Source organism: Gudongella sp. DL1XJH-153 (assembly GCF_049310905.1).
Lineage (GTDB): Bacteria > Bacillota > Clostridia > Tissierellales > Tissierellaceae > Gudongella.
Map to the genome: position 1 here is coordinate 57,672 of NZ_JBMEMN010000002.1, position 44,604 is coordinate 102,275.

The 44,604-nt window shown below is 40.0% G+C and carries 48 protein-coding genes and 1 riboswitch (1 of these 49 cut by a window edge); of the genes, 6 read left to right on the top strand and 42 right to left on the bottom strand.

What is annotated here, in order from left to right:
- From ACOEN1_RS01865 to ACOEN1_RS01890, 6 genes are all read right to left on the bottom strand, one after another.
- Window positions 1-441 carry the beginning of a TRAP transporter large permease gene (locus tag ACOEN1_RS01865; protein ID WP_422484714.1) on the bottom strand. The gene continues 867 nt to the left of window position 1, outside the view, so the window shows 441 of its 1,308 coding nt (coding positions 1-441); it begins with the start codon at window positions 439-441; the stop codon falls past the left edge of the window.
- Window positions 442-482: 41 nt separating this feature from the next.
- On the bottom strand, window positions 483-977 hold the full coding sequence (locus tag ACOEN1_RS01870) for a TRAP transporter small permease (RefSeq protein WP_422484715.1): 495 nt from the start codon (window positions 975-977) through the stop codon (window positions 483-485).
- A 75-nt stretch (window positions 978-1,052) separates the two neighbouring features.
- Entirely contained in the window at window positions 1,053-1,958 is a 906-nt protein-coding gene (locus ACOEN1_RS01875; protein ID WP_422484716.1) for a thiamine pyrophosphate-dependent enzyme, read from the bottom strand.
- A gap of 3 nt (window positions 1,959-1,961) precedes the next feature.
- Window positions 1,962-3,149 (bottom strand): pyruvate ferredoxin oxidoreductase, encoded by a 1,188-nt coding sequence (gene porA / locus ACOEN1_RS01880; protein WP_422484717.1) that lies wholly within the window; start codon window positions 3,147-3,149, stop codon window positions 1,962-1,964.
- Window positions 3,150-3,151: 2 nt separating this feature from the next.
- Complete coding sequence (locus ACOEN1_RS01885; protein ID WP_422484718.1) at window positions 3,152-3,421, bottom strand: 4Fe-4S binding protein; 270 nt, start codon at window positions 3,419-3,421, stop codon at window positions 3,152-3,154.
- Window positions 3,414-3,971, bottom strand: coding sequence for a 2-oxoacid:acceptor oxidoreductase family protein (locus tag ACOEN1_RS01890; RefSeq protein WP_422484719.1), 558 nt, complete (start codon window positions 3,969-3,971; stop codon window positions 3,414-3,416). The genes ACOEN1_RS01885 and ACOEN1_RS01890 overlap by 8 nt, the downstream gene beginning before the upstream one ends.
- A 130-nt stretch (window positions 3,972-4,101) precedes the next feature.
- Here ACOEN1_RS01890 and ACOEN1_RS01895 point away from each other — a divergent pair, with 130 nt between their 5' ends.
- The 3 genes from ACOEN1_RS01895 (at window position 4,102) to ACOEN1_RS01905 (ending at window position 6,976) form a co-directional block, all read left to right on the top strand.
- Window positions 4,102-4,827, top strand: coding sequence for a Crp/Fnr family transcriptional regulator (locus ACOEN1_RS01895; protein WP_422484720.1), 726 nt, complete (start codon window positions 4,102-4,104; stop codon window positions 4,825-4,827).
- 119 nt (window positions 4,828-4,946) lie between these two features.
- Window positions 4,947-6,026, top strand: coding sequence for a butyrate kinase (gene buk, locus ACOEN1_RS01900; RefSeq protein WP_422484721.1), 1,080 nt, complete (start codon window positions 4,947-4,949; stop codon window positions 6,024-6,026).
- A gap of 44 nt (window positions 6,027-6,070) precedes the next feature.
- On the top strand, window positions 6,071-6,976 hold the full coding sequence (locus tag ACOEN1_RS01905) for a phosphate acyltransferase (RefSeq protein WP_422484722.1): 906 nt from the start codon (window positions 6,071-6,073) through the stop codon (window positions 6,974-6,976).
- Window positions 6,977-7,077: 101 nt separating this feature from the next.
- On the opposite strand, the gene ACOEN1_RS01910 is transcribed toward ACOEN1_RS01905, so the two are convergent.
- The 6 genes from ACOEN1_RS01910 to ACOEN1_RS01935 form a co-directional block, all read right to left on the bottom strand.
- On the bottom strand, window positions 7,078-8,055 hold the full coding sequence (locus ACOEN1_RS01910) for a dipeptidase (protein WP_422484723.1): 978 nt from the start codon (window positions 8,053-8,055) through the stop codon (window positions 7,078-7,080).
- Window positions 8,056-8,151: 96 nt separating this feature from the next.
- Entirely contained in the window at window positions 8,152-9,411 is a 1,260-nt protein-coding gene (locus tag ACOEN1_RS01915) for a dicarboxylate/amino acid:cation symporter (RefSeq protein WP_422484724.1), read from the bottom strand.
- A gap of 24 nt (window positions 9,412-9,435) precedes the next feature.
- Window positions 9,436-10,275, bottom strand: coding sequence for a diaminopimelate epimerase (dapF, locus tag ACOEN1_RS01920; protein WP_422484725.1), 840 nt, complete (start codon window positions 10,273-10,275; stop codon window positions 9,436-9,438).
- 12 nt (window positions 10,276-10,287) lie between these two features.
- Window positions 10,288-11,589, bottom strand: coding sequence for a diaminopimelate decarboxylase (lysA, locus tag ACOEN1_RS01925; protein ID WP_422484726.1), 1,302 nt, complete (start codon window positions 11,587-11,589; stop codon window positions 10,288-10,290).
- Between the two features lie 112 nt (window positions 11,590-11,701).
- Window positions 11,702-11,885: riboswitch (Lysine riboswitch) on the bottom strand.
- 77 nt (window positions 11,886-11,962) lie between these two features.
- The gene (galE, locus tag ACOEN1_RS01930; RefSeq protein ID WP_422484727.1) at window positions 11,963-12,961 is read right to left on the bottom strand and encodes a UDP-glucose 4-epimerase GalE; all 999 of its coding nucleotides are present in this window, start codon (window positions 12,959-12,961) and stop codon (window positions 11,963-11,965) included.
- 31 nt (window positions 12,962-12,992) lie between these two features.
- Window positions 12,993-14,123, bottom strand: a complete 1,131-nt coding sequence (locus ACOEN1_RS01935) for a site-2 protease family protein (protein WP_422484728.1) — start codon at window positions 14,121-14,123, stop codon at window positions 12,993-12,995.
- Between the two features lie 359 nt (window positions 14,124-14,482).
- Between ACOEN1_RS01935 and ACOEN1_RS01940 the strand changes: the two genes are divergently transcribed.
- Complete coding sequence (locus ACOEN1_RS01940) at window positions 14,483-15,634, top strand: iron-containing alcohol dehydrogenase (RefSeq protein ID WP_422484729.1); 1,152 nt, start codon at window positions 14,483-14,485, stop codon at window positions 15,632-15,634.
- Between the two features lie 37 nt (window positions 15,635-15,671).
- Here the strand turns inward: ACOEN1_RS01940 and ACOEN1_RS01945 are convergent, their stop codons facing one another.
- The 4 genes from ACOEN1_RS01945 to ACOEN1_RS01960 form a co-directional block, all read right to left on the bottom strand.
- Window positions 15,672-18,515: an acetate--CoA ligase family protein gene (locus tag ACOEN1_RS01945; RefSeq protein ID WP_422484730.1), complete on the bottom strand. Its 2,844-nt coding sequence runs from the start codon at window positions 18,513-18,515 to the stop codon at window positions 15,672-15,674.
- 115 nt (window positions 18,516-18,630) lie between these two features.
- A complete protein-coding gene (locus ACOEN1_RS01950; protein WP_422484731.1) occupies window positions 18,631-20,004 on the bottom strand; it encodes a sodium-dependent transporter in 1,374 nt (457 codons plus the stop codon).
- Between the two features lie 16 nt (window positions 20,005-20,020).
- On the bottom strand, window positions 20,021-21,175 hold the full coding sequence (locus ACOEN1_RS01955) for a pyridoxal phosphate-dependent aminotransferase (protein ID WP_422484732.1): 1,155 nt from the start codon (window positions 21,173-21,175) through the stop codon (window positions 20,021-20,023).
- Between the two features lie 12 nt (window positions 21,176-21,187).
- Window positions 21,188-22,396 (bottom strand): LeuA family protein, encoded by a 1,209-nt coding sequence (locus tag ACOEN1_RS01960; protein WP_422484733.1) that lies wholly within the window; start codon window positions 22,394-22,396, stop codon window positions 21,188-21,190.
- Between the two features lie 222 nt (window positions 22,397-22,618).
- Here ACOEN1_RS01960 and ACOEN1_RS01965 point away from each other — a divergent pair, with 222 nt between their 5' ends.
- Both ACOEN1_RS01965 and ACOEN1_RS01970 read left to right on the top strand, forming a co-directional pair.
- Window positions 22,619-23,491, top strand: coding sequence for a cupin domain-containing protein (locus tag ACOEN1_RS01965; RefSeq protein ID WP_422484734.1), 873 nt, complete (start codon window positions 22,619-22,621; stop codon window positions 23,489-23,491).
- A gap of 45 nt (window positions 23,492-23,536) precedes the next feature.
- Window positions 23,537-24,598 carry a mechanosensitive ion channel family protein gene (locus ACOEN1_RS01970; RefSeq protein WP_422484735.1) on the top strand — a complete coding sequence of 354 codons (1,062 nt, stop codon included), beginning with the start codon at window positions 23,537-23,539 and terminating at the stop codon, window positions 24,596-24,598.
- A 63-nt stretch (window positions 24,599-24,661) separates the two neighbouring features.
- On the opposite strand, the gene ACOEN1_RS01975 is transcribed toward ACOEN1_RS01970, so the two are convergent.
- From ACOEN1_RS01975 to ACOEN1_RS02100, 26 genes are all read right to left on the bottom strand, one after another.
- A complete protein-coding gene (locus ACOEN1_RS01975) occupies window positions 24,662-26,515 on the bottom strand; it encodes a complex I subunit 5 family protein (protein WP_422484736.1) in 1,854 nt (617 codons plus the stop codon).
- Between the two features lie 27 nt (window positions 26,516-26,542).
- Window positions 26,543-28,000 carry a complex I subunit 5 family protein gene (locus ACOEN1_RS01980; protein WP_422484737.1) on the bottom strand — a complete coding sequence of 486 codons (1,458 nt, stop codon included), beginning with the start codon at window positions 27,998-28,000 and terminating at the stop codon, window positions 26,543-26,545.
- 25 nt (window positions 28,001-28,025) lie between these two features.
- Window positions 28,026-28,409: a cation:proton antiporter subunit C gene (locus tag ACOEN1_RS01985; protein ID WP_422484738.1), complete on the bottom strand. Its 384-nt coding sequence runs from the start codon at window positions 28,407-28,409 to the stop codon at window positions 28,026-28,028.
- Window positions 28,409-28,831 carry an MnhB domain-containing protein gene (locus ACOEN1_RS01990; RefSeq protein WP_422484739.1) on the bottom strand — a complete coding sequence of 141 codons (423 nt, stop codon included), beginning with the start codon at window positions 28,829-28,831 and terminating at the stop codon, window positions 28,409-28,411. The genes ACOEN1_RS01985 and ACOEN1_RS01990 overlap by 1 nt, the downstream gene beginning before the upstream one ends.
- On the bottom strand, window positions 28,824-29,141 hold the full coding sequence (mbhE, locus tag ACOEN1_RS01995; RefSeq protein ID WP_422484740.1) for a hydrogen gas-evolving membrane-bound hydrogenase subunit E: 318 nt from the start codon (window positions 29,139-29,141) through the stop codon (window positions 28,824-28,826). The genes ACOEN1_RS01990 and mbhE overlap by 8 nt, the downstream gene beginning before the upstream one ends.
- Window positions 29,138-29,377, bottom strand: coding sequence for a Na(+)/H(+) antiporter subunit B (locus ACOEN1_RS02000; RefSeq protein WP_422484741.1), 240 nt, complete (start codon window positions 29,375-29,377; stop codon window positions 29,138-29,140). The genes mbhE and ACOEN1_RS02000 overlap by 4 nt, the downstream gene beginning before the upstream one ends.
- Window positions 29,364-29,678, bottom strand: coding sequence for a monovalent cation/H(+) antiporter subunit G (gene mnhG / locus ACOEN1_RS02005; RefSeq protein WP_422484742.1), 315 nt, complete (start codon window positions 29,676-29,678; stop codon window positions 29,364-29,366). The genes ACOEN1_RS02000 and mnhG overlap by 14 nt, the downstream gene beginning before the upstream one ends.
- A gap of 12 nt (window positions 29,679-29,690) precedes the next feature.
- Complete coding sequence (locus ACOEN1_RS02010; protein WP_422484743.1) at window positions 29,691-29,957, bottom strand: monovalent cation/H+ antiporter complex subunit F; 267 nt, start codon at window positions 29,955-29,957, stop codon at window positions 29,691-29,693.
- Window positions 29,954-30,463 carry a Na+/H+ antiporter subunit E gene (locus tag ACOEN1_RS02015; RefSeq protein WP_422484744.1) on the bottom strand — a complete coding sequence of 170 codons (510 nt, stop codon included), beginning with the start codon at window positions 30,461-30,463 and terminating at the stop codon, window positions 29,954-29,956. The genes ACOEN1_RS02010 and ACOEN1_RS02015 overlap by 4 nt, the downstream gene beginning before the upstream one ends.
- Before the next feature lie 127 nt (window positions 30,464-30,590).
- Entirely contained in the window at window positions 30,591-31,010 is a 420-nt protein-coding gene (locus tag ACOEN1_RS02020; protein ID WP_422484745.1) for a hypothetical protein, read from the bottom strand.
- Window positions 31,011-31,198: 188 nt separating this feature from the next.
- Window positions 31,199-32,068, bottom strand: coding sequence for a FoF1 ATP synthase subunit gamma (locus ACOEN1_RS02025; RefSeq protein ID WP_422484825.1), 870 nt, complete (start codon window positions 32,066-32,068; stop codon window positions 31,199-31,201).
- Entirely contained in the window at window positions 32,034-33,578 is a 1,545-nt protein-coding gene (locus ACOEN1_RS02030; protein WP_422484746.1) for a F0F1 ATP synthase subunit alpha, read from the bottom strand. Before ACOEN1_RS02030 ends, ACOEN1_RS02025 begins: the two co-directional genes overlap by 35 nt.
- Before the next feature lie 17 nt (window positions 33,579-33,595).
- On the bottom strand, window positions 33,596-34,348 hold the full coding sequence (locus ACOEN1_RS02035) for a F0F1 ATP synthase subunit delta (protein WP_422484747.1): 753 nt from the start codon (window positions 34,346-34,348) through the stop codon (window positions 33,596-33,598).
- A gap of 4 nt (window positions 34,349-34,352) precedes the next feature.
- Window positions 34,353-34,619 carry a F0F1 ATP synthase subunit C gene (locus tag ACOEN1_RS02040; RefSeq protein WP_409227147.1) on the bottom strand — a complete coding sequence of 89 codons (267 nt, stop codon included), beginning with the start codon at window positions 34,617-34,619 and terminating at the stop codon, window positions 34,353-34,355.
- Window positions 34,620-34,631: 12 nt separating this feature from the next.
- Entirely contained in the window at window positions 34,632-35,297 is a 666-nt protein-coding gene (locus tag ACOEN1_RS02045; RefSeq protein ID WP_422484748.1) for a F0F1 ATP synthase subunit A, read from the bottom strand.
- Window positions 35,298-35,325: 28 nt separating this feature from the next.
- On the bottom strand, window positions 35,326-35,631 hold the full coding sequence (locus ACOEN1_RS02050) for an ATP synthase subunit I (RefSeq protein WP_422484749.1): 306 nt from the start codon (window positions 35,629-35,631) through the stop codon (window positions 35,326-35,328).
- Window positions 35,588-35,887, bottom strand: a complete 300-nt coding sequence (locus ACOEN1_RS02055) for an AtpZ/AtpI family protein (protein ID WP_422484750.1) — start codon at window positions 35,885-35,887, stop codon at window positions 35,588-35,590. Before ACOEN1_RS02055 ends, ACOEN1_RS02050 begins: the two co-directional genes overlap by 44 nt.
- 5 nt (window positions 35,888-35,892) lie before the next feature.
- Window positions 35,893-36,270, bottom strand: coding sequence for a hypothetical protein (locus ACOEN1_RS02060; protein WP_422484751.1), 378 nt, complete (start codon window positions 36,268-36,270; stop codon window positions 35,893-35,895).
- Window positions 36,245-37,636 carry a F0F1 ATP synthase subunit beta gene (gene atpD / locus ACOEN1_RS02065; protein ID WP_422484752.1) on the bottom strand — a complete coding sequence of 464 codons (1,392 nt, stop codon included), beginning with the start codon at window positions 37,634-37,636 and terminating at the stop codon, window positions 36,245-36,247. The genes ACOEN1_RS02060 and atpD overlap by 26 nt, the downstream gene beginning before the upstream one ends.
- A 49-nt stretch (window positions 37,637-37,685) precedes the next feature.
- Window positions 37,686-38,801 carry an Ldh family oxidoreductase gene (locus tag ACOEN1_RS02070; RefSeq protein WP_422484753.1) on the bottom strand — a complete coding sequence of 372 codons (1,116 nt, stop codon included), beginning with the start codon at window positions 38,799-38,801 and terminating at the stop codon, window positions 37,686-37,688.
- Window positions 38,802-38,846: 45 nt separating this feature from the next.
- On the bottom strand, window positions 38,847-40,937 hold the full coding sequence (locus ACOEN1_RS02075; RefSeq protein WP_422484754.1) for a heavy metal translocating P-type ATPase: 2,091 nt from the start codon (window positions 40,935-40,937) through the stop codon (window positions 38,847-38,849).
- A gap of 28 nt (window positions 40,938-40,965) precedes the next feature.
- Window positions 40,966-42,435, bottom strand: coding sequence for a multicopper oxidase family protein (locus tag ACOEN1_RS02080; protein ID WP_422484755.1), 1,470 nt, complete (start codon window positions 42,433-42,435; stop codon window positions 40,966-40,968).
- Between the two features lie 140 nt (window positions 42,436-42,575).
- Window positions 42,576-42,944, bottom strand: coding sequence for an iron chaperone (locus ACOEN1_RS02085; protein WP_422484756.1), 369 nt, complete (start codon window positions 42,942-42,944; stop codon window positions 42,576-42,578).
- Between the two features lie 128 nt (window positions 42,945-43,072).
- Entirely contained in the window at window positions 43,073-43,564 is a 492-nt protein-coding gene (locus tag ACOEN1_RS02090) for a pyridoxamine 5'-phosphate oxidase family protein (RefSeq protein ID WP_422484757.1), read from the bottom strand.
- A 46-nt stretch (window positions 43,565-43,610) separates the two neighbouring features.
- Window positions 43,611-44,147 carry an HD domain-containing protein gene (locus tag ACOEN1_RS02095; RefSeq protein WP_422484758.1) on the bottom strand — a complete coding sequence of 179 codons (537 nt, stop codon included), beginning with the start codon at window positions 44,145-44,147 and terminating at the stop codon, window positions 43,611-43,613.
- Between the two features lie 109 nt (window positions 44,148-44,256).
- Window positions 44,257-44,604, bottom strand: a 348-nt coding sequence (locus ACOEN1_RS02100; protein ID WP_422484759.1) for a hypothetical protein, incomplete at its 5' end; no start/stop codon positions are given.

Below are 44,604 nucleotides of genomic sequence, written 5' to 3' on the forward strand. Positions count from 1 at the left end.
TGCCATTATTGAACCAGCAATCAGCGACTTATTATAACCCCTTTTCATCATGTCTGGTAGCATTAATGAACCAAACATAGCAGTATTTGCTACTACAGAACCTGAAAGAGCAGCGAAAACCCCTCCACCTAAAAGTGTTATTATACTAAGTCTACCAGGAACTTTTTTAACAAACTTTGATAATGAATCTAATGTTCTCGTTACTAACCCTGATTGATAAAAAACTTCACCCATTATCATAAAAAATGGAATTGGGGTCAGGGAGAACTTTGCCACCTGATCATACATTCCAAGTATCAATTGCCTGATTCCAAACTCACCTTGTAAAATAAACATAACTACGACAGATACAACCATAAAACTAAACGCTATAGGTAACCCCGTAAACATGATTGCCAGTAGTACAAAGAAGATGAGCAATAAAACTACATACCACTCCATATAATTCACCTCTTTCTCAAAATGATTACAACTACTAGATTCTAGACAGCACTCTTGTGCTCTTTAAAGTCTCCGTAAAAGTTTCTAATGAATTGGATTGTCATAAAAAACATCCCTATAGGTATAGTTGCAGTTAATAAATACTGCGGTGTTCCCATAGAATCCATTATCTTAATATTATTCACAAAATTATCAATCGCTACAAGTCCTCCATAGTAGAAGATAATTGCCGAAATAGCAGCCCCTGCAATATTGACAATCATTGATAATATTCTATTTGCTTTCTCGGATATTATAGTTGTAATCAAATCCAAGTTTATGTGACCTTTGTTCTTGAGTATCTCAGGTGAACCTAAAAAAGTAACATACATAAGACTGTAGGTCGAATATTCAACTAAATTTGTTAGTGGCTTGTTGAAAGCCACTCGCGATAATGTTGAATAACAGATGCCAAGAAGTAGAAAACCTAAAGCTAAAGCTGCAATTATTGAAAGCGTCTTCATACATAAATCAATTATTCTGTTAATTGTTTTCATATACCTCCACCCTATTTCCAAAAATATTTTTGTGTAAACAGCACATTAATATATTTCTTGATAAAAGAATCTCTTTTAGCCCATCACGTCGCATAACGTCTTTAAGTTATCCCATTTCTTATCAATGTATTCTTGAAGATCATCTATTTGTTCTTCACTGATATGGTTGTACTTCTTCATAGATGACAAATATTCTTTTAGTGGAATAGGATCTTTAACATCAACATTTAACTTGAATTTTCCATGATCGACTTCATAGATTGGCATAAATCTAGACTTAACTCCCTTTCTCACTATTTCAATACTTTTTTCAGATGGATAACCCCAGCCTGTGGTACAACTGTTGTAAATATGAATGTAGACCAAACCATCCTTTATTGTTTTTGCTTTTTCAAGTTTTCTAATTAAATCAGGCATATATGCTGGCGATGCTGTAGCCATGTATGCAATATCGTGCATTGCCATAATCATAGGCATATCCTTTTTATGAGATGACTTTCCATGAGCAGCCTTACCTACTGGAGTTGTAGAAGTCCAAGACCCTAATGAAGTTGAACTACTTCTTTGAAACCCGGTATTCATGTATCCCTCATTGTCATAGCAGACATAAATGATGTTATCTCCTCTCTCTGCAGCTCCAGACAGGGCTTGGAATCCAGCATCTAAAGTAGCACCATCACCTGCGAAAGCAACAACGTTGACATCTCTTCCTATTCTCTCATAATACTTCTTAATTCCACTCAACATTGATGCAGTATTGTCAAGCAGTGGGAAAAAAACCGGTATTTTCATTCCTGTTTTATCTGCCCAACCTACACTTTGAACTCCTCCCATGCATCCTGGAGGAACTGCTACAATTGTATTTTGTCCAAAAATCTGAAGAGCTGTTCTCATTGACAACTCTACATTACAGCCTGAGCATGCTGTAATTCCAGGACCAACCATATCTTCATATGCTGACATTTTTTCAGGTAATCTCATATATTATCTCCCCTTTGTATTAATAAGCCAATGAGCTTTATTTTCAATAGTTCCATCCTCACCTGCCTCAACTACTTTTACAATTGCTTCGCTCATGAGTTCAGTAGTCAAATCCTCTCCACCTAAGCCACCAATAAATGGTACAGTTGGAACTGCCGTTTGAGTACTTATAGCTGATTTTATCTCTTGGTATACAATACCTGTATGCCAACCAAAGCTTACATTTCTATCAACTACTCCAATAGCTTTTTTTCCACTTAATAATTCCATCACTTCGTCTTTAGGAAATGGTCTTAAGCATCTAATTTTAACCAGTCCAACCTTTACACCATTATCTCTAGCCATATCTACAGCAATCCTTGCTGATCCAGTTAATGAACCCAGTGTAACAAGTACATACTCAGCATCTTCCATTCTATATGGCTCAACAAGACCAAAATAATCCCTGCCAAACTTCTCAGCAAATTCATCATTTACTTCCTTGATTACTCTCTTGGCATTATCCATAGCCTCCATATGTAACTCCCTATAGTACTGAAGATAGTCACCTGGGGTCAGAGGATCTACTGCCATCGGTGTTTCAGGATCCAATTTAACATGCGTAGGATTATATGGTGGCATGAAATTTGTGACCTCTTCTTGATCTGGAACATCTACACCCTCTGTCATATGAGATAGATAGAAGCCATCATAACAAATATTTATTGGTAACAACACATCATCATGTTCAGCGATCTTAAATGCCTGTATATTCATATCCAAAATTTCCTGATTGTCCTCAACATAAATTTGTAGCCACCCTGCATCACGGACTGTAAGTGAATCCTGCGGTCCACCCCATACGGTTTGAGGTGATATCATTTCCCTATTTACAATATTCATGACTATAGGTAATCTCATCGTAGAAGCTCTAAAATAAGGTTCAAACATTAATGATAACCCTTGTGATGAAGTTGCAGTAAATGTTCTTGCGCCTGCCAGTGATGCTCCTGTAAGTACACTCATGGCTGAATGCTCTGATTCTGGCTCAACTATAGTTGAATCCATTACTCCATCAGCAACATATTGACTAAAATATTCTACCAGTGGTGTCTGCGGTGTTATGGGATAAGCAGCTACTACATCAGGTTTAGCCAACAATGCCCCTATTGCTGCAGCATGATTGCCATTTAACACTTGTCTTTTACTCATGGTTATTCCCCCTTCACAAAATCGATGGCGTTTGATCGACACTCTTCTATGCACACTCCACAGCCCTTACAAAAATCCGGGTTTATGAAATATGTACCATCTGCATATTTTACAGATTTAGTTGGACAATATTGAAAACACAAACTACATTTTATACACTTGTCTTGATCAATTACTACCGGATACATTTTCCAATCGCCTGTATTTATAATGTTCAACTCTTTTCCTACTGCACATATAAAATCTGTCTTAGTAAATTCTGGCTTAGTCACGCTTTTCCCCTCCATTCACATCAACAATAACAACATTATTATAACCATAATCCAATGCTTCCTGATTTTTTGGTCCCCAGATTGCCTGAGTTTTTTCACTTACCTTGTCAAAACTTACCCAGTTAGTTGCTTTAACGAAAGCTCCTAGCACCACAGTGTTAGGAAGTAATCTTCCAAATATTTCCATAGATGCTGTGTTAGCGTCTACATATGCAACCTTGGTTATATTCTCAGGGATATCAATATCCTCTATTGATTTAGTGTTAATTACAAGTATGGAATCTTCCTTTGCCCCTACGAATACATCCACACTCTTCAACAGAGTTGGATCAATTACCATTACACAGTTTGGGTTATAGACCTGATTCTTTTCTCTAATCTTCTTCTCATCAATTCTTACAAATGCACTGACTGGGCCTCCCTTTTTCTCAAAGCCAAAATAAGGAAAACAAGCACCGTATTTACCATCTTCAACCGCTGCATATACAATGATTTCGGATGTTGTGACAGCACCTTGACCTCCCCTTCCATGAATTCGTATCTCTTTCATAAAAATCCCTCCTTATAATTTTAAAATCATTTTCTTTTACAAATATGAATTAACCCTTCTCCTTCAATTAATCGATTTATTATGGTATATTGAAAGTGAACCATCTCGATATATCAAAGGAGGTATGATTATGCTTTATAAATCACTATGGGTGATCGATGATACTGACATAAATGAACTCTTACTCAAATATACTGATAGTCAACACACATACACCGAAGGTAGCTTAATCTATCAACAGGATGATGCACAAGATTACCTGTTTTTCCTGGTAAACGGTAGGATAAAAGTTAATCTTATAGACTCTAAAGGCACTGAAAAAACTCTTGCAATTCATGAGCCTGGATCATTTTTCGGTGAAACTGCCTTCTTTGACCAGTATCCTAGCTTTACAAATGCTCAAGCTCTAAAGGATTCAGTAGTATTGTTTTTTACTAAAAAACAATTAACAAATCTTTTTACTGACTACCCGGAAATCGTATTCCAAATATTCGAATCAATGGGTAGAAAAATTAGGCTGTTGGCATTTCAGGTTGAATACATGTCTTTCCTAAAGATTGAGCAACGTGTCGTAGCACTCTTGTTAAGCTTGTTTGAATCTTTTGGAAAAGAATGCTCAATCAATAATACATCTTTATATGACAATTGCACATTCAAAGGGAATTGTATTGAAGGTCATCATCTAGAGATTACTATCACTGATCAGGAAATTGCTGAAATGATAGGTACAAGAAGAGAAGCTGTAACTAAAGCAATCAACAATTTAAAGAAACAAAAGCTGATATGTAAGCAGAAACGAACAATTTGCTGTCCTGATTTGAACAAGTTGAACGATTTCCTGACAAATTCCGATTGAATCTCTATGACTTAATCTAATTATCGCATGTCATTATTCAGAAAACTGTGTTTTTTCACACAGTTTTCTTTTTTATACTATTATAAGTTTATATAGAGTGTATATAAGGAGGAGTGAAAATGTCAAAGGAACACATTATTTTAGTAATGAATCTAGGTAGCACATCCACTAAAATTGCAATATTCAATGACAGGACATGCTTACAACAAAGTACTATAAGACACGAAACAGACGAATCTTTCAGTAATTACAATGATATATGGGATCAATACAACTTTAGAAAAGATGTAATCATTGATTTTGTACATGAAAACGGTTACAAATTATCTGATTTTGATTTTTTGGTATCTAGAGGTGCTCCCATTAAACCGATGAATAGCGGTACATATAGGATTAATCAGAATATGGTTGACGATGCTAAAAGTAGAAAATATGGAAATCATCCATGTGGTGTAGGATGCGCTATAGCACATGATTTGGCTAGTGAACTGGATATCAAAGCTTTTACAGTTGATGCACCATGTATTGACGAATTAATTCCTGAAGCCAGATATACTGGATGGAAAAATGTATATCGTAAAAGTTGGTATCAAGCACTTAATCAAAAATCTGTTGGAAGAAAGCTAGCATCAAAACTCAATAAGAGTTATGATGAACTTAACGCAATAATTATTCATATGGGTGGAGGTATGTCTATTGCAGCCCATCATGAAGGTAAGGTTGAAGATGTAAATAACGGGCTCGATGGCGACGGACCCATGGCACCTGAAAGGGCTGGCACACTACCTATTGGCGAAGTGTTAAAAGCTGCTTACTCAGGAGATCATACTTACGAAGAATTGTATCGCATGGTCAATGGTAAAGGTGGTTTATTTGCATTACTTGGTACCAAAGATGCAAGAGAAGTTGAAAGAATGATAGCAGATGGGAACAAGACTGCAAAAGAAGTCTATGACTCAATGATATATCAAATTGCTAAGAATATTGGATCTGCTGCAGTTACACTCAAAGGAAATGTAGATGGAATTGCTTTTACTGGAGGCCTGGCATACTCGGAATATATAGTAAATGGCTTGACTGAATGGTGTTCTTTTATTGCACCCATACATTTATTCCCTGGAGAAGATGAGCTGGAGTCTTTGGTTGATGGTGCCATGCATGCAGTTTCTGGCGACTGGCCTATTCAAGAGTACAAGTAGATATTTAGATAATATTAATTCTGTTACTAAGAAAGGAGTATTTTATGATCAAATCATTGAATGAAATACTGGAGAAGGTTAAGGAACTACCAAAAAATACAATTGCTGTTGCACAAGCTGCAGATCATGATATTTTAGCCGTTGCAGAGAGGGCAATCAGTAGCAACTTAGCTGATTTTATTTTCATAGGTAACCCTACTAGTATTCGTAATCTGATAACAGAAGGCAATTACAATCTTAAGGATGTTCCAATCGTAGAATCATATGATGATAAAAGCTGCGCACAGATGGCAGTTGAACTGGTTACATCTGGTAAAGCTGATATGCCCATGAAAGGATTATTATCCACTGCTACATTTATGAGAGCAGTGTTGGATAAGCAAGTTGGACTTAGAACCGACTCACAAATTTCCCAAATAACTTTAACAGATAATATTGATAATACTGGACTGTATTTCATAACAGATTGTGCCATGAATGTTGCGCCAGATATTAATGAAAAGATTAGTATAGTAAACAATGCTGTGTTTGCAGCAAGAAAGTTTGGATATGAATGTCCAAATGTAGCATTGATAACTGCAATTGAAACAGTTAATCCAAATATGCAAGAGACAATTGATGCTGCTGTTATAAGCAAGATGAATGATCGCGGACAAATTAAAAATTGTAAAATTGATGGTCCCTTTGCACTGGATAATGCTATATCCAAAACTTCCGCAGAGCATAAGGGAGTTTCAGGACCTGTGGCTGGTAATGCAGATATCCTGGTAGTTTCAGATATTAAAATGGGTAATGTCCTTCACAAAGCAATAACATACATCGCTAAGAAGAGAGTAGGTTCGGTTATAATCGGAACTAAAAAACCTCTGGTAATGACTTCTAGATCTGACTCTATTGAGGATAAACTCATTTCAATTGCTGCCTCCAGTTATTTAAACAATCAAAATTAAAGCCACTCACCCCCTAATGAAATGAGGACCTTCGTGATGAAGGTCCTCATTTCATTTATTACATACTATTTAACACCTTGCCCATGGGAGCGTTCTCAATCCTACATGGATTCCCTGATAACCCTTAAGGTATTCTTGTATGCAAGCTTTTCAATCTGCCCGATGCTCCATCCATCCTTTTCTAGGGCATCAAATATCATGGGCATCTTGTGGATACTATCAACCTCCAACTCTCCTCTTATACCATCAAAGTCAGAGCCAAGAGCTACCACATCCTCCCCACCAACATTTTTCATATGATTAAGGTGCCTTACCATCAATTCAACGGTACTCCTGTCAGTTGTGGTATCAGGCTGAAGAAAATGAGGCGCAAAGTTTATTCCGGCGACTCCTCCCTTTTCCGCCAAAGTCTTTATCATATGGTCTGTGAGATTTCTTTTATGGGGAGAAATTTCTCTTGCATTGGAATGGGATGCCACAAAAGGTTTTTTACTGATTTTGGCTACATCGTAAAAACCGCCGTCTGAAATATGTGAAACATCAACTATCATTCCAAGGTCATTCATATACTCCACAGCTTCTTTTCCGAATTTCTTCATACCCTTTCCCATAATTTCCTTGTCGTCCGAGTTGGGATAACCAAAGCAGTTCTCAAAATTCCATGTAAGGCTCATTAATCTTATACCCATATCGTAGTAGTGCTTGAGCTTATCCAGGCTGCCCTGGACGCTTCTACCGTCCTCAATCGTTAAGATGGCTGACATTCTTCCATTCTTTTCATTACGTAGTATGTCCTCATAATTATAGGCCAGAGCAATCATGCTGCTATTTTCCCCTATCTCTCTTTTTAGGGTATTCACAAGGGTGTTTATGTAAATATCATCATCCATTATCTCTCCAACATTCTCTATAAACATTTCCTCTGTCGGCAAAAACACTGCAAAAAACTGAGCCAGTGAACCTCCTTTTTTCATCCTTTTGAAATCAACGCTGGTCGTATTATTTTCCAGCAAGCTTATGGATTTATTCGCCTCAGCGGTTTTCATCAATGTATCGCAATGCAAGTCAATAAACTTCATTCTACATTCCTCCCTCAATTAATGGTTACATTAGAATGCCCCGGAGATATATACCCTCTGAGGCACCAATTACACTTGATATCTACAATTAAACTCCTAGCTTCCTGATGTAGCCTCTCCGCCAATTATCTGGTTAAGCCAGTCCTTTCCTTCAACTATTCTTGTTACCATCATCGATGCAACTGCATCACCTGATGCATTTATCATAGTTGCAGGTGGATCTACCAGGAATCCAATTGTTGCAACAATTGGAAATGCCTCAGGTGGAAATCCATAGATTGTTACTATAAGCATTTCACCAATAAGTCCACCACCAGGAACACCTGACATTACGACTCCACCCAATATTGCTATCAGGACTGCAGTAACATAGGTACCGATTCCTGAGAAGTCCTGTCCGAATATGCCGAAAAGAAATGCTATCTTAAGTATTGAGGAAAGTGCAGTCCCATCCATATGCATTGTAGCACCTATTGGAAGAACTATTTCTCTTATGTCCTTTGGTACATTCATTTTTTCAGTGGCTGTAAGATTTACTGGCAGTGTGGCAATTGAGCTGCTGGTAGCAAGGGATGTCACCGCCGGGGTAAGTATGTTTTTAAAGAAAATTCTGCTTCCTTGCATTCCACCAGCCCAATACGAATATCCAAAGAATGCAATAAAGAAGTAGAGAATGCACAAAGGATAGTAAATTGCCATAGCTCTCAAGTAGGCTCCCAAAAGCTGCGGTCCGTATTCTGCTACCAATGCTGCAAAGTATGCTCCCAGACCTATAGGCGCATAAAGCATGATTATCCCGATCATTTTCATCATGACCTTGTTTAGCATATCCAAAGCCTGTGCAATCTTGTTGTCCTCTCCTCCAACGAGGCTAACACTGAAGCCAAACAGTATTGAGAATACTATCAAAGGCAGCATGTTTGATCTTGACAACAAAAGTGGAAAGTCACTTACCGTAAATGCGTTGACCAAAGCATCCCCTACGCTTATTTCGTCGAGCGTTGCGGCCTCCATAACGATGTTAACACCCTCTGCAGGTGGAAACATCTTTACAACAAATATGATAATGACTGCAGCTATTGCTCCTGTTATTATAAACACAGAGAACATGCTCCCAAGAATTTTCCCCAATCTTTTCATATTCATCATGCTACCGACAGCACTGCTGATACTTAAGAATACAAGAGGTACCACTGCTGTAAACATCATATTAATAAAAATATCTCCAAATGGTGCCAGAACCATTGCTCTTTCGCCAAACACCAATCCTATGATTGAACCAATTATTATACCTGCAAGTAGAATAATCGGGAATCTGTAGCTTTTCCAAATTGAATTTTTATTTGAATTTGTCATTATCCAACCTCCATCATTTATCTTCTAGAATCTCAAGTCCTCATCCAACACCAAGCCTTCCGAGACCATTGTTGCAGGACCGCTTAGGAAGATATCTTCCATCCAGTCCAAACTAAGAACCACCTGGATGGTGAGCTCCCCTCCTGGCATGTTGATGGTAACCTGATTGCCGGAAATCATTTCTTCTTTCACCAGTACATATCCTAGAGATCCTGCTCCTGTTCCACAGGCTAGCGTAAAATCCTCAACTCCTCTTTCAAAGGTCCTGGCTATAATATTACCTTCTTCATCAATATCAAAGAAATTTACATTTGCTCCCTTGGCAAGGCTTGGATGGCTTCTTAATCCTTTTCCAATTTTAAACAGTTCTGCCTCATCAATGTTATTCAATCCAGGCATCTCAAGGAGCAGATGTGGTAAGCCCGGGCTTCCAAGCTCAACATATGAACACTTATAAACCTGATTATGGAGCTTTAGTTCAAGCTGATCAATAAAATGGGTTGGACTGTTAAGTCTTACCTTAAATGTTCTTTTGTCAATTCTCCAGCCTCTTACCACTCCTGATATTGTTTCAACCTTCTGCTTTTCCCCTGAAAGGCCATTCTCATGTGCATACCTGCAGATACATCTCGCACCGTTCCCGCACATCTCTCCCTCTGTTCCATCGGCGTTGTAGAAGTGCATCCGAAAATCTCCGCAGCCTTCAGGATGGTCAATAAACATTATTCCATCAGCACCAATTGACGTTCGCCTTTTACAAAGAGTCTTGGCTATGTCTGAAAAACTCTCCTCAGGAATCTCTTCTACAATGTTATTGATAATTATAAAGTCATTGCCTGCACCGTGCATTTTAGTGTATTTCATAATCATCACTCCTTAGTCCATCCATGATGGTACAATATCGTTTAAAAGCATATCCTGGTATGTTTGTCTTCTTACAATTAGGCTGTCCTCTCCATCCTTTGCAAGTACTACAGCAGGAATAGGGTTCTTATTGTAATTACTGGCCATTGAATACCCATATGCACCTGTTGAAGGTACACATAATATGTCTCCCATCTCAGGTTTGGAAATATCCAGGTCCCTAATGAGTATATCCCCTGATTCGCAGCATTTACCACATACTGTGACTTTATCATTCCTATCCATCTCCATCTTATTTGCAATCATTCCATTGTGCTTTGCCTGGTATAAAGCCGGTCTTATATTGTCAGTCATTCCACCATCTACAGATACATATTTTCTGACTCCTTCAATATTCTTAATGCTTCCGATGGTATAAAGGGTCATTCCAGCTTCACCAACTATGCTTCGTCCAGGTTCAATCACAACGTTTGGCCTTTCTATATTCAACTCACTGTAATGCTCATTGATCCTTTTCATGGAGGGATCAATGAAATACTCGAATGGTCTTCTATCTTCATCAGTATATTTGATCCCGAATCCTCCTCCGATATTGATCTCTTTTACTTCATAAGCAAATCTATCTCTAATTTCATCAATATGACTCAGTAGAATATCCAATGCCTTAAGATGTGATTCATTGTCAAACAGCTGAGAACCGACATGAAAGTGCAGTCCATAGAATTCAACGAAAGGCGACTTGATTGCATTCTTTACTGCAGGATAGAACACCTCTTCATCCAGAGGAATCCCAAACTTTGAATCCTTTTTACCAGTGGTGATATAATCGTGAGTATCACTATTGACTCCAGGAGTTATCCTGTACATCACCTTGATTTTTTTATCATAGCTTTGGCATATTTCCTCGATCATATCCAATTCTTCCAAACCATCAACTATTATTCTGCCCACACCATATTCAATTGCCAAAACCAGTTCTTCATAAAGCTTATTGTTCCCATTGAATTCTATCCTCTCGGCAGGAAAACCCACTGATATTGCCGTATAAAGCTCACCACCGGATACTACATCCAGGCTTAGCCCTTCATTATCAATTAGCTTGAAAATGGCAGATGATGTGAAAGCTTTTGCTGCATATGCAACTCTGGTGTTTTTGTATTTATCCAAGAAAGCTTTTCTGAGCTCTTCTATCCTGTTTTTAATTTCAGTTAATGAATATACATATAATGGCGTTCCATACTTCTTTGCAAGCTTAACTGTGTCACATCCATCAAAATATAGTATTCCGTCTCTTTCCTCGTAGATCAATTTCAATTTCTCCCTTCAAAATGATTTCAAATGATTTCAAAAAATAAAAACCTGACAGGTTAGTCAGGTGATTTTCTTCACGGCAATGCAAAGACAAATTCCTCTCCCTTCTTGCTCAGTGTGAGATAGCACAACATCAAGGTATCGAGCTAGATACCAGGATGACAGTCCTGCACCTCTTAAATGCAGACCCAGCAACAGACTTTGGTGTCTGAAGCTTCGGCAGTCGCTCCTTTCTCAATACTTCTAAGGATTCCGTCCTCTGTATTGATACTGATAGAAACTGCGCCTCTACCTCACCCAAAGGGATGAGGATTTTTTATTTAGATGCCCTTTTAATTAACTTGTCGTTGATAATAACACATTTAGAATATTCATGTCAATACTTAAATCTCACCTTCTCATAATTCCATGTGTCCCTTACCATATCTCTGATATCAAATTCTGCTTTCCATCCGAGTTCACCCATAGCCTTGGCTGGGTTAGAATATGATACCTCAATATCACCATATCTTCGCTGTGCAACTTCATAGGGGATCTTCAGTCCGCTAACTTCTTCAAATGTTTCAATCAACTCGAATACCGATGTTCCTTGGCCAGTACCAAGATTATAAGTCTGACAACCTTCTCTCTGTTTTTCCAATGCCCTAACATGAGCTTTTGCAACATCCATTACATGTATGTAATCCCTGATCCCAGTTCCATCAGGAGTATTGTAGTCATTCCCATATACCAGAATCTTATCCATTTTACCTGAGGCTACCTTTACTATATATGGCATGATGTTTCCGAACTCCTTGGTTGATTCTTCACCCAAAAGTCCGCTCCTGTGTGCTCCAATAACATTGAAATATCTAAGTATCGTTGGTCTCATACTGTTATCAGAAATGGCAATATCATTCAGAATTCTCTCACACATCCCCTTTGACTCTGCATAGGGATTTAATCTATTACCTGATGTTGTATCTTCACTGACCGGAGACTCAGCATCTCCATATACAGATGCAGAAGAGCTGAAGACAAAATTTCTGACACCATATTTCTGGCATTCTTTTAAGATTGTCAACGTTCCAGCAACATTGTTTAAATAGTACTTCATTGGATTGTTTTGGGATTCCTCTACTGACTTAAGTGCAGCAAAATGAACAACACCATGAAAATTTCCAAGCGAAAAGACCTTGTCCACAATTTTTTCATCGAGAATATCTCCCTGGACAAATGCTGCTTTATTAGCACTTAAGCTATTGATTTTTTCAAGAGTTGAAATTCTTGAGTTGGATAGATTATCCAATATAACAACGTCATATCCTTCTTCAAGAAGCAATAGGGACGTATGACTGCCGATAAAACCCAAACCACCCGTGACTAGAATCTTCACTTTCCAAGCCCCTCCATTCCCGTATATTGTATCATTTCACCTTGTTCAATTGCATATATATTCTCAGGTGGTTCATAATATCTGTTCTCGAAACTATTCCAACCAGCCTATCTTCATTCATTACAATAACCCTTCCAAACTCGTTGCTGAATATTTTACTCATTACTTCAGACACTGTTTCACCAGGAGCAACTACAAGGTTCTCAGAAAGACTGGTCATAACATCCTCTATTCTAACAGTCTCCCAATCGTCTCTGTGAACTTTCTTGATATTGTCCACATTTACAACTCCATCAATTCTATCCAGACTTCCGACAGGAAATAAATTGTACTTATATTTGAAAAAGTAATCATCAACTGCCCTTCTGACAGTAATTTCAGGGTCCATCACCACTACATCCCCTGTCATAAACTCACCTACAATAGTCTTGCTGAATATATCAGATACAATTGTATTCTGATAGCTTGACTGAGATGCCTGCACTATAAAATAACCAATAAACAAGATCCATAATCCATTGATCATATATCCATAGAAAATATTGGTTAGACCAATAAACATAAGAAAATATCCAAACCACTGACCGATTGTAGATGCTATTCTAGTTGCCTTGTGAAGATCTCCTGAAAAATGCCATATGGCTGACCTTAATACCCTACCTCCATCCAATGGAAATGCAGGAAACATATTAAATACTGCAAGCATAAGATTAATTGAAGCAATATATGAAAACACAACAAAGTAATATTCAGGAGCACCCATTGAATTGGAGACATAAGCTAGAATTCTGAAAACAAGCACTAGAAAAAGGCTCATGATTGGACCTGCAACAGAAATCAAAAACTCCTTCCTTGGGGTATCTGGTTCCCTTTCAAGGTCTGCAATACCTCCAAATATAAACAGCGTTATCCTTCTAACTCCAATTCCCAACCTATTGGACACAAGAGAGTGTGACATCTCATGAAATACAATTGATAATAGAAGCAACAATGCAATTGTTCCACCAAGAATCCAATACAACTCAGCTTCCCAATCGGGATATCTACCCGGAAAGAAGCCTGTGGCAAGAGTAGTTGTTATTAGAAAAAATGCAACGAGCCAGCTTATATTTATCTCTATTTTTATTCCTTTGAAACTACCAAGAACAAGGGATCCCTTCATTTTTATCAGCTCCTTAAGAATTATTGCGTTTGCCTATTACAATTATACCCTAAGATTTAATCTTAACTATTATTCTGATACTGCTATGATTAATTTGGATATTCTCTTCACAAAATCTTCTAGTTGATGATAATTCTTTGTTTCGATTTTAATTATTATCGAATTCTATCCAAGTCAAATGTTTTAATTCAGACATTGATTGGTAGACAATCTAATGGTTTCTGACATAGACGCTGATAAGAATTTGTCAATTTACTGATTATTCTAAATATTTAGTTTTTTCCTATTGCACTACGTTTTCCCCTCTGTTATACTCAAAAATAGATATTTAAATATATTAATCTAAAGGGGGATTTTCAATGACGGTAAGCAGTTTCTTTATGCCAACAACAAACATGATAGGTGCAGGAGCAATTAACAGCATAGGCGATCAACTCCAAGGCCTTGGTTCAAAGAAAGTACTAATCGTGACAGATGCATTCCTAAGTAAGATCGGTGTGGCCAACAGAATCAAGAAGCTAATTGAAGAAAAAGGCATGGAAGCAATTGTTTTTGATGGTGCAGAACCCAATCCTACGGACAAAAATGTAGATGCAGGATTTAAGGTATGGAAGAAGGAAAAATGTGACTCACTTGTAACTCTTGGTGGAGGATCATCTCACGATTGTGGAAAAGGAATCGGACTTTTGGCATCAAACGGTGGAAAGATTCACGACTATGAAGGTATCGACCAGTCCAAGAATCCATTTGTACCATATGTAGCGGTTAATACAACAGCTGGTACCGCTTCCGAAATGACTAGATTTTGTATTATAACAGACACAAGCAGAAAAGTTAAGATGGCTATTGTAGACTGGAGAGTAACAGCTAAAGTTTCCATTAATGACCCTGAGGTTATGGCTGGAATGCCACCTGGATTAACAGCTGCAACTGGAATGGATGCATTGACACATGCAGTTGAAGCATATGTATCAACCGCAGCAACTCCTATTACTGATGCTGCAGCTCTTATGGCTATTGAGCTTATAGCAGAATATCTTCCAAAAGCCGTAGCTAATGGTGACAATATGGTAGCAAGAGATAGAATGGCTTATGCACAATTCCTGGCTGGAATGGCATTTAACAATGCAAGCCTTGGATATGTCCACGCAATGGCTCATCAGCTAGGTGGATTCTACAACCTTCCTCATGGAGTTTGTAATGCCATACTCCTACCTCATGTTGAGCAGTTCAACCTGATAGGTTGTGCTGATAAATTATGTGATGTAGCAGTTGCCCTGGGTGAAAATGTTGAAGGACTTTCAACTCCTCAGGCAGCTCAAAGAGCAATAGATGCAATCAAAGAGCTTTCAGCATCAATAGGAATCCCTGCAGGGTTGAAGGATCTTGACGTCAAAGAGAAGGACTTTGAGGTTATGGCAAAGAATGCCAAGGCAGATGCATGCCAGGCAACAAACCCAAGAACTGCAACCTTGGAGGAAGTTATCCAATTGTTCAAGAATGCAATGTAATTAGTCCACTGAAAAAGACTCCCGAGGGAGTCTTTTTTTACGCTTTTATTCTACAATCCAATGCTACAAATTGCTTCTTGATACTATCCCATGCAACCGGATTTATATCCATTTCTGCAATTTGGGAATTCTCCATAATCAGATCACTGAACTTTACTACAAGATCAATAAACTGATCTTCCGGCAAGCTTTCACTTCCCCTAAATCCTGTAAATAATTTATAACTCTTAAGATTCTGTAGCATTTCTTTTACTTCCATATCTTCCAATGGTGGAATTTTCATTGATACATCCTTATACAATTCAACTGCCACTCCACCTGCTCCCAATAAGCATATATGTCCAACAGTAGGTTCGAATTTTGCTCCTACTATCATTTCCATTCCGATATTTGCCTGTTCCTGTAAGAAAATGCCCTCCAGTCCAGCAAACTTTTCAGAAAGGTTCTTGACTGCATTTTTAAGGTCTTCCATATTCTTGATGTTGAGGATTACACCACCTTCATCAGATTTATGGATTACTTTTTCATGCTCAACTTTTGCTACTATGGGAAAACTCAACTTAATATCTTCAAGATCTTCTTCATCTCTTATAAATGTCCATTTAGCAACAGGTATTTCATATAGTTCAAGTAATTCCATTGCATTTTCAGTCTTTAGATATCCTGATGAATACTTCTCATTCAATAATAGGTTTGCTTTGGTTTTTCTTACATAGTCAATTTTTTTGTTTAAGTCGGTCGACGATTGTTCTCCTTTATCATTTACCAGCTTTAAAATATCCGCTGCCATTTCCGGATACTCAACAACAGGAAGATCATGTCTGTTTAGCACGTCTCTTGCAGGCTTTCCTAGGCTAGGTCCAATAAAGCAGCTTAACACTGGAATCTCAAGTTTTGATATAACAGGTGCACAGGCTTCCGCCACTTCTCCGGTGTCAATAGTTGCTGGAGGTACACAAACAAGAGCAAGTGCATCGTACAATCCGCTTTGACCCATCATTTCCAGTGATAATGCATAATGCTCAGGGGGCCCAGCAGCTATTACATCAATTGGATTTCCAGTGGCTGCTTCGGGATAAAGCTTTTCTGCAAGCAATGATCTTGTCTCATCAGACATAACCGGCAATTGGAATCCATTTTTCGCCAGTCTATCCGTGATAAGTATCCCAGGTCCACCGGCATTTGTAACCACACCAATTTTCTTGCCGTTAAACCTCTCTAGTTTGCTAAGTGCCATGGCTGTCATATAGAGCATTTCAAGCGAATCAACTCTAATCGCTCCCGCCTTTTCTATCAATGCATCAACTGCACTGTCACTACCAGCAATACTTCCTGTATGTGAAGTTGCAGCTAATGCTCCTGCTTCACTTCTTCCTGATTTAAGTACTACAACTGATTTACTCTTGCAGGTTTCCTTAAGGACTTTTAAAAATCTTAGTCCATTTGGTATGGTCTCAAGATATAGCATGATAACACTTGTCTGAGGATCATCTTTCAATTCTCCCATCAGATCTGATGCATCTATGTCCATCAGATTTCCCAGCGAAGCAATCTTTGAAAATCCTAGATTGAATTCGTCTGCGTAATCAAGCAATGCTGCTCCAATTGCTCCACTTTGAGTAACCAAGGCAATGTTCCCTTTTCTTGGCAAGTGATATAGCATAGTTGCATTCAAGTTTACATCTGGGTCAGTATTGAGAATTCCCATGCCATTTGGCCCCAATAGCCTCATATTGTATCTGTCTACAATTTCCTTTACTCTTAGTTCCGCCTTTTCTCCTTCTTCTCCTGTTTCCTTAAAGCCCGCACTTATGCAGACAATAGACTTTGTACCTTTCTTGCCACATTCCTCCACGGCACTCTCAACTCCAGAAGAAGGTGTTGTTATTATTGCCAAATCCGGTGTCTCTTCCAGTTCCTCCACTGATGTATATGCCGGTACTCCATCCACTGGATCCCCACTTCTATTTACTACATAAGTATTCCCTTTAAAGCCGAATCTATTGATATTTTTAATTAATGCATTACCGATTCCACCTTTTGCAGAGGCACCTATTACAACTACACTTTTGGGATTTAGAAAACCGTCCAGAGTTCTTAATTGCACAGGTTTATTTTCTTCCCAGGAATTGATTTTTACTCCCCTGGGTACAGGATTGTTTTTATAATTTACCTTTCCTTGCTCGTCCAGACTAAAATTACCCATGGCAATCTCATATATTGTTCTTGCTCCCAGATGTCTTGATTGATTGTTGACTTCCTTTAGTACAGTCCTTTTAAGGATTTCTTCATCTCCGATTTCGTAATCAATTTCAAATGATGGCGACAACATAAGCAATGGTCCTCCATCAACTTCATTTGTTGCAATATGTGAACTTGAACATATGTCTGGATATTTATGTGAAATGGTATCGCCAACTCCATTTGCACCTGCAAATATCCTCTCATTCCCTTCCATTACAGACAAGTCTGCTGGATGAACATTTACTGCCTTGTATTTGTCTAGAATTACATTTGTCGTAGCCCACACATAACCAGCCAAGAGTATTATATCTGCTCCAAATGGCTCGATAAGCTTTGCAACCTCTGTGTCAAATAATGCTCTTACTTCCATGTCGCTTATTGGTGCATCGTGCTTCTTGTGAAATTCCTTGATATCCAAGGATGCGTATGGTATTCCTTCCGCTTCAGCTGTAATTCTCGCTTTTGCATCAGGTCTGCTGGAAAACACTCCTACTATTTCAAATGGACATTCTTCTCCTTTTGCGGTAATCTCTCTCTCCAACTCCAAAGCTTTCCAAAGAGTATTCCCACTTCCGGAAACAAATCCAATTACTCTCAATCGACCATTTACAGGGTCATGTAATAATTTTGAATTCATGCCGTACCTCCGTTTTCTGATTTCTGTCCCAACTATTATGCTCTTATATTACTCCTCTAAGATAAATCCAAGCTGATGAAATAAGTATTCACCAGCTTGGTTTTTATCAACTTCTCTAGAATATTCCCAAGTTTGAAAGGAATACTACAACAATTACTACCGGAACAACAAACTTTACCATATAGAACCAGCCTTTTAGTACTGAGCCCTTGAGTTCGCCTTGATTGCTGACTTCTCCAATCGCCGCCTTCTCTCCCCAGAACCAACCTACCAGTATTGATGCAGCAAGTCCACCTAGTGGAAGTGATATGTTTGATCCGAAGTAGTCAAACAAGTCGAATATACCCTTTCCAAGTATTGTAAAGTCTCCCCAGATTCCAAAACTGAAGGATACTGCTATTCCCATTACATAGGCAATAGCTCCAACCAGTAAAGCTGCGCCTTTTCTTGACATGTTTTTCTTCTCTAGAAGATATGCAACTGGCATTTCAAGAATTGATATGGCAGATGTCAAGTTAGCTATTGCAAGCAAGAAGAAGAACATAAAGCTGAATAATTCTCCAAATGGCATTTGACTAAAAACTGCAGGTATGGTCATAAATACCAATCCAACTCCACTACCAGGCTCCATTCCGAATGAGAATACAGCTGGGAAGATAACCAAACCTGCCAAAATGGCAACTGATAGGTCCATCACTGCAATCATGCCAGATGATTTTGGTAGGTTCTCACCCTTATCAAGGTAACTACCATATGTAACCATACCTGACATACCTACACTTAAACTAAAGAATACCTGACCCAATGCTGCTATCCAAACTCCTGCTGTTATTGCAGAGAAATCTGGTGTTAGGTACCACTTAACGCCTTCCATCGCTCCAGGTAAAGTCAATGATCTCACAACAAGAATCATCAATAGAACAAACAGCATCGGAAGCATGATCTTGGAAGCTTTTTCAATACCTTGAGCAACTCCTCTTGCAATTATGAAAACTGTAAGACCCATAAAAATAGCATGGTATATCAATGGTTGAACAGGATCTCCTATAAAGGCTCCAAAGAATGCACCCATCTGATCTGGTGCAGTATTCGCCAATCCAAAGAACGATTGAATTGAGTAGAATAATGTCCATCCACTTACTACTGAATAGTATGACAAGAAGATAAACGCTGAAAAGAAGCCCAGGAAACCAATCCATTTTGCACCTTTTCTGATTTTTGCATAGCTGTCAATTGCATTTGACTGTCCATGTCTACCTATTGTAAACTCTACCAACAACAAACTGATACCAACCAATATCATACAAATAACATAGACGAATACGAAAGCGCCTCCACCGTTTGTTCCTGTCATATATGGAAATCTCCATATATTCCCCAGACCGATGGCAGATCCGGCAGCCGCAAATATGAAGCCCAGCCTTGATGCAAACTTGTCCCTAACTATACCAGTATTCTCGGTTCCTACTTCATTTTTGTTTTTTGACATAGTTTCCCCTCCTTAATTAAGATAGTGCTTTTTCAATCCTATTGAAGGCTTCTTCCATTTGTTCTATTGGAATGGTACATGAAATTCTGACATAGTCATCACTGTTTGGACCAAATGAAATTCCTGGGATAGTAATTACTCTTGCTTCCTCCAGCATCTTCATTCCAAACTCCATGGACTTCATTCCTGTTTCCTTTATATTTACGAATATATAAAAGGCTCCTTTTGGCTTGATACAAGATAATCCTTTGATATTGTTGATTCTTTCATATGCATACTCAACTCTCTTGGAATAATCCTCTACCATTTTGTCAACTTCAGATTCGCAATTCTGAATAGCATAGAGCGCTGCTTTCTGAGATATTGAATTCATGCTCATTGTCGTTCCTATGTTTATTATTTTCATTATATTGATTATATTTTTTGGACCTATCGCATATCCAACTCTCCAACCACACATTGCGTAGGTCTTTGAGAAACCTGCAATGGTGAATGTTCTTTCCTGCATATCTGGAAGAGTTGCAAAGCAGACATGCTCTCCATCGAATATAAATGCCTCGTAAATTTCATCCGACATAAGAATAAGATCATGCTTCTTGATAACATCTGCCACTTTCAAGGCTTCTTCCCTTGAAATAACTGCTCCTGTTGGGTTTCCAGGTGAATTCAGCATAACAATTTTTGTCTTCTCAGTTATCTTGGCTTCGAGAGCCTCCGCTGTCATATTGAAGCCTTCTTCTTCTTTTAATGACACTGGTACCGGTACACCATATACATACTCAATTGCCTGCATATAAGGAGTAAAGCATGGATCTGGAACGATTACTTCATCTCCAGGGTTTATTAGTGCTTGCAGCACCAGGTAAATAGCCTGAGTGGCTCCAGCACTGATAATAACATTATCAGGAGTTGACTCCAACCCGTATTTCTCTTCCCAATACTGGGAAACCGCTTGCCTTAAATCTAAAAATCCATTGACCGGTGGATAATGAGTGAAACCATTTTTACCCGCATCTGCTGCAGCCTTAATTATTGACTCATGTGTATTTGCATCGGGCTCTCCAATACCAAGACTGATGATATCTGTGTATTTGGAAGCTGCTTCAAACATCTGAAGCATCGGTGAAGGTTTTACCTCCTTGAATAAATTTGAAACCTTTATGTTTGCCATGTTAATGCCTCCTTAAACCTCTTTGGTTAACTGAATAAACTCCTCATTGTTCAAATCTCTCTTAAGCTTTAGTGAAAGATCTTTTACCTTGGCTAGAAGAATCTTTTCCTGTTCTTCGGACAATGTTAAATTGTTTTCTTTTATCCATGACTTGATATTATCCTTGCCACTCTTCTTTCCCAAGTATAATTTAGGTTCTGTTTGACCAGTTAATGTCCACAGGTATGGAAGCATTGCCAATGGTTCTTCATCCTTGCAATTTGCCCAAAGACTTGATGGCATTCCTGTTTCCCAACCGAATATTCTGTCTCCGACAACTGGCTGCGTTGGGTAGATGTCATATCCCGTTTTCTCAGCAACAAAATTTGACAAGTCCTTCAGGGAATCCAGTTTGATTCCAGTATCATAATCATAAAGGACTCTTAAGGCCAAAGCCACCTGCTCAAGTGATACACTACCTGTTCTCTCGCCAATGCCATTAACGGTAACATGTGCTACTTCAGCACCTGCTGCCAAGCCTGCTATTGTAGAAGCTGTTCCCATTCCAAAGTCATTATGAAAATGAACCTCTATTGGTACACTGAACGCATTCTTAAGCTTTCTGACAGTGTAAGCGGCACCCTCTGGTGAATAACATCCAAAGGTATCTACCAATGCCAGTGAATCCATGTGGCCGCCTTCTGAAATCTGATGAACAGCATCCATCAGAAAATCAAGACTTGCCCTTGATGAATCTGCAGGAAAGAAAGTTACATAAAGTCCCAGTTCCTTGGCTGCTTGTGTTGCCTCAATAGCCGCCTTTATAGCTCTTTCAGGGCTCCATTTCTTGCCAAATTTAAGTAAATGTTCACTGCCTGGAATCTCTGCAAGAACATGGTTAACGCCACACTCTTTGGCCAGCTTCATGTCATCAGGCGTATTTCTAACAAAAGCAAATATCTTGGGTCCAAGATTGAGTTCTGCAATTTCTTTTATTGCATCTGCATCCTCTTGTGAAGCAGCTGGAGTTCCCGCTTCGATTCTATGAACCCCTGCAAAAGCCAATTTCTTTGCTATCTCTACTTTTTCTTTTCTTGTAAGTATGATTCCCGGCTGTTGTTCACCATCTCTTAGGGTAGTGTCCAGGATTTCAATGTTCTTGGGAAATTCGAACTTCTTCATTACTTCATCAGCATAGTTGGCTTGACTTACCCACCATTTTCCTTCTTCTCTATAACCCATTTTCATCCTCCTTTTTTCTTATCATGGTAGTACGCTTTACAATGTTACTAAAATAAGATTATCATTATTTTACTAACCTTGTCAACGCTTTTTTAGTGTTGGTATAATTTATTTTTTTAAGATTCCAACTTTTTATTTGTTATGGAGATTGATTGTATGTTAAAATGGTAAAAATGTAATAATATAATAAGTATTAAGAATAATATATATCGGAGGGGCATTATGACTCATATAGAAGATAACAACAACATATACTTCAGTATTACTGAAGTTGCAAATGTTTTGGAAGTATCAGCTGCCACAATCAGAAACTGGGAGAAGCAGGGCTTGTTTGTAGCTAAAAGAAGCAGCAACTCCTATAGGATATATAGTCTCAAAGATATTGAGGCACTTAAGCAAATAAACTATTATTCGAAGAATTACAAGATGAATGCACAGGCAATAAAAGATATAATGATGCCTAGAATGTCTTCACCACCCATTATGCAGGATGCTGAGATTAATACACCAACAGCATCCCCCAGCAGAAAACTGCTTGGGAAAAAGTGGAGAGACTACAGGATAGAAACCAATAAAACTCTTGAAGAGGTTGCCAATGATGTTGGAATCTCAGTATCATACTTAAGCAAAATCGAAAATGGTCATGCAAATGTTTCCTATGAAATCCTGGATAAGCTTGCAATTTATTACGACAAGAGTATTTTGCATTTCTTCGAACCTGAGGAAGAAGCTAAAGTAGTGGTTGAAAAGGGAAAAGGCGAGAAAATTCAAACCGGTCTTGCCGGTGTAATGATGGAATCACTGATCGCTCAAAAGGAGAGAGTTTTGTTTCCAATGATGTTCTACATTGAACCTGATTCTGGATCGAGCCATACCCATAAACACAATGGCGAAGAGTTTATTCATGTACTGTCCGGTACAGTAAGAATAACCTTGGATGAAAAGGAAAACCATAAATTAAAGGAAGGCGACTCAATTTATTTTAAGTCCTCAACCAAGCATAGCTGGAAAAACATTGGTACAAAAACTGCAAAGCTTTTATGGGTCCACTCACCCTATGAAAGAAATATTCAAGAAGATAAGTCAACAGAATAATAATTTAATAATGAACACATAACCTAACAAAAAAGGAGACATTATATGCTTGATTCCATCTATATAATTCTAAGGGACCATTTACTGATACCTGCTATTGTAATATTAGCACTGTTTTTTACAAGACCCTTGATAAATAAGTATTTGAGAAAAAATGAGACATACTCCCAGCTTGGAAACTGGATTATTCTCTATGCATTTCTAATCTTTTTCCTAAGCTACTATCAGAACTCAACATGGCTGTTCTATCCATTTATTTCATTTGGTTCGGTTGGAATTAATCTTAACCTCTTGATTGTATCATTCCTTATAATCACAATGGCCTTCCATATCTCAAAGGTTTTTACAAAGCAATTTTTGCCCGGTGTATACAGTAGATATCAGCTTGATAGAGGCATCCAGTTTACCTTCAACAGACTCTTCCACTATGTAATTATGATAATCGCAATATTTATGACTGCTTCTGTAGTGGGTATCCAGCTCAGTGCACTTACTGTATTTGCTGGAGTTCTTGGTGTTGGTGTCGGATTTGGATTGCAGAACATAACATCAAACTTTATCTCAGGTATAATCCTTTTATTTGAAAGACCAATAAAAATTGGAGACCGGGTTATTGTGGAGGATATAATCGGTGATGTCGAGCAAATCAATATGCGTGCAACGATTATCCGCTCTGTCAACAACGAGCATATCATTGTTCCCAACTCCTACTTCCTTGAGGAGCATGTTATTAACCGTTCATTCGGATCGCCATTTATGAGACTTGTTGCACCGGTGGGCGTCTCCTACGATTCAGACCCAGACAAGGTAAAGGAGTTGCTGCTTCAGGTAGCTTATGACGAGGCAAAGGAAAACCCGGCTGTTCTTCTCGAGCCAAAACCCTATATCCATTTTGTCGGGTTCGGAGACTCATCCCTTGATTTTGAAATATTTGTATGGGTGTCAGACCCAAGGGATCTTATCAAGGTAAAGACAAATATAAATTTCAAGATCTTCCGTATATTTAAAGAAAACAATATTGAAATACCATATCCGCAACAAGATCTGCACCTTAGATCAGTTGATAAGGATTTGCTAAAGAAGCAGTTTTCCAAAAGTGAAAATTAAAGAGATTAGTTGAAATGAAGCTTAAAAGCCTGCGTCGGATACAATCGACGCAGGCTTTTATCATTACAGGAAGTTAAGCAAAAGAACCATCAATAGCAAGAGCATGACACTATAAATAAAAACATCGGAATTTCCAATAAACATTTCCATTTTATGAAGCCCTTTTTCAATTTTCTTTCCTGACCATTCATAAATGGGGGTATAGAAATCGCTCTCGAAGTCCATCTGTTTCGGCAAATGAAAATGAAATAGATTAAACTTCATTCCCACTACATAAATCAGGATTCCACCTGCATAGACCTGGAGCATTGTGCTCAAATCCTTATAGTTGAAGAAGTTCATATCCACCAGGTATTTGTCGATAAAATATCCATCAAAGCTCAAGCTGCGGGCAGCCGGAATTATAAAGTGATCCATGAGAAGATTGGGAAACAATCCAATCGCCACAACAAATACGGCCAATAGTCCCATTGCAGCGGACCCCAGATTATAGCGTTCCCTTAATGTTTCATACTTTACTGGCAAATGACCCAGAAAGACCTTGGAGTACAATTTTATGAATGAAGCAGCCGTACCTGCACTGACAATGTTAAACATGTATTCCCCGTAAACAAAGATCGGATCTCCGTACTCATAGGCTTCTATTATTGCGTGGTGCAAAATGCTTTTACTGGCAAAGCCGTTGAACAATGGCATTCCCGTAATTCCAAAGGCAGCAATCAGTCCTACCGCTGCTGCAAAAGGCATCTTTCTGTACAAGCCGCCCAGCTTGTACATATTCTGTTCCCTGGTCCTGAAATACACGGCACCTGCCACCATAAAAAGGAGCGCCTTGAATATTCCGTGATTAATCATATGATACAGGGCTCCGGAAAAACCCATGGACCCATCAAATCCCAAATAAGCGGCAACACCAATACCCATTATGACATAGCCCATCTGGCTGACACTGTGGTAGGCAAGCATACTTACAATCTTCTCCTGTTCAAGGGCAGCTATCACACCGACTATCATCGTCAGCAGCCCAATCCATATAACAAGAGCTCCGATATCCCTCAGTGTTATTATGACTGTCTCGGTAATGGCCTGGGTTTGACCCTCAGTTGATGATATTATTGAAACAAACAAGCGAAGGATTCCATAGCCCCCCACCTTCATAAGTATACCTGAAGACAATGCATTTACCGACATATGGGATTTGGGATATACCACGGGTACCCAGTGATGCAAGGGTACCATTCCGGCCTTGATTCCAAAGCCCATGATAAAGAAAGCTGCGGCAATGTATTTGGCCACTCCCAGCTCGCCGAATTTTTCGCCCAGTGTAATCCATTCGTAGCTTTGTGTATATGATGATAGAATAAGAATTCCTGCAAGAATCAGTAGTCCACCGAAGATCCCATAGTAAATGTAGGTGCTTCCTGCAACGATAACATCTCGTCCCTGTTGGTGCACCAGTAAAACATAGCTTGAGAAAGTCATGATTTCAAAAAACATGAAGAAGCTCAGAAGGTCCCCTGCCATTGCAGTACCTATGGTTGCGATATATGTCACCATAAAGAACAGGTAGAAGCTTTTTTCCCGGCCGCATCCCTTGATATCCTGGGATGTATAGAGGCTGACTGTAAAGAACATTAATCCTGAAAAAATCATAAACAGTAATGAGTACATGTCAATTCTGAAGATTATCCCATTGCCAAAAATATTTGCAATCCTATATTCCATGGGCGCCTGCATGACCTGTGGATAGGCAAGTACCATAAACGCTGTTGAAATCAAAATCACAGACCTTACTGTAAATCGCCTCGCTCCGCATCTTGTTTCTCCAAAGAAAGGAATTATGAAAATCTCAAGTGCGCTTAAGCCAATAATGACCATCGGCAGCCACAGCTCTATTATGCTTTTTGTCAGATTCATATTCACCCTCCCTTTCCTTGATGGTATTTAGAGACCGACAAATGTCGGTACTGCGAGTTTGATTATATCCATAACAATATTTGGGAAAAAACCAATTAAAAGACTGCCTGCCGCCACAATAGCCATTGATATTCTCATAGGCAATGGACTGCAGGTTCCCTCCGGCGCATATGACCTATCCGGGTGCTCTGCAATAAAAGCTGAGATTATTATTGGCATATAGTAAAGGGCGTTTAAAAAGCTGCTCAATAGAATCACAATCAACAGCTCAGGATAGCCTGCATCCAGAACCGCAAGACCAAGATACCATTTGCTCATAAAGCCGCTGGTCCCTGGAATCCCGATCATCCCTATGGCTCCGATGGCAAATACTATCATGGTTATAGGCATTTCGTAGGCAATTCCATCAAGCTTCCTGACATCCCGGATTCCAGTCAGAAAAATTATTGAGCCGGCACTTAAAAATAGTGCCGTTTTCATAAATGCGTGTGATATGACATGAAACAGAGCAGACGAGATTCCAAGCTCCGTGGCAAGAGCAAGCCCCAGAAAAATATATCCAATCTGAGCCACACTTGAATAGGCCAGACGCCTTTTTATATCCCGCTGGCTTAAAGCGAATACTGAACCCATTATCATACCCATAACCGCGAAAATTATAATAAATCTTGTAATGCCAATGTCTGCTGAAATATCCTTTCCCACCACCCGGTAGATAAGCTTCGCCATGGAGAAGACATACCCCTTTACAACAAGTCCCGACAAGAGGGCGCTTGATGGAGTGGGTGCACTGGAATGTGCATCCGGCAACCAGTTGTGAAGTGGAAACATGGCAGCCTTGATTCCAAATCCCGTCAGAATGAAGCCCATGGCAAGAAGTATGTTTATTGGGTACTGCTCCCATACCTGGCTGATTTCAGCATTGATCAGGGTCATGTTAAGATGTCCCGTCACCATGTAGATCAAGGCTGATCCCATCAAGACGGTCACTGAACCAATTGTCCCCATTATAAGGTATTTCATGCTTGCATACAGCGAATCCTTGGTGTTCTTGATTGCAATTATTGCAACAGATGTAAGGGACAGCAATTCTACAAACACATAGAGATTAAAGATATCGTTGGTGAAAATCATACCTATCAAGGAAAAGAGCATCAAAAAAACCAAAGTATAATAGCCTTTAATTCGGGATGAATGAATTTCATGCTCAAGGTCCCTGAAGGAGTACAACACTATGAGAATCGCTAGTACAAGTACAACCAGAGTCATCAGGGCAGAAAACTCATCGACAATGAACTCAATTCCGATTCCCCGACTGTAGGATCCGAATATGTAGCTGTAGGATGACTCCCTGAGAACATTATCAAGCTCCAAGATTGCAAAAATTATTGAAATGCCAAGTACTCCCAGAATTCCAAACTCGAATCTTCTGCCAAGTGGCTTCTTGAGAAGGGGAATAATCACTGCACTTCCAAGCAAAAGCATAAGGATATATACTGGAAAATGAAGGCTAGTCATCTGTCTCCACACTCCTCATTTGGATTATTTCATCCAGCTCAATTGTCCCGTAGGCCTCGTGTATCTTAATCACCAGACTCAAGGCAAATGCCGTCACGCTTACCGCAACAACAATACCCGTCAAAATCATTGCTGAAGGCAAGGGATTTACAAATAACTGCTCCCCGCTTCCAGGGTCAACAAGAGGAGCTCTTGCACCCTGTACATAGCCGATGGATACAAAAAACAGAAAAATAGAGGTTTCCATTATATTTATCCCAATGATTTTCTTTATAAGATTGGGGTGTGTCAGTACTGTATATAAACCCACCACAAACAAGATCATCGCACCGATATAATTTATATTGTCTATTAAGAAATTCAGATCAGACATCATCATTCTTCCTCCAGCATTGTATGGAACAAGGTTACCACTGTACTCATGACCTTAAGTCCCAGGACAAATGTAACAAATGGAATCAAGCCTGCACTCATAACCTTTCCAAGCTCTCCCATGGGAAATCCTGCCGCCTTATTGGTCAGAAAACTTTGTCCCATGAAAATCCCTGCAAGACCAAATGCTATGAAAAGTAGGATTCCTCCGCTTTCAAACCTGGCTGAGGTATCGTGGGAAAGACGCTTCTGACCCTTTTCAAGACCGAATGCCAATGTATAGAGAACCAGGCTGGACGCATAGATTGCTCCTCCGGAAAAAGCTCCTCCCGGCGAAAGATGACCATGGATGATCACATAGAGACCATATAATTGAATAAAGGGTAGAATCATTTTGGTAATCACTCGTACAAATAGATCATCCATCGTGCTCCTCCTCTCCTCCCTTTCTTGGCTTGGGATGGGCAAGGCCTAAAAGCGCTGCAACACCCACAATCCCTGTAAAAAGAACAGTTGCTTCGCCAAGAGTATCAAAAGCCCGGTAATCAGTTATGATGGCTGCGATAAGATTTGTGCTCCCGGTGTCAGTTGTCCCTTCCTCAACGTAATAATAAGCTGTATCATTGTATGAGGGGCTGTCGGCAGCACCCATTGGCGGAAGCTCTCCAATGCTTGCAACCAAGACAAACAGCAGGGCCCCAAGAAGTATGATTGTGAATACTTTTTCCCATTTCATTTCTCCATCCTCCTCGTCCGACTAATTACCACTATAAAGAGACTTGTGGTAACCCCAGCTCCAATGGCAGCTTCTGTCATTGCTACATCCGGAGCCCTTAGTAGAAGCCAAAGCAGAGCCATCATCAAACTATAGGATGTAAAGATGACAACAGCGCTAAGCAGGTCCTTTGTCCTCTGTACTGCTATGGCTGAAATGATCAGAAATACGATTAAGACGACATTAAGTATTTCCATTACCACTCACCTCCCCAGTCCTTTTTTCCTTATCATAGGCTGCTTTGGCAATAATATGGGATGATACCGGGTTTGTTGCATATATGAAAATCAGAATCAGGAACAGCTTAAAGCTTACAGGCTCAAAGCCCCTGTAGATTATCAATGCCAGCAACGCCAAGCCTGCACCCAGGGTGTCGCTTTTAGTGGTGGCATGCATTCTGCTGAACACATCAGGCAAACGAATAAGTCCGACTGTACCTACCATAAAGAAAAAACCGCTGCCCAGAATCAAAACAAGTATTATCATTTCTTTTGCCATCTCCATCACCTCCTAGTAAAGCTTTTCTTTTTCAATATACTTTGACACGGCAATTGTAGCGATAAATCCCATCATTGCATAGATCAGTGCCACATCAACAAAGGCATCCTGATCTGTAATAATCGCAATAAATGCTATCAGAACAGTCACCTTTGTGGTGATTACGTTAATGGATACCACCCGGTCAGCTGCCGTCGGACCAATATATGCTCGATACAGACATACAAATGCCAATAATGAAAGAAAGATTGTAATTCCGGTAAAAATCTGCATACTCATTTTCCCTTCACCTCTAATCTCATTACATGTTCCTCAAGAGGGCTGTCGAAGAGTGCTTCCTTTGCATCCTCTGTCAAAGAATGGATCACATAGTTGCTCTCATCAATATCGACTGTAAATGTTCCAGGTGTCAAAGTTATGATATTGCCGTACAATACCTTGTTGAAATCCTTTTTAGGTCTTACTGGAACCTTTACAAAACACGGTGAAATATTCATTTTGGGGCTTAATACTATTCTTGCAACCTGGATATTAGCCTTAAATATCTCCATTATCAACACTGCTATCAGAGTTGCGTAATTCCAATAAAATGAAATCGAGAAAAGCTGACTTTCATTATCCGAAACTACTAAATCACGGTTTAGATACACTATGCCAAGGCTGGCTACAGTGCCGATTATCAAGGATTCAACTGAAATCTTCCCATCAATTACAATCCAGAACATTAAAAGAAATCCCACCATGGCAAAGGTACTCTTGTCTTTAAAAATCATCTTCTTATCCATACTACACCTCATTTCCATATGCATAATCCCTTGAAGGCATCTTAGTTTAGTTAATACCCAAAGTTGTCTAAAAAAAAGGTCACAAGTTGACATCTTGTGACCTTTAAACTCATCCATTCAACAACCTTTACTTGTTGGCAGGCCTGACAATGGTGGATGAAAGCTTCTTGTTGTTTATGATTATGTAGTCAAGTAGCTCATCAAGCTCGGAATTTGGCAATCCGTGAATCTGATTGATCAACTCCCTTACATTCTCAGACTTGATCATGCTTAAATCCTTCTCTTTTTCATCAGTTGACATTACAACGAAATAATCCTGGAGAACCTTCTCCTGCAAAAGGTGTAATCGATTCAGATATACCTGGTATCTTCTCTTTCTTACAGCATCCTCAGTGGTATTATAGAGATAAGCTATCTCAGAATCAATCAGGTCCTCATAAATGCAGAAGCTTACAATTTGATCATCTGATACATCCTCGAATTTTAATTTCACTCCGGAATCTCTCATACTCAATAAATTAATATATGATTCTATATTACCTCTCACTTCATCTCCCCCTCTCACAATAGCTAGTGCTATTTTTGGATATATACCCACATATCTCAGGCATTAATAGCCTTACTGTCATAAAAAAACCACAAGCCGATTATTTCCAGTCTGTGGTTATTTTGCCTTTTTAATTGCAAGCTTTATGGACTTGTTTTCCAATGGAATGATTTGGTGCATCAACTGCTTCATTGGGATCTTCTTATGGCCTTGTAGCCTGAAACTACATCATTTAGCTCTTCGGTAATTCCATTTTGTCTTTGAGTGCTGTATGAAAAATTTAGTTGTTCAAGCTTTTCATCGATGTTTTTCTCCGCTGAAGTCATTGACTCTATCCTGCTTATGTTCTCAGAAACAAGAGAATAGCAAAAGCTTCTGAATAATGTAACGAAAAAATACTGTCTTATGATATCTGAAATCAATAATTCCCTATCCATTTCATATGTTGGAAGGCTTCTGGATTCCCACTCCATTTCCTCACTTCCAAATTTTCTAAAGTCAACAGGAAAAAGCACACTGCTTTGCTCAGTATAGCTAGCATGGGCTTCAGGCTTGCAGTAATGCAGTATTATGCTGCTGATATTTTCCTTGTTTCTCAGATCCTCTATTTCAACAAGCAGCTTCTGAACAACTGATGTTATACCATCGTTGGTCTGAGGCACAGGTAATAAGCCGTATATGTCATATTCAGCTTCAAGTCGTTTATAAATCTGCTGTCCTACAGCAATTACAATATTCCTACTGTTTGATTCCACCTTGGATTTGGTGTAATCTGTAATATTTTCATTAAATCGGCCAGCCAGTCCATGGTCAGATCCAAAAACTATATGAAGAGTTGATCCCTCCTTAGACTTAATATTCTCAACAGGCCCTTCCTCCTCTTGTGACAACACTATATAAATTGCCATATCCAGGATTTGACGGTAATTCCCAGAAGCTTCTGCTGCATTCTGGAACTGGTTAATATTCATGGACGCATGAGCTTTCATTGTCTTGACAATGGATTTCAGACTTTCTGCTGAATCAATGCTCCTCCGAAGATTCTGTAGAGTTTGCATCACTGATCAACTCCTCTTCTATCCTCTCGGACACTTTCGCCTTAAACTCCGACTTTATTTCATCGCTTATCTTATGGGTTGACCTTATATGGTCTCTGAATTCATCAAATTCCCCCACTACATCTTTAACCAATGTCTCTGCATCCTTGATTTTCTCAAGAGGCACCTGATCAAAAAGTCCTTCTGTCAGCGCCAGGAATATACCAATCTGTTCAACTACATCCACAGGAGAAAACTGAGACTGGTTAAATACCGCCCTTATCCTTTCACCTCTTGCCAATATCTTCTTGGTTTGATCGTCGAGTTTTGTACCAAAGCTTGCAAAAATCTCAAGCTCCTCAAACTGCGAGAATGAAAGCTTCAAATCATTGGTTATATTCCTGTATACAGGAAGCTGGGTCTTTCCACCCACTCTAGATAATGAATCGCCTATATTCAGTGCAGGGATATTCCCCTTGTTGAAAATTTTTGATGATACAAAAATCTGCCCATCTGTGATTGAAATAAGATTGGTGGGAATATATGCAGAAATATTCTCTGCCTGGGTCTCGATAATGGGCAAGGCAGTAAGACTACCATCTCCAAGGTCCTTGTTCAGATGTGTTGAGCGTTCAAGGAGCCTGGAGTGAATATAAAATATATCACCAGGGTATGCTTCTCTTCCCGGTGGTCTTTCCAACAAGAGTGACAGTTCCCTGTAGGCCCTGGCATGCTTGGTCAGATCATCATAGACAATCAAAACATCTTCGCCATTCTCCATAAAGTACTCTCCCATTGCAGTTGCAGCATAGGGTGCAATATATGCAAGACCCGGTGGATCATCGGCCTGTGCAACTATAACAATTGTATGGCTCATGGCCTGGTTCTCCTTAAGGGATTCCATTAGCTTTGCAATTGTAGATGCCTGCTGACCGATTGCACAATATATGCAAATAACATCCTTGTCCCTTTGATTGATAATGGTATCAATTGCTATTGCCGTCTTACCGGTCTGTCTGTCTCCAACGATCAGTTCACGTTGCCCTTTTCCAATGGGTACAATTGAGTCGATGACCTTTAGTCCCGTCTGCAGAGAGCTATCGACTGGATCTCTGTCCAGTATGGTAGGAGCCTCCCGTTCTATTGGCAGCCTTTCGGTTGCAGATATGGCTCCCAGATCATCCAAAGCCTCTCCCAAGGGGTTTATCGCCCTTCCAATAAACTCATGTCCAACTGGTATCTCTGCTACGCTGTATGTCCTCTTAACGGTATCACCTGATCCTATGTGATTATAATCTCCCAGTAGTATGACCCCTACGTTGTCGGTGTCCAGGTTGAAGGCCATTCCTTTTGTTCCCTTTGGAAATTGTATCAATTCCTGGTACTTGACCTTTCTCAGTCCCCTGACAATGGCAATTCCCCGATCCAAAGAGACTACTTCACCCATCTCCTCCACTTCATACTTATCGAGGTTTTCATCCAAAGCAATATCAACAAATTCACCGAATTTGGTTAATTGTTCTTTAATCATAGTGATTTGCCCCTTTACTAATTCTTTGCCTCAATGGTCTTTAGAATGTTAATCTCCGTCTGTTCCAGATATTTTTTCAGACTGCTATTCAATACATAGGATTCAAGTCTCAATTCATATCCCATAACGAGATCCTCATCCACAGTGTATCGAAGATCCTTGAAATTCCTGAACTTATCCTTTAAAGCTGACTCAAGTGTGTTTTTCTTTTCTTTTGAAATCTCATCAGCGCTTACAAATTCAAATTTTTCCTCCTTGAAGGAAATCTCAAAATCTGAAGCTGCATCATCAAGCTTGTCAATTTTATTCAGGAAGGACTCAAAATATTCCTCTTCCAGCTCTTCATCAGTTATATAGGACAGTATCCGTCTGGCAATCTTTACTGAATTTTGTCCAAGGGTGGTCTGTATATCCCTGGACAACTTGTTTTTGTCATCCTCAATTTCCTTCAAAAACTCTTCTCTCCTTCTCTCGGCTTCATTTTTGTACTCTTCGAGAAGTTCATCCTTTATATCTTCAGCCTTTTTTCTGGCCACCCTGATTGTTGCCTCTTCTTCAGACTCCAGCTGTGCCAGCTTCGTCTGGTATTCATTCATGAGGCTTTCAGCAGTTTCCATCTTTTCTTCGGATTCCTTGATCAACTTGTCTATCTTTTCCTGTCTGTTTTCCATAACCTGGTTAACAGGCTTGTAGAAAATTTTCCTAAGTATCAGCAGGAGGATAAAAAAGTTGAACACCTGGGCTAAAATTTCAAACCATTCTATTTGCATAACATCACCCCATAATCGCATTCCAGAACGGATTGGCGAAAAGTAGAATCATGGATATTACAAAACAGTAAATAGCCGTTGACTCTATCATTGCGAGTCCTACAAAAAGCGTCCTGGAGATTGTATTCGCCTCATCAGGCTGCTGGGCAATCGACCTTAATGCCTGAGCAACCGCGTTCCCTTCACCGATGGCCGGTGCAATTGATCCAATTGCAATTGTAAGTCCTGCCATTACAATGGATGTCATTCCTATAACCGTTATTGAATCCATAACTCATCCTCCTTAATTTTCACTTGTTGCTGAAGCAATGTAAACTGTTGCCAGTATGGCAAAAATATATGCTTGAATAGCTCCAGTCAGTATCCCGAACAACTGTATTACCACCGGAAAGAAAAAAGGTACAACGCCCAACAGAATAATCACTATTACGCTTGAACTCATAACATTACCGTACAATCTGACTGCCAGTGATACAATTCTTGAAAACTCACTGATAATATTGAATGGCAGCATTACAACTGACGGCTTTGCATATTCTTTAAGGTAGTTTTTTACTCCCAGGCTCTGTATTCCAAAGAAGGGCACTGCAAAGAACACGTAAAGCGATAAAGCTATTGTAGTGTTTAAAGAGCCTGTTGGGGCATGGAAGCCCGGTATAATTGACAAAATCGTAGCCGTCATAATAAATATGAAAAGCGTGCTGATAAATGGCAGATACTTTCCAGGGTCCTGCTGGCTTACGCTTTTGATCTGACTTTTCATTGTTATAAGAGTCGCTTCAAGGATTGACTGACTCTTTGACATATCGTTTTCATCTGTCAGATTCCTCGTCAACAGCAATCCTCCCACAGTCAGCAACAGCATTGTTACCCATGTAAACACCAGGGTCGCTGTTATTCTGACAAATCCCCATTCAAAATATACTATGCTACTAGGATCAATGGACATTTTTTATCCCCTATTCCTTTCATATAACCTAACTTTCCTTCTTTTTCACCCACGAGGTCAGATAAGTCCTTGCCAATATTATCCCCAGCAATGCCAGGGGGATATTGTATAAACTGTCTCCTCTGATAAGATATAATCCAACCAATACGATCAGCATCCTGACAATCATACTTGCCAGCATAAATACTGCTGGATGCTTCATATCTGCGATGCGATTTACACTGAAGTACAAGCCTCCAAAGAAAACAAATCCCAGCAAAACACCTGTTATAAATGCAATTACCATAATTTCACTTCCTTCTATTGCTTTTATCGTTAATCCAGCGCCATGCATTGTAACACCCCATGATCAACCCTGCAAACATAAGGGTAAGGGTCCAGGAAAAATCGACCTGAAATCTTTTGTCCAGATACACTCCCAGAGCAACTCCCATAAGGGTTGGAACGGTTATGGACCAACCGATTATTCCGAAAACGCCCATACCAAACATAATCTCTTTGCCTTCTTTTTTGGACCTTATCCTGTGCTTTACATCCTCTGATATCTTGCTTGTAAGCTCTTCTTCAGGGGTAGGTTTCTTTTTATCCAAAGCTATCACTCCATTTCAGAGATTCTCTTCAGTGTGGCGATTTCCATTCTGGATAGTATCTCATTTGTGACCTTTTCCTTTTCGCTTAGCACACTTAGCTTTTCCTCAACTGCCTGATTAAGCTTTTCAAGGGATTCTCCCCTGATAACCTGCTGACACACCACAAAAACCCTGTCGCTCTTCTTCACAAGAATTCCATAGTTGATTGCGTAGTATTCCTCCGATCCATCCACTAAAAGGGTGAGTATGCCCGCCTTTAATGAAGAAACAAAATCAATGTGTCTTGGAAGGATCTGAAAATTTCCCTCCGTCCCAGGTGCCGTAAGGCTATCTATTTTCTTTTGAACAATCGTCTTGTTAGGAATTATTATTTCTACGTTCATTGGCCTCATCCACATTTCCTATCATATACAGGTCACTCTCCCTATAATCCTCGAATTCATCATTGAGTATCCTCTCAAATCCATCCAGAGAATCCTCAAGTTCCACAAACCTTCCTTCCATTCCTGTGAATTGTTCAGTGGTAAAAAACGGCTGTGTCAAGAATCTCTGCAGCTTCCTTGCACGAAGTACCGTATCCCTGTTCTCCTTTGAAAGCTCCTCTATTCCAAGCATTGCAATTACATCCTTCAGCTCGTCATAGATTGCAAGATTCCTTTTTATTTCCTGAGCGATTTCATAATGTCTTTCCCCTACAATTCTCTTGTTCAGCATCTTTGATGTTGTGTTCAGAGGGTCAATGGCAGGGTACAAGCCTTCACTGGCCTTTTTCCTTGACAGGATTATTGAAGCTGACAGGTGAGAAAATATGTGGGTTGCAGATGGGTCCGTAAAGTCATCTGCAGGTACATATACAGCCTGAATTGAGGTTATTGAGTTTGTCTTGGTGCTTGAAATCCTTTCCTGAAGCTCTGAAAGCTCACTGGAAAGTGTTGGCTGGTAACCCACCCTTGAAGGCATTTTCCCCATCAGACCAGAAACCTCAGACCCGGCCTGGATAAACCTGAAAATATTATCAATCAACAGCAGAACATCCTTTTTCTCAACATCCCTTAAGTACTCTGACATTGTCAATGCAGCATGACCGACACGAAATCTTGCTCCCGGGGGTTCATTCATCTGGGCGAATATCAGGATTGCATTTTCAATTACGCCAGTTTCCCGCATTTCCCTGTACAGCTCCTCTGCCTCCCTTGATCTTTCACCAATTCCACAAAATACGCTGTATCCCTTGCTCTTTTTGGCTGTGTTGTTGATAAGTTCAGTTATAAGTACCGACTTTCCAACTCCAGCACCACCAAAAAGTCCTGCCTTTTCACCCTTGGGTAATGGTGCCAGCACATCAATGGCCTTTATTCCCGTAAGGAAAATTTCATCTGATGAGCTCCTCTGTGCAAATGATACCGGGTCCTGATGGATTGACCTTAGAATGGTATCTTCCTTTTTTTCTGAATCCACCAGATTGTTGCCAAACACATCATACAGGTTTCCCAGTGTTTGTTTCCCCACAGGAATCATCAAGTGGTTTCCCGTATCCCATATGGGATCCTTTCTGGCAAGCCCTGCAGTAAATGTTAGGGCAATAAGCTTAACAGTGGTTGAATCAACATGGGAACTGACCTCAAAAATCATCTCATGGTTTTCTCCTGCCACAATTTTATTATTTATCTCAGGCAGCTTGTTCTCAAAAACAGCCTCCACAACGCTTCCTCTGACTGTCTTTACATATCCTTCATTCATGGTCGGCATCCGAATCACCTCTTTTCGATGTTGCCTTATACCTACCCAAACCCTTGTGTTATGAATCCTGTTCAAACGGGAACTGGAAGTCCAAGCCCAAATTATCCCTTACAGTGACCAAATCATTCTGCACGCCTTCATTTACAGGCACTCCCTTATCCTTTCTTTTCTGACTGACCAGGTACTCTTTTTCACCTGCTGTGTAGATTCTATCTTCACCAGGGGACACCTTTGAGCTTCTCAATTCCCTAAGTATATTGCCTGCTGTACGCTTAAAGCTGTCCGCTCCCATAAAGGCCTCCGTATCAATTGCAAGGAAGAAGTGTCCAAGAGGATATGGTATCTTTTCACTGTTTTCACCGATACCGGAAAGCATCCTTAGAAAGCTTCCCGCCTGGAGTGCAGCTGAAAGAATCTCCACCACAGTGGCATAGCCATAACCCTTATGGCCTCCCATCTCCTCACCCATTCCTCCAAGTGGAGCAAATGCAGCCTCGCCTGAAAGCAAATCCTGTAGTATTTTTTCACTGTCAGTCATGGCTGATCCATCACTTCCAATGACCATACCGGCAGGAGTATCCTTGCCCATTCTTGCATAGTATTCAATTTTTCCCCTTTGGGTGATGCTTGTGGCACAGTCTAGGACAAAGGGGAAGCGCTCATCTGTAGGCATGCCAAATGTCAGAGGATTGGTCCCCAGCATATTTTCAACACCAAAGGTAGGAGCTATTGAAGGTCTTGCATTGGTACCGGTTATTCCAATCATATTCTCATCAGTGGCCATTGTGGCATAATATCCAGCTATACCGTAATGGGTGGAGTTTCTTACAGCTACCATTCCCATTCCATATTTTTTTGCCTTTTCAATTGCAAGCTTCATGGACTTGTAGGATACAACCATTCCCATGCCGTTATGTCCATCAACTACGGCAGTGGTTGGGGTTTCCCTTACAATTTCAAATTCTGTTACAGGATTGAGGATACCCTGGTTTATCCTGTCAATATATATGGGCTTGAACCTGTTTACCCCATGGCTTTCAATTCCCCTCATGTCACTTTCCATAAGGATATCAGCACAAATCAAGGCATCCTCTCTTGGAACCCCAACTTCTTCAAAAGCAGCCACCATAAAATCTCCAATAAACTCCCAAGGCAAATAGACCTTCTTATCCACAAGTATCCCTCCTTCATATTAATCTTCAAATCGGATCCCCGCCATTTATGCCTTTAACATCTTGGCATTTATTGCAACAATTACAGTACTCATGCTCATCAATACCGCACCCACTGCAGGACTAAGAACTATACCCCATGGTGCGAGTACACCTGCTGCAAGAGGTATTGCAATAATATTGTATCCAGTAGCCCACCAAAGATTTTGTATCATCTTTCTGTAGGTCTTTCTCGATAGATTCATCAAGGCTACTACATCGTTTGGATTGCTTTTTACAAGAACCACATCTGCAGTTTCCATTGCCACATCGGTTCCCGCACCGATGGCAATGCCAAGGTCAGCTGTTGCAAGGGCAGGTGCATCGTTAACACCATCTCCGGTCATTGCAACCTTCAAGCCCTTATCCTTGATTTTCTTTATCTGATTTGCCTTGTCATCAGGAAGCACTCCAGCATATACTTCATCTATTCCAAGCTGGCCTGCAACCCAGTCAGCAACCTTCTGATTGTCACCTGTAAGCATAATTGAATGCACTCCCATTTCCTTCAGGGCTGCAATGGCCTCCTTGGCAGTTTCCCTTACCATATCAGCAACACCAATCATCCCAATCAGTTTATCCTGGAGAAGTACAAACACAACAGTCTTTCCCTCTTCACTCATCTTATTGAAGTGTTCTTCGTCATATGAAAGTTCCTTGTCTTGGACAAATCCAATGCTTACTACATTTATCTTCTTTCCATCGACCTTACCCTCAATTCCCTTCCCAGTTAGGGACTGGAATTCCTGAATCTCACCAAGGTCGATTTCCCTTCCCTTGGCCTCATTGACAATCCCGGTTGCTATTGGATGCTCAGAGTTTTGCTCGAGACTTGCTGCTATCCTTAAAACCTTGTCTTCATCATATCCTTCAGCTGGAACAATATCTGTTACTCCGAATTCACCTTTAGTAAGAGTCCCCGTCTTGTCAAATACAACTGCATCAAGATTTCTCGCGTTCTCAAAGTTGGCTCGGTTTCTGATAAGAAGACCCTGTTTTGCTGAAAGTGTTGTTGAAACAGCAACAACAAGAGGCGATGCAAGCCCCAATGCATGGGGACAAGTAATAACCATAACCGTTACCATTCTCTCAAGTGCCATATCAAACTCGTATCCAAGTGATAGCCACACAAAAAGTGTAATAAAACCTGCAGATAATGCCAGATAGAACAACCACTTTGCAGCACGATTGGTAAGATCCTGAGTCTTTGACCTTGAATCCTGGGCTTCCTTAACCATTGTGATAACCTGTGAAAGGTAAGAATCCTCTCCTGTCTTTTTAACCTGGACTGTCAAGGACCCTTCCTTGTTGACAGATCCACCGATTACTTCATCATCCTCTTTCTTCTCCACTGGAACAGACTCTCCCGTGAGCATTGACTCATCAACTGCAGACTTTCCGTCGACAATTATACCATCAACTGGTATCTTTTCACCGGGCTTGACAAGAACGCTGTCCTCACTTTTCAGTTCAGAAATTGGTACATCCTCGACATTTCCATCTCCGTCGAGTCTATGTGCTTCATTTGGCATCAGCTTTACAAGTTCCTCCAATGCATTTGATGCACCCATTACTGACTTCATTTCAATCCAGTGACCAAGGAGCATGATATCAACAAGCGTAGCTAGCTCCCAGAACAGCTGATTACCATCCAATCCAAATACAACAAAACTGCTGTAACCATATGCAATGGTGATTGCTAAGGCAATCAGGGTCATCATTCCAGGACTCTTGTCCTTCAGCTCATCCTTTGCTCCTGTTATGAAAGGCCAGCCACCATAGAAGAACACAACAGTGGATAATCCAAAGAGGATATACATATCTCCTGAAAATCTCCAGTCAACTCCAATAAAACCCTGTATCATCGGAGATAATACAAGTATTGGAATGGTTATGATCAAAGAAATTAAGAAACGTCTCTTGAAATCCTCTACCATATCTCCATGGTCATGTCCTCCATGATCCCCATGGTCATCGTGATCATCATGATCTTTGTGTTCTTCATGATCCTTTTGTTCGTCATGATCCTTGTGTTCGTCATGATCCTTGTGTTCGTCATGATCCTCGTGTTCATGCATCTTTTCATCGTCCTTGTTCATCAGATTCACTCCTTGTTAATATCCTTTATCATTCAACCACAAACTGACCCATCATACCTGCATCCTCGTGCTCAAGTATATGGCAGTGATACATAAATACCCCTGTTTTTTTGAATGTGGCAATAGCTCTTACGGTCTCTCCCGGATACACTACAAATGAGTCCTTCCAGCCAGTTTCATTGGCTGCTGGCGGATTGCCATTCAGGTCAAGAATCTGAAACTGTGTTCCGTGGGCGTGGAATGGATGTACAGTTCCCCCCATCATTCCCATACCGCTTTGATTGGAGACCACCCATATTTCAGTATCACCAAGGCTAACCACTTCATCTATCCTGTCCATATCAAACTGCTTTCCATTAATATTTACATTTGGTCCCATCCCTAGGAATACAAATTCCCTTGTCCTTGATGCATCCTGTGGATCGAGCCTATCTATTTCAGCAAGGGTAACGGGTACTGATAAATCATTCTCTCTGCCGCCATCTACCACAAACTCCATAATGCTCCAGTCCTGGTTGGCAAGTCTAACTATTTCTCCATCTTCGTAGTCAGAGAAGTCTATCAGAATCTCAGCCCTTTCCGAAGGACCGAGAACAAGTCTGTTCATTTCCACTGGTTCTTCCAAAAATCCTCCATCTGATGCTATCTGATGGAAGCTCTGATCGTTGTCCAACCCAAGCTCAAAAATGGTCGCATTTGAACCATTGAGTATCCTAAACCTCATAAGTCCCTTTTCAACGTTTAGATATGGCTCAATTTCACCATTTGCAAGAATGACATTTCCTTGAATTCCAAACATTATATCAGGCCCTCCCAGAATATATTCAAAGGTTCCATCTTCACGGAATCTCTTATCCTGTATTACAAGTGGAATGTCGTTGATACCGTACTCCTTTGGTATATCAAGTGAATCCGACACCTCATCATCAATAATAAACAAACCTGCCAGACCCTTGTAAACCTGTCTTCCCGTATTGGATTCTGGATGAGGATGGTACCAAAGGGTAGCTGCCGGCTGGTCGATTGTAAACTCAGGAGTCCATGTTTCTCCTGGCTGAATGCCCGAATGTGGTCCTCCATCATCCTCACCGCCAACTTCAAGTCCATGCCAATGTATTGTTGTCATCTCACCATTTATTCTGTTCTCAATATTTATAGCTACATCTTCTCCCCGTCTTGTTCTAATTACAGGTCCAAGGTAATTGCCATTGTATCCCATTGTATCTGTTTGAACTCCAGGGACAAATTCCTTGGTGCCATTTTGCGCAATTATGCGGAACTCAGCCCTGTCAGGTGAAGGATCTGTATCTTCCAGAAGTGGTGGAATTGGAAGTGTTGAATCATCCGCAAGAACCGGTGACTCAATCTCCCCTGTATCAGGCTCCTCTATTGGTATTTGATCAACAGGCTCTGGAGTCTGAGGCTGCCTGTTCATAAAAAAGAACATCCCCCATACTATTACAGCAAGACCTGCTAGAACCACTATTAGCTTTTTCATTAAGCTCACCTATACCCTTCTATGTTAAACAATTTTATGTTTATCCCTATTATCCTTAATACCCGAAACAGGTGAGATTAACAACATAGTCCAGTTAAGGACATATGTCTGGGCATAAGTAAAGCGGACAACTTGTCCGCTTATCTCCAAAACTTGGTCATCTCCTTCTTATCTTCAATATTGTATTCTATCATCCTTTCGATTAGTTCAAAATCAACTTTTTCCTTCCACTTTATCTTCATGATCATCTTGGTTCTCTCATAGCCCGACTTCTTGATATCTTCATCAAAGATATCCAAAACAGCTGTCTCAGGGGACAGGGAGATATGCCCCTTGGAGATGCTGAAACCAATTATATATGTCCCGTGGTCGCTGAACATAGGCTGGTTCCACTTTATTTCCTCCTTGAGCTGCGGATACTTCTCCTTAATATGGTCAAGTATCATCTTCACCCGTTCCCTTTTGTCCGGTTCATCTATTCCATCAATAAATTCCTTGTGTGTGTTCATCCATAATCCCTCCTTGATGGTATGATACCCTTAATATATCGTTATGCCAACATTTAAAGACAAGAACAGCTGCTGAAATTTGTATTTTTAGTAAATAAAAAAGCGGGTATACCCGCTTTTTAGAATTACTATTTAGTATTCTTCGCCCTTACATACTCAATTGCTTCCTTTCCAGTTATATGCTCCACATCAATGGCAATTATGTGTGATGTCTTGCAGCCCTGGATTTCCTTTATGTTTACTTCCTCAGGCAGATTCCCGGAGTACTTGTCCACCAAGGCCTTAAAGCCTTCATACCACTCATCACCCTCAACAATCCTGGCCTTTCCAAATGCAATCACACTTCTAAAATATGTAGTGTACTCCTCACTTACGATGGTATCCTCATCAACTACTGCAAAGGAAACCTTGGGATTCTTTGTTATGGAATCCACCTTATGACCAGATTTGGCTGAGTGATAATATATCTTATCATTGTAATATACATAGCTCACAGGTACAGCGTAGGGATAACCCTCATCCCCATGGCAAGCTAGCACACCATTTGTACCTCTACTCAATACTGCTCTAGTATCCTCATCTGAAAGCAGCTGCTTCTTTCTTCTCATTTCTCTGAACATCACACATTCCCCCAATAATATAATCTATCCATTCTAAATGGAAATGCTATTCAAACACACTTGAAACCTTGTCATTAAACTCCTGGTAGAGCTCCATATCCCCCAGGTCACTCAAGGCGTCAACAAGTGATATATAATACCACTTCTGCTCCTCATATCCTGCATTGAACCTTTCCCAGAGAGCATCTCCATAGGCTACCAAATCAGCCTCAATATCCATGATATTTGAAAGCTTGTCACAAAGTGCGATCATCTTAACATCCCTTGAAGCGTTCCTGAGATGCTCAACGGTATGGTTTTTCCTCTGATTCCAAGGCAAGGTCCTGTCTGGCTCCGATTCCAGTTTTATCAGCTTCAGAATCTCCTCTCCAAACTCACTTCTAAGCTCATCCTCAGTTGTATCAGTATCCTCAAGTGTGTCGTGGAGTATTCCAGCAATTACAACTTCATCTCCCATACCTGCCTTTGACAGAAGAATTCCAACGTGTAAAGGGTGCTCGATGTAAGGAAAATCCGTCCCCTTTCTCATCTGGTCCCCATGTGCCTTCACTGCAAATCTAATGGCCTTCTTTATTCTTATCATATAGATTTCCTCCTTTGGGTTGCCCAAAGCATCTACCGAAAACCTCAAACAGTATTATTTTATCACATCAACCAATAAAAAACCCACCACAAAAGTGATGAGTTAACATTTAAACTATTCTCTTTTGAATCATTCTTATATCAACCTCATGCCTGCCAAGGATTTCCTTGAACACCTGGTTTTCCTCAATAATCCTATCAAGCTTTGAATTGGTTTCTTCTCTAAATTCTGTAAGAAATACAGTCTGCTCAATTACTCCATCTAATCTATGAATAATTCTTCTTTGACCCTCTTCAAGATTTCCGACTCTTCCCTCAAGGCTATCCATCCTAGTTTCGAGCTTATCCATTCTTACTTCAAGCTTTTTCTGTCCTTCTTCAAGCTTATCCATTCTTACTTCAAGCTTTTTCTGTCCTTCTTCAAGCTTATCCATTCTTACTTCAAGCTTTTTCTGTCC

Excerpts from the sequence above, each read along its gene's own strand:
- ACOEN1_RS01875 (WP_422484716.1), bottom strand. The coding sequence starts at position 1,958 with ATGAGATTACCTGAAAAAATGTCAGCATATGAAGATATGGTTGGTCCT.
- ACOEN1_RS01910 (WP_422484723.1), bottom strand. The coding sequence starts at position 8,055 with ATGAAGTTTATTGACTTGCATTGCGATACATTGATGAAAACCGCTGAG.
- ACOEN1_RS01975 (WP_422484736.1), bottom strand. The coding sequence starts at position 26,515 with ATGAATCTGACAAAAAGCATAATAGAGCTGTGGCTGCCGATGGTCATT.
- ACOEN1_RS01895 (WP_422484720.1), top strand. The coding sequence starts at position 4,102 with ATGCTTTATAAATCACTATGGGTGATCGATGATACTGACATAAATGAA.
- ACOEN1_RS01970 (WP_422484735.1), top strand. The coding sequence starts at position 23,537 with ATGCTTGATTCCATCTATATAATTCTAAGGGACCATTTACTGATACCT.
- ACOEN1_RS02060 (WP_422484751.1), bottom strand. The coding sequence starts at position 36,270 with ATGAACGTAGAAATAATAATTCCTAACAAGACGATTGTTCAAAAGAAA.
- ACOEN1_RS02000 (WP_422484741.1), bottom strand. The coding sequence starts at position 29,377 with ATGGAAATACTTAATGTCGTCTTAATCGTATTTCTGATCATTTCAGCC.
- ACOEN1_RS01960 (WP_422484733.1), bottom strand. The coding sequence starts at position 22,396 with ATGGGTTATAGAGAAGAAGGAAAATGGTGGGTAAGTCAAGCCAACTAT.
- ACOEN1_RS01870 (WP_422484715.1), bottom strand. The coding sequence starts at position 977 with ATGAAAACAATTAACAGAATAATTGATTTATGTATGAAGACGCTTTCA.
- ACOEN1_RS02010 (WP_422484743.1), bottom strand. The coding sequence starts at position 29,957 with ATGAGTATGCAGATTTTTACCGGAATTACAATCTTTCTTTCATTATTG.
- ACOEN1_RS02090 (WP_422484757.1), bottom strand. The coding sequence starts at position 43,564 with ATGTTCAGAGAAATGAGAAGAAAGAAGCAGCTGCTTTCAGATGAGGAT.
- mbhE (WP_422484740.1), bottom strand. The coding sequence starts at position 29,141 with ATGAAATGGGAAAAAGTATTCACAATCATACTTCTTGGGGCCCTGCTG.
- ACOEN1_RS02025 (WP_422484825.1), bottom strand. The coding sequence starts at position 32,068 with ATGCAAACTCTACAGAATCTTCGGAGGAGCATTGATTCAGCAGAAAGT.
- ACOEN1_RS01950 (WP_422484731.1), bottom strand. The coding sequence starts at position 20,004 with ATGTCAAAAAACAAAAATGAAGTAGGAACCGAGAATACTGGTATAGTT.
- ACOEN1_RS01890 (WP_422484719.1), bottom strand. The coding sequence starts at position 3,971 with ATGAAAGAGATACGAATTCATGGAAGGGGAGGTCAAGGTGCTGTCACA.
- dapF (WP_422484725.1), bottom strand. The coding sequence starts at position 10,275 with ATGAAATACACTAAAATGCACGGTGCAGGCAATGACTTTATAATTATC.
- ACOEN1_RS01915 (WP_422484724.1), bottom strand. The coding sequence starts at position 9,411 with ATGACAAATTCAAATAAAAATTCAATTTGGAAAAGCTACAGATTCCCG.
- ACOEN1_RS01945 (WP_422484730.1), bottom strand. The coding sequence starts at position 18,515 with ATGAATTCAAAATTATTACATGACCCTGTAAATGGTCGATTGAGAGTA.
- ACOEN1_RS01985 (WP_422484738.1), bottom strand. The coding sequence starts at position 28,409 with ATGATGTCTGATCTGAATTTCTTAATAGACAATATAAATTATATCGGT.
- atpD (WP_422484752.1), bottom strand. The coding sequence starts at position 37,636 with ATGCCGACCATGAATGAAGGATATGTAAAGACAGTCAGAGGAAGCGTT.
- ACOEN1_RS01905 (WP_422484722.1), top strand. The coding sequence starts at position 6,071 with ATGATCAAATCATTGAATGAAATACTGGAGAAGGTTAAGGAACTACCA.
- buk (WP_422484721.1), top strand. The coding sequence starts at position 4,947 with ATGTCAAAGGAACACATTATTTTAGTAATGAATCTAGGTAGCACATCC.
- ACOEN1_RS01955 (WP_422484732.1), bottom strand. The coding sequence starts at position 21,175 with ATGGCAAACATAAAGGTTTCAAATTTATTCAAGGAGGTAAAACCTTCA.
- porA (WP_422484717.1), bottom strand. The coding sequence starts at position 3,149 with ATGAGTAAAAGACAAGTGTTAAATGGCAATCATGCTGCAGCAATAGGG.
- ACOEN1_RS01990 (WP_422484739.1), bottom strand. The coding sequence starts at position 28,831 with ATGGATGATCTATTTGTACGAGTGATTACCAAAATGATTCTACCCTTT.
- ACOEN1_RS02085 (WP_422484756.1), bottom strand. The coding sequence starts at position 42,944 with ATGAACACACACAAGGAATTTATTGATGGAATAGATGAACCGGACAAA.
- ACOEN1_RS01935 (WP_422484728.1), bottom strand. The coding sequence starts at position 14,123 with ATGAAGGGATCCCTTGTTCTTGGTAGTTTCAAAGGAATAAAAATAGAG.
- ACOEN1_RS01980 (WP_422484737.1), bottom strand. The coding sequence starts at position 28,000 with ATGCTTTTGCTTGGAAGTGCAGTGATTATTCCCCTTCTCAAGAAGCCA.
- ACOEN1_RS02095 (WP_422484758.1), bottom strand. The coding sequence starts at position 44,147 with ATGATAAGAATAAAGAAGGCCATTAGATTTGCAGTGAAGGCACATGGG.
- ACOEN1_RS02035 (WP_422484747.1), bottom strand. The coding sequence starts at position 34,348 with ATGCAAATAGAATGGTTTGAAATTTTAGCCCAGGTGTTCAACTTTTTT.
- ACOEN1_RS02080 (WP_422484755.1), bottom strand. The coding sequence starts at position 42,435 with ATGAAAAAGCTAATAGTGGTTCTAGCAGGTCTTGCTGTAATAGTATGG.
- ACOEN1_RS01940 (WP_422484729.1), top strand. The coding sequence starts at position 14,483 with ATGACGGTAAGCAGTTTCTTTATGCCAACAACAAACATGATAGGTGCA.
- mnhG (WP_422484742.1), bottom strand. The coding sequence starts at position 29,678 with ATGGCAAAAGAAATGATAATACTTGTTTTGATTCTGGGCAGCGGTTTT.
- ACOEN1_RS02040 (WP_409227147.1), bottom strand. The coding sequence starts at position 34,619 with ATGGATTCAATAACGGTTATAGGAATGACATCCATTGTAATGGCAGGA.
- ACOEN1_RS02050 (WP_422484749.1), bottom strand. The coding sequence starts at position 35,631 with ATGCATGGCGCTGGATTAACGATAAAAGCAATAGAAGGAAGTGAAATT.
- ACOEN1_RS02075 (WP_422484754.1), bottom strand. The coding sequence starts at position 40,937 with ATGAACAAGGACGATGAAAAGATGCATGAACACGAGGATCATGACGAA.
- ACOEN1_RS01965 (WP_422484734.1), top strand. The coding sequence starts at position 22,619 with ATGACTCATATAGAAGATAACAACAACATATACTTCAGTATTACTGAA.
- ACOEN1_RS02030 (WP_422484746.1), bottom strand. The coding sequence starts at position 33,578 with ATGATTAAAGAACAATTAACCAAATTCGGTGAATTTGTTGATATTGCT.
- ACOEN1_RS02045 (WP_422484748.1), bottom strand. The coding sequence starts at position 35,297 with ATGTCCATTGATCCTAGTAGCATAGTATATTTTGAATGGGGATTTGTC.
- ACOEN1_RS02015 (WP_422484744.1), bottom strand. The coding sequence starts at position 30,463 with ATGGATAAGAAGATGATTTTTAAAGACAAGAGTACCTTTGCCATGGTG.